Origin of the sequence: Pseudomonas sp. SCA2728.1_7 (genome assembly GCF_018138145.1) — a bacterium.
GTDB lineage: Bacteria > Pseudomonadota > Gammaproteobacteria > Pseudomonadales > Pseudomonadaceae > Aquipseudomonas > Aquipseudomonas koreensis_A.
In genome coordinates this window covers 2,908,899-2,965,308 of record NZ_CP073104.1, presented here as the reverse complement: position 1 = coordinate 2,965,308, position 56,410 = coordinate 2,908,899, and the positions used below count along the sequence as shown (strand labels likewise).

The following is a 56,410-nucleotide window of genomic DNA, read 5'->3' as shown; positions in this document are numbered from 1 at the left end:
TTCGGCCAGTTCATGTACGGCTACTACCCGACGGAGTTGCGCTGGCGCGTCGACCTGACCGTGTGGCTGGCGGTGATCGGCGCGGCGCCATTGTTCATCTCGCGTGTGCCGCGTAAAGCGATCTACGGGCTGAGCTTCCTGGTGCTGTACCCGATCATTGCCTTCACCCTGTTGCACGGCGGTTTCGGTCTGACTCCGGTGGCAACCAGCCAGTGGGGCGGCCTGATGCTGACCCTGGTGATCGCCACTGTCGGTATCGCGGGAGCTTTGCCACTGGGGATCGTGCTGGCGCTGGGTCGTCGTTCGAACATGCCAGCGATTCGGGTGGTCTGCGTGACCTTCATCGAGTTCTGGCGAGGCGTGCCGTTGATCACGGTGCTGTTCATGTCCTCGGTGATGCTGCCGCTGTTCCTGCCCGAAGGCATGAACTTCGACAAGCTGCTGCGGGCGCTGATCGGCGTGATCCTGTTCCAGTCGGCCTATGTGGCCGAAGTGGTGCGCGGTGGTCTGCAAGCGATCCCCAAAGGTCAGTACGAAGCGGCTGCAGCGATGGGCCTCGGATACTGGCGTTCGATGGGCCTGGTGATTTTGCCGCAAGCCCTGAAGCTGGTCATTCCCGGCATCGTCAACACCTTCATTGCGCTGTTCAAGGACACCAGTCTGGTGATCATCATCGGCCTCTTTGACCTGCTCAACAGCGTCAAACAAGCCGCTGCCGATCCGAAATGGCTGGGCATGGCCACCGAAGGCTACGTGTTCGCCGCCCTGGTGTTCTGGATTTTCTGTTTTGGTATGTCGCGCTATTCCATGCATCTGGAACGCAAGCTCGACACTGGCCACAAGCGTTAGGAGTTCTGTAAATGAGTGAAGCAATCAAAAAGCCTGTAGGTCCTGAAGGCATTATTCAGATGCAGGGCGTCAACAAGTGGTACGGCCAGTTCCACGTGCTCAAAGACATCAACCTCAATGTCAAACAGGGCGAGCGTATCGTCCTGTGCGGCCCGTCGGGGTCGGGTAAGTCGACGACGATTCGTTGCCTCAATCGTCTGGAAGAGCACCAGCAGGGCCGCATCGTCGTCGACGGCGTGGAACTGACCAACGACCTCAAGCAGATCGAAGCGATCCGCCGCGAAGTCGGCATGGTGTTCCAGCACTTCAACCTGTTCCCGCACCTGACCATTTTGCAGAACTGCACCCTGGCGCCAATGTGGGTGCGCAAGATGCCCAAGCGCAAGGCCGAGGAAATCGCCATGCATTACCTGGAACGCGTACGCATTCCGGAGCAGGCGCATAAATTCCCGGGGCAACTGTCCGGTGGTCAGCAACAGCGTGTGGCGATCGCCCGCGCCCTGTGCATGAAGCCGAAAATCATGCTGTTCGATGAACCGACTTCAGCGCTCGATCCGGAGATGGTGAAGGAAGTACTCGACACCATGATCGGTCTGGCTGAAGACGGCATGACCATGCTCTGCGTGACCCACGAGATGGGCTTTGCCCGTACCGTGGCCAACCGTGTGATCTTCATGGACAAGGGTGAGATCGTTGAACAGGCGGCGCCGAATGACTTCTTCGATAATCCGCAGAATGAGCGGACGAAGTTGTTCTTGAGTCAGATTTTGCACTGATGGTTTGTGTGTAAATCAAACCCGGCCTTGTGCCGGGTTTGTTTTTTGTGGTTCAGGAAACGGTGAGGGTTTCGTGTTCCTTGTGTACGGTGTGCGTGAAACCTCGCAGGTCTGCGCCTTCAGCCAAGGTCTGGATATCGACGAGCATGTAGGGATGACGATCCAATAGACGCATCAGCAGCACCAATGCTTTGGGTGGAAGTAACTCGCCGCGTTCGTAGCGAGAGAATGCGTTATGCCCGCCACCAGAGAGCAGTTGCACCGTCTCTTTCTGCGTCAGGTGCAATTTGCGTCGAATACGTTTCATCTCGGCGCCGATCATTTGTCTGCCAGCGAGAACCAGCTCGTCACCGGCATCACAATAACGCTCAGCACTATCGGTGTCGAAATCCCATTCCACTTCACCGCACTTCTGGCACTCCCAACCAGATAGATCGTCTACTCGGCGCTCCATGCCTTTGACACTCAGGGTTTCTCCGCGACCCTGGAAATGCCTCATTCCCTCACGTGCACCGCAGCTGACACATTGCTGGGTTTTCATGGGTTTTTCTCCTTGAAGGAGATTACCGGTGGGCTGCCGCCGGGGCGGTAGGTCACCTTGATGTAAATCTCCTGATCTCGTGAATTGATGTGATACACGTCTTGCCAGATTCGATGATCGTCATAAGTAGTCATCGATTTGTACAACATCCTGGTTTGTAGCTCGAAAACGATCTCTAGCATTTCGCTGAGGTTGAAGCCGAGCTTCTCAGCTGATTTGACCGAAGCTTTGGTGAAAGCTTTTTGACCTAACCGCCTCACCTCAGCCTTGATCACCGCCAGCTCATAATGGGGTGTGTTCTTTTCCATAAGAAACCAAAACCCTGTCCCTGAAATTACCCTTAAAGGGTAATTTTCACCAATCGAAAATACCGCTTCATGTGTCTCCGATTGACCCTAGGTGGTTGCCGTCCTACACGGGTCTGACTAACATGTCAGAAAATTCATCCTATGATTGGATGAAAGGGCGAATCCTATGTCAGACATTTCTCCACTCGTTAAGCGATCCCTGGTCGATCAGGCCTTGGATCAACTCCGTCAGCGCATCAACAGCGGTGCCTGGCAGGTTGGCGAGCGTTTGCCGACCGAACCCGAGCTGTGCGCCGAGCTGGGCATCAGCCGCAACACCGTGCGCGAAGCCATGCGCGTGCTGGCGTTTTCAGGGCTGATCGAGATTCGTCAGGGCGATGGCAGTTATCTGCGCGCAGTGGTCGATCCGATGGATACCCTGAAAGCGCTGTCGCAATGCTCGCTGGAACAGGCACGGGAAACCCGCCACATCCTCGAAGTCGAGGCCATCGGCCTGGCGGCGTTACGTCGTACCGAAGAAGACCTCGTCGCATTGCGTGAGGCGCTCGGCACCAGCGGCAGCCACTACCACGGCGATCTCGACACCTACATCGCCTGCGATCTGGTGTTCCACCGTCGCTTGGTCGACGCCGCGCACAACCCGACCCTCAGCGAGTTGTATCGCTATTTCTCCAGCATCGTCGGCGCGCAGTTGCGCCAGACCCTGAACATCGTCCCGCGCCGTCAGGAAGTGTTCGATCTGCACATCGAGTTGCTCGATGCGGTCGAGCAACGCGACCCGGAACGGGCCAAAGCCTTGTCGAGGCAGTTGATCAATGAACCTTGAAACCGAGAAATCCATGTCCCGCAACGAGATATCCACAACCCCCAAGCGCACGGCAGAACTTGAAGAACTGCTGATCGACGCCGAGGCCGATGACGAACAAGTGCAACAAAGCCATCCGCTGGTGCGCCGGCCGTGGTTGTTGCTGCTGGGTCTGATTCTGGTGGCGCTGAATTTGCGCCCGGCGCTGTCGAGCATGGCGCCGCTGCTCAGTGACGTGTCGAAAAGCCTCGGATTATCGGCAGCTCAGGCCGGTTTGCTGACCACGTTGCCGGTGCTCTGCCTCGGTTTGTTTGCACCCTTGGCGCCTATTCTGGCGCGACGTTTTGGCGCTGAGCGGGTGGTGCTGGGGATTCTGCTGACGCTCGCTGGCGGGATTATCCTGCGCAGCAACTTCGGTGAGATCGGCCTGTTCGCCGGCAGCGTATTGGGCGGCGCCAGCATCGGCATCATCGGTGTTCTGTTGCCGGGCATCGTCAAACGCGACTTCGCCAAACACGCCGGCACCATGACCGGCGTCTACACCATGGCGTTGTGTCTGGGCGCGGCGATGGCGGCCGGTTCCAGCGTGCCGTTGAGTGAGCATTTTGGTGGCAGCTGGGCGATGGGCCTGGGTTTCTGGGTGATTCCGGCGCTGGTTGCTGCGGTGTTCTGGCTGCCGCAAGTCGGGCAAAAGCATGGCGCGCACAACGTCGCCTATCGCGTGCGCGGTCTGCTGCGTGATCCGCTGGCCTGGCAGGTGACCTTGTACATGGGCCTGCAATCGTCGCTGGCCTACATCGTCTTCGGCTGGTTGCCGTCGATCCTGATCGGTCGTGGACTGACACCAACCCAGGCCGGTCTGGTGTTGTCCGGTTCGGTGATCATTCAACTTGCCAGTTCTCTGGCCGCGCCGTGGCTGGCGACGCGTGGCAAGGATCAGCGTCTGGCGATTGTGGTGGTGATGGCGCTGACCCTTGGCGGTCTGTTCGGCTGCCTGTACGCGCCGATCGAAGGCCTGTGGGGCTGGGCGATTCTACTGGGGCTGGGGCAGGGTGGTACGTTCAGTCTGGCGCTGACGTTGATCGTGCTGCGTTCGCGCGATTCCCATGTCGCGGCGAACCTGTCGAGCATGTCTCAGGGCTTCGGCTATACGCTGGCGTCGATGGGGCCGTTCGCCGTCGGCGTGGTGCATGACTGGACCGGCGGCTGGAATGCCGTGGGCTGGATCTTCGGCATCATTGGCACCGGCGCAATCATCGCCGGCCTCGGCGCCGGGCGTGCGCTGTACGTGCAAGTGCAAAGCGAAAAAATCTGACGCGGTTCAAACTGTAGGAGTGAGCCTGCTCGCGATAGCTTTATACCAGTCAACGTTGCGCTGACTGACACACCGCTATCGCGAGCAGGCTCACTCCTACATGGGTTTTGTGTACAGCAGGTATTCGGTTTGCGAATGCCGATAGTGTTTCTGCGCATTGCAGATTATCGTGCTGGCAATCTGTACCTATTTTGGAGATTGCCCATGAGCGAAGCCCACGCCGCGTTGATCACCCGCTTTTACCAGGCCTTCCAGCGCCTCGACGCCGAAGCCATGGCCGCCTGCTACACCGATGACGTAGTGTTCAGCGATCCGGCCTTCGGTGAACTGCACGGGCGCGATGCTGGCGACATGTGGCGCATGCTCACCACTCGGGCCAAGGATTTCTCGCTGACCTTCGACAACGTCCGCGCCGATGAGCGCAGCGGCGGCGCACATTGGGTCGCGACCTACCTGTTCAGCCAGACCGGCAACATCGTCATCAACGATATCCAGGCCCGTTTCGTCTTCCGTGACGGCAAGATCTGCGAGCACCACGACCACTTCGACCTGTGGCGCTGGTCGCGTCAGGCCCTGGGTTTCAAAGGCCTGCTGCTCGGCTGGACACCGTTGGTGCGCAACGCCGTGCGCGCCCAGGCGCTGAAGGGACTGAAGGCATTTCAGGCCGGTCGCTGATAAGATCGCCGCCTGTTTTCCTACGCGTTCAGATCCCGAAGTGACCAGCCTTAGCGAAAAATCCGTCGACGCTGCCGAACCAGTGAGCAAGTCCTGGTTCGTCTACCTCGTTCGCGCCGCCAATGGCTCGTTGTATTGCGGGGTCAGCGATGATCCAGTGCGTCGCTTCGCCAAGCATCAAAGCGGCAAAGGCGCGCGGTTCTTTCTCTCCAGCCCGGCGATGGCGCTGGTCTACACCGAGCTGTGCCGCGATAAAAGCGATGCGTTGCGCCAGGAACGGTTAATCAAAAAACTCAGGAAGAGCGCGAAGGAGTGTCTGGTCGCGTCTTATCAATCTGACTGATTGGTTCCCATCAGGCAGATCTGTAGGCTGCTAAGCAAATGCACGCTAAGCTGCTGGCTCACTATCTGAGCGGCGGAGCCGAGCATGTCCGAGTTGATTCTCCACCATTACCCGACCTCTCCATTTGCCGAGAAGGCCCGTCTGCTGCTGGGCTTCAAAGGCTTGTCGTGGCGCTCGGTGCACATCTCGCCGGTGATGCCGAAACCGGATCTGACCGCCCTGACCGGTGGCTATCGCAAGACCCCGGTGTTGCAGATTGGCGCTGATATCTATTGCGACACTTCGCTGATCGCCCGTCGTCTGGAGCAGGAAAAAGCCTTGCCGGCGTTCTTTCCTGAGGGTCAGGAATTCACCGCTGCCAGTTTTGCCACGTGGGCTGACTCGGTGGTGTTTCAACATGCGGTGAGTCTGGTGTTTCAGCCGGAATCGGTGGCGGTGCGCTTCGCCAAGTTGCCGCCGGAAGCGATCAAGGCTTTTATCGCCGACCGCGCCGGTCTGTTCAGTGGTGGCAGCGCCACGCGTTTGTCTGCCGAACAAGCCAAGCATCAGTGGCCGACGATCATGGCTCGCCTTGAGCAGCAGTTACAGCGCGAGCAGGGCGACTTCCTGTTCGGCGAGCCGTCGATTGCCGACTTCGCGCTGGCGCATCCGCTGTGGTTCCTCAAGGCTACGCATGTCACGGCTCCACTGGTGGATGATTATCCGGCTGTTGCGGCCTGGTTGGGACGAGTGCTGGGCTTTGGCCATGGCGCAGCCAGTGCGATGACGTCGGAAGAGGCGCTTGAGGTTGCACGCAACGCGACACCGGCGGCATTGCCTGGCGAGCAGTTTGTAGATCCGAACGGCTTCAAGGCCGGGCAGCAGGTGGCGATCTCGGCGACGGATTACGGGGTTGATCCGGTGGTGGGGGAGTTGCTGTTTGCCGGTCGCGAAGAGTTGATCATTCGTCGTGAAGATGAGCGTGGCGGTGTGGTGCATGTGCACTTCCCGCGTTTCGGCTTCCGTATCGAAGCACGCTGATCTCTCAAGTCTGATGCAAAACTTTGTAGGAGTGAGCCTGCTCGCGATAGCGGTGTGTCAATCGGCGGATTTATCGACTGACACACCGCTATCGCGAGCAGGCTCACTCCTACAGGTTATTTCAGGGCGGCGAGGATTTCGTCCGCGTCAAACCCGCGAATCAATGTGCCGTTAACGTCGATCAGCGGAATCCCGCGTCCACCCAATGCCTCATAGGCCTTGCGCGCCTCGGCGTCCTTCTCGATATCGAACTCCTTGAACGGAATCCCCTTGCTGTCGAGAAAACGTTTGGTCTGCTTGCAGTAGCCGCACCAGTCGGTGGCGTAGAGTACGACGTTGGCCTGCGCGCGCGTCTGCTCGGCAACCATCTGCGACGGATTGAACACCCGCTCGATCTTGCCCCAGTTCTGATAGACCACGACCACCAGCAGAACCAGCGCAACCTTCTTCAGCACATTGCCAAGCATCAGTTACGGCGCTTCAGCTGATCGGTGAGCGACGTTGGCAGGCCTTTGATCACCAGGGTGCCAGCCTCTTCGTCGTATTCGATCTTCGAACCCAGCAGGTGCGCTTCAAAGCTGATCGACAGGCCTTCGGCGCGGCCGGTGAAGCGGCGGAATTGATTCAGGGTGCGTTTGTCCGCCGGAATCTCTGGCGACAGGCCGTAATCCTTGTTGCGGATGTGATCGTAGAAGGCTTTCGGGCGCTCCTCGTCGATCAGCTCGGACAACTCTTCCAGACCCATCGGTTCGCCGAGTTTGGCCTGGCTGCTGGCGTAATCGACCAGGGTTTTGGTCTTCTCGCGAGCGGACTCTTCGGGCAGGTCTTCGCTCTCGACGAAGTCACTGAACGCCTTGAGCAGCGTGCGCGTCTCGCCCGGGCCGTCGACGCCTTCCTGGCAGCCGATGAAGTCGCGGAAGTATTCCGAGACTTTTTTGCCGTTCTTGCCCTTGATGAACGAGATGTACTGTTTGGACTGCTTGTTGTTCTGCCACTCGGAGACGTTGATGCGCGCCGCCAGGTGCAACTGGCCGAGGTCGAGGTGGCGCGACGGGGTCACGTCCAGCTCATCGGTCACTGCCACGCCTTCGCTGTGGTGCAGCAGGGCGATTGCCAGGTAATCGGTCATGCCTTGCTGATAGTGGGCGAACAGCACGTGGCCGCCGACCGACAGGTTCGACTCTTCCATCAATTTTTGCAGGTGCTCGACCGCGACTTTGCTGAACGCGGTGAAGTCCTTGCCGCCTTCCATGTATTCCTTCAGCCAGCCGCTGAACGGGAACGCACCCGATTCCGGATGAAACAGGCCCCAGGCTTTGCCCTGTTTGGCGTTATAGCTCTCGTTGAGGTCGGCGAGCATGTTTTCGATGGCTGCAGACTCGGCCAGTTCCGTGTCACGGGCGTGCAGAACTGCGGGCGTGCCGTCGGGTTTTTTGTCGATCAGGTGGACGATGCAATGACGGATCGGCATGGGCTTCTCGGCTGTTGGATGGGAGGAGGGCAGGCTCCCCCGAAAAAGTGCCAAGTGTACCGCAACCACTGGTTTTGGCGCGGGTTGTAGGGCGAAACCGGGGCGCACGACCGGCCTTATGCAGTTTTTTACCGATTTAGAGCAATAAAGCTGACCAAATGGGTAGCTAGAGGCGGATATTTCCCCGTCTCTGTGCTAGTTTTGCCCGGTCTTACGCGAAGTCACTGCGTTAAGCGTGCAATCAGCATTTGTCAGGTCGAACCAAACCCTGATTTCGGTATCTATAACCCGACTCGTCGTGGTTATCGCCGAGGGTGCCAGATCCAGAAGATCGGGCTCGATGGCTGACACTGCACTCTGCAATCCATATGAATTTGATAGGGAAGGAACACTACATGGCTCTTACTAAAGACCAACTGATCGCCGACATCGCTGAAGCTATCGACGCGCCGAAAACCACCGCGCGTAACGCTCTGGACCAATTGGGCCAAATCGTTGCCGATCAGCTGGAAAACGGCGGCGAAATCACCTTGCCAGGTATCGGCAAGCTGAAAGTGACCGAGCGTCCTGCCCGCACTGGCCGTAACCCTTCGACTGGCGCTGCCATCGAAATCCCTGCTAAGAAAGTGATCAAGCTGGTTGTGGCCAAAGGCCTGACCGACGCTGTGAACAAGTAAGACGCAGTAATAAAAAACCGTGCACCGGAGCGATCCGGGCACGGTTTTTTTTGTGTCTGCGATTTGGTGGCTGAATCGCAGGGCCAATGTGGGAGCGAGCCTGCTCGCGAATGCGGTGGATCAGTCGATATTGAAGCTAACTGACACGCCGCCTTCGCGAGCAGGCTCGCTCCCACAGGGGATCTTCGGTGTCTTAGCGTACCCAGCGCTCGCGGCGCCAGATCTGCTGCTCGGACTTGGTCTGGAAAGTCCAGGCCACAAAGCGGCTCTGCTTCTGGCCCTGAGACATCTCGACGACCTGGCTTTCCAGCACGCCGGCTTTTTTCAGCGCGGTTTCGATGGCTGGCAGGTTCGAAGCTTTCGACACTAATGTGCTGAACCACAGCACTTTATGCTGGAAATTCGCGCTCTCGGCGATCAGTTGCGTCACGAAGCGCGCTTCACCGCCCTCGCACCACAGCTCTGCCGACTGGCCACCGAAGTTCAGCACCGGCAGTTTGCGTTTCGGGTCGGCCTTGCCCAGTGCGCGCCATTTGCGCTCGCTACCCTTGGTCGCCTCATCCATCGAAGCGTGGAACGGCGGGTTGCACATGGTCAGGTCAAAGCGCTCGCCCGGCTCCAGCAGACCGATCAGGATGTGCTTGCGGTTTTCCTGCTGACGCAGCTGGATAACCTTGTTCAGATCGTTGGACTGGACGATGGCGCGGGCGGCAGCCACGGCGGTCGGGTCGATCTCCGAACCGAGGAAGTGCCAGCGGTATTCACTGTTACCGATCAGCGGATACACGCAGTTGGCACCCATGCCGATGTCCAGCACGTTGACGATCGCGCCGCGCGGCACCTTGCCGTCGTTCATGCTCGCCAGCAAATCGGCGAGGAAGTGCACGTAATCGGCACGGCCCGGAACCGGTGGGCAGAGGTAGTCTGCCGGGATGTCCCAATGCTGGATGCCATAAAACGACTTGAGCAGCGCCCGGTTGAACACGCGCACCGCATCGGGGCTGGCGAAGTCGATGCTTTCCTTGCCGTACGGGTTGGTGATCACGAACTTCGCCAGTTCCGGCGTGGTCTTGATCAGCGCCGGGAAGTCGTAACGACCCTGATGGCGATTGCGCGGGTGCAGGCTGGCCTTTTCACGCGGCTCGACGGTCTTGGTCGGGGTCGCGGAGTCAGGCTTCTTGCGCGCAGGTTTGGGTGTGCGGGGGGCGTTCATGGGCGTGGTCGATTCGGGTATGGCTGAAAGTGGCGGGTATTGTCCCACATCTCAAGGCAACACCGGTCAAACTGTGGGAGCGAGCCTGCTCACGAAGGCGGTTTCACATCCGGCAGATTTGTCGACTGACCCACCGCTTTCGCGAGCAGGCTCGCTCCCACAGGGGATTCGTGGTGATCAGGAATAAAAAAGGGAGACCACCTGGGCCTCCCTTTTCACTGCGATTTGCCGTTACAGGCTGGCAATCCGCGCATGCTGCTCGGCCAGTTTGCCCAGGGCTTGTTCAGCCTCGGCCAGTTTGGCGCGCTCCTTCTCGATGACTTCGGCCGGGGCCTTGTCGACGAAACCGGCGTTGGACAGTTTGCCGCCAACGCGCTGGACTTCGCCCTGCAGACGCAGGATTTCCTTGTCCAGACGCGCGAGCTCAGCGCCCTTGTCGATCAGACCGGCCATCGGCACCAGCACTTCCATCTCGCCAACCAGAGCGGTGGCGGACAGCGGTGCTTCTTCACCAGCCTGTAGAACGGTGATCGATTCCAGACGCGCCAGCTTCTTCAGCAGCGCTTCGTTCTCGGTCAGGCGGCGCTGGTCTTCAGCGCTGACGTTCTTCAGGTAGATCGGCAGCGGCTTGCCCGGGCCGATGTTCATTTCGCCACGGATGTTACGCGTGCCGAGCATCAGTTCCTTGAGCCATTCGATGTCGTCTTCGGCGGCCGGATCGATGCGCTCTTCGTTGGCCACTGGCCAAGCTTGCAGCATGATCGTCTTGCCCTGGATACCGGCCAGCGGCGCGATGCGCTGCCAGATTTCTTCAGTGATGAACGGCATGAACGGATGCGCCAGACGCAATGCCACTTCCAGTACGCGAACCAGCGTACGGCGAGTGCCGCGCTGACGCTCAACCGGCGCGTTCTCGTCCCACAGCACAGGCTTGGACAGTTCCAGGTACCAGTCGCAGTACTGGTTCCAGATGAACTCGTACAGCGCTTGTGCCGCCAGGTCGAAACGGAACTGATCGAGTTGACGGGTCACTTCGGCTTCGGTGCGTTGCAGTTGCGAGATGATCCAGCGATCCGCCAGCGACAGCTCGTAGGCTTCGCCGTTCTGGCCGCAGTCTTCGCCCTTGTCCAGAACGTAACGCGCAGCGTTCCAGATCTTGTTGCAGAAGTTGCGATAGCCTTCGACGCGGCCCATGTCGAACTTGATATCGCGACCGGTCGACGCCAGCGAGCAGAAGGTGAAGCGCAGGGCGTCGGTGCCGTAGCTGGCAATGCCGTCAGCGAATTCGTCGCGGGTCTGCTTCTCGATCTTCTTCGCCAGTTTCGGCTGCATCAGGCCGGAGGTGCGTTTCTGCACCAGTTCTTCCAGTTCGATACCGTCGATGATGTCCAGCGGGTCAAGGACGTTGCCCTTGGACTTGGACATCTTCTGGCCCTGGCCATCACGCACCAGACCGTGCACATACACGGTCTTGAACGGTACCTGCGGCGTGCCGTCTTCGTTCTTGATCAGGTGCATGGTCAGCATGATCATCCGGGCAACCCAGAAGAAAATGATGTCGAAGCCCGTCACCAGCACGTCGGTGGAGTGGAATTTCTTCAGGAATTCGGTCTGCTCAGGCCAGCCGAGAGTGGAGAACGTCCACAGGCCGGAACTGAACCAGGTATCGAGTACGTCGTTGTCCTGTTGCAGTGCGACGTCCGGGCCGAGGTTGTGCTTGGCACGCACTTCGGCTTCGTCGCGACCGACGTAGACCTTGCCCGACTCGTCGTACCAGGCCGGAATCCGGTGGCCCCACCACAGCTGACGGCTGATGCACCAGTCCTGGATGTCGCGCATCCACGAGAAGTACATGTTTTCGTACTGCTTCGGCACGAACTGGATACGACCGTCTTCAACCGCGGCAATCGCAGGCTCGGCCAAAGGCTTGGTCGACACGTACCACTGGTCGGTCAGCCACGGCTCGATGATGGTGCCGGAGCGGTCGCCTTTCGGTACTTTCAGGCCGTGGTCGTTGACACTGACCAGCAGGCCGGCGGCATCGAACGCAGCAACGATCTGCTTGCGCGCTTCGAAACGCTCAAGACCGGCGTATTCAGCCGGAATCGCGCCATCGATGCTGTCGTTCAGCGTACCGTCGAGGTTGAACACCTGGGCTGCCGGCAGCACGTTGGCGTTCTTGTCGAAGATGTTCAGCAGCGGCAGGTTGTGGCGCTTGCCGACTTCGTAGTCGTTGAAATCGTGGGCCGGGGTGATTTTCACGCAACCGGTGCCGAATTCAGGATCGCAGTAATCGTCGGCGATGATCGGGATCCGGCGGCCAACCAGCGGCAGCTCGACAAACTTGCCGATCAGGGATTTGTAGCGCTCATCGTTCGGGTTCACCGCGACGGCGGAGTCGCCGAGCATGGTTTCCGGACGGGTGGTCGCGACGATCAGGAAGTCGTTGCCTTCAGCGGTTTTCGCGCCGTCGGCCAGCGGGTACTTCAGGTTCCACAGGAAACCCTTCTCGTCGTGGTTTTCCACTTCGAGGTCGGAAATCGCCGTGTGCAGTTTGGTGTCCCAGTTGACCAGACGCTTGCCGCGATAGATCAGACCGTCTTCGTGCAGGCGCACGAAGGCTTCTTTGACCGCTTCCGAGAGGCCGTCGTCCATGGTGAAGCGCTCGCGGCTCCAGTCAACGGACGAGCCGAGACGGCGGATCTGACGGCTGATGTTGCCGCCGGACTGATCCTTCCATTCCCAGACTTTCTCGAGGAATTTTTCGCGGCCCAGATCATGGCGATTCTGGCCCTGGGCTTCGAGTTGACGCTCCACCAGCATCTGCGTGGCGATACCGGCGTGGTCGGTGCCCGGTTGCCACAGGGTGTTGCGACCCTGCATGCGGCGGAAACGGATCAGGGCGTCCATGATCGCGTTGTTGAAACCGTGACCCATGTGCAGGCTGCCGGTGACGTTCGGCGGCGGGATCATGATGGTGTAGGAGTCGCCCGCGCCTTGCGGGGCGAAGTAGTTCTCGGACTCCCAGGTGTTGTACCAGGAAGTTTCAATGGCGTGCGGCTGGTAGGTCTTATCCATGCGCGGCGGGACCCTATTGGCATTAATTCAGGAAAAGCCGACGAGTATAGCGGGGCATGGGGCCGAGGGCGAGCGGGGCGGGCCCGGAGGGGATCTAAATGTAGGAGTGAGCCTGCTCGCGATGCTGGCGCTGCGGTTTTTCAGGAAAACCGAGGTGCTGCTATCGCCAGCAGGCTGGCTCTCACAGGGGATCGGGGGTTATTCGTACTGGCTGAGCAGCCGTTCCATGCGCGCATCGAGCCGGCGTTTGATTTCGGTTTCGATGTGCGGCGCGAAGTCGTCGATCACGTCTTGCATGATCAATTGCGCGGCGGCGCGCAGTTCACTGTCGAGGTGGAGCAGCGCATCCGGGCCCTTATTCACCGGCGCCGTTGGTTGCGCGGCGGGTGTCGGAGCTGGCGCGGGTGGTGGTTCGACAGCGGCCGGCTCGTTGCCGACCGAATCGAACAACATCGGAATCTGTTCCTGTTCGCCATCATCGACCGTGTCGGTCAACAGAGGTGGTTGCAGGTTGTCGTCGCCGAGCAACTGGCGGATCGATTCGAGATCGTCCAGCAGGTGTGCGGACTTTTGCTGCGGTTTCGGAGTGTCCATTGGAATGCTCAGAGTCGCTGTAAACGGTGATCTTGCAGAGGATAGCCCTGTTCGCGGTAGAAACGGAAACTCTCCCGCGCGGCCGCCCGAATCGTCGGATCTTCGACCACCACTTCCGCCACGCGGGCGAATTTGCTGGCGAAGGCCGGGACTTTCAGGTCGAGGTTGACCAGTAAATCCTGATGCTGACCGCAGTCCTCACCCAGGCCCAAAACGATCAAACCGTCCGGCTCACTGTCGGCAGGGCCATGCGGCACGAACGTTTCGCCCTTGAATGCCCACAGGCGCGCATCGAGATCATCACGCTGGGCGGCATCGCTGCAATGCAGGTAGATGCGGTGGCCCATGCGCCAGGCTTTCTCGGTGAGCTTGCAGGCAAAGTCCAGACGAGCCGAAGGGGCGGCGCTGGGCAGGATATAGAAGTCGACTTTGGTCATTGCGGTTCCAGAGCAGCAAGCGGCGTCACCCGAAAGTGACGCCGCCCGTCAGCGGGTTCAGGCTTTGGCGCGATCCAGCAGGTACTGGGTCAGCAGAGGCACCGGACGGCCGGTTGCGCCTTTGTCCTTGCCGCCGCTGGTCCACGCGGTGCCCGCGATGTCCAGGTGCGCCCAGTTGAGGTTCTTGGTGAAGCGCGACAGGAAACATGCAGCCGTGATGGTCCCGGCTTTCGGCCCGCCAATGTTGGCGATGTCGGCGAACGGGCTGTCCAGTTGCTCCTGGTATTCGTCGAACAGCGGCAATTGCCAGGCGCGGTCATCAGCGGCTTTACCGGCGCTGAGCAGTTGGTCGATCAGTTCGTCGTTGTTGCCCAGCAGGCCCGAGGTGTGCGCACCCAGTGCCACGACGCAGGCGCCGGTCAGGGTGGCGATGTCGATCACCGCTTGCGGCTTGAAACGCTCGGAGTAGGTCAGCGCATCGCACAGCACCAGACGGCCTTCGGCGTCGGTATTGAGGATTTCCACGGTCTGACCGCTCATGGTGGTAACGATATCGCCCGGACGCGTTGCATTGCCGCTCGGCATGTTCTCGGCGCAGGCGAGAATGCACACCAGGTTGATCGGCAGTTTCAGTTCAAGTACGGCACGCAGGGTACCGAACACGGAGGCCGCGCCGCCCATGTCGTACTTCATTTCGTCCATGCCGGCGCCTGGTTTCAGGCTGATGCCGCCGGTGTCGAAGGTGATGCCTTTACCGACCAGGGCGTACGGCTTCGCGGATTTCTTGCCGCCGTTGTATTGCATGACGATCAGGCGCGGCGGTTGCTCGCTGCCCTGGCCGACGGCGTAGAACGAGCCCATACCGAGGGATTTGATCTTCTTCTCGTCGAGGACTTCGACTTTCAGATCCTTGAACTCTTTGCCCAGATTCTTGGCTTGTTCGCCGAGGAAGGTCGGGTGGCAGATGTTCGGCGGCAGGTTACCCAGATCGCGGGTGAACGCCATGCCGTTGGCGATCGCTGTAGCGTGATTCACTGCGCGCTGCACTTCGGCTTGCGCGGCCTTGATGGTCAGCAGGGTGATTTTCTTCAGGGCGCGCGGTTCGGCTTTCTGGCTCTTGAACTGGTCGAAGGTGTATTCGCCATCCACCAGGGTTTCTGCCAGCAGACGAGTTTTGCCGTAGCTGTCGCGGTTTTTGACAATAACTTCATCCAGCGCCAGCACGGCGTCGCTGCCGCCCAGACCCTTCAGGGTGTTGAGGATGCCGGCAACGATTTTGCGGAACGGACGGTCGCCCAGTTCCTCATCCTTGCCCACACCGACCAGCAGCACGCGCTCGGCTTTCAGGTTCGGCAGGCTGTGCAGCAACAGGCTCTGGCCAACCTTGCCGGCCAGGTCGCCACGCTTGAGCACGGCGCTGATCGCGCCACCGCTCAGTTCGTCGACTTGTTTGGCGGCGACGCCGAGTTTGCGGCCTTCGCCAACAGCAACCACCAGGGTGGCGGTTTTCAACGTTTCTGGGCTAACGCTTTTTACAACCAGTTCCATGTCCGGATCCCTGAATGAATGGTCAACACGCAGGCGTTCGACGGAGGCCGCAGTCGCCTGCTTATAGATAGAAGAGGCGCAGGCCAAAGCCTGCGACAAGGGCCGCAGTTTGAACCTCGCTCCCCGCGCCTGACAACCCTAGGGGGTGTTCTCAATTAGTTTTCACACCGCGTTGTCGCCTTAAAGCCAGCCAGGCAAGGCGCAGGCCGCTGGGAATGGTTGTTCCCTTTCCAAGGCCTGCAACGCAGACTGGCCGGCTTTAAGGCACAACCCGGCGCGGTGTGAAAACTAATTGAGAACGCCCCCTAGGTTGTACGATCTGCAAAGGATTACAGACATGGATGAGTGTGCGCAGTGACAGGCGCCCCCAATCACAGGATAATGCCGCATCTTTTTTCGACGGCTCTGCGTTGCGGGCCGGTCGATGTGTTTGCTTGTTTGGCCGCCTTAGCCTGACAACCCTGGAGTGTCTGGTTTGATCGTCTTCCGTTATCTGTCCCGCGAAGTCCTGTTGACCCTCAGCGCCGTGAGTGCTGTGCTGCTGGTCATCATCATGAGCGGTCGCTTCATCAAATATCTGGCTCAGGCCGCTGCCGGCCAGCTCGATCCGGGCTCGTTGTTCCTGATCATGGGCTATCGCCTGCCGGGTTTCCTGCAGCTGATTCTGCCGCTGGGCCTGTTCCTCGGGATCCTGCTGGCCTACGGTCGCCTGTATCTGGAAAGCGAGATGACCGTGCTCTCGGCCACCGGCATGAGTCAGCAGAAGCTGTTTCGCATGACCCTGTTTCCGGCGACGCTGGTGGCGCTGGTGGTGGCGTGGCTGAGCCTGGGCCTGGCCCCGCAAGGCGCCAACCAGTTCCAGTTGCTGCTGAACAAGCAGGACGCGCTGACTGAGTTCGACACCCTCGAGCCGGGACGCTTCCAGGCCCTGCGTGACGGTACTCGGGTGACCTACACTGAAACCCTGAGCGACGATCGCGTCAATTTGGGCAGCGTATTCATCTCGCAGAAGAACCTCGGCGCCAATCAGAAGGACCGCGGGATTTCCGTGCTGGTGGCCGAAAGCGGTCGCCAGGAAGTGCGCCCCGACGGCAACCGCTATCTGATCCTCGATAACGGCTATCGCTACGACGGCAGCCCGGGTCAGGCCGATTACCGCACTATTCACTACGAAACCTACGGTGTGCTGCTGCCCAAGCCAGACGTCAGCGAAGAAGTCACCGACCGTGACGCCATGCCGACCTCGTCTCTGCTGGGCAGCGATGACATCCGCTCGAAAACCGAGCTGCAATGGCGTTTGTCCCTGCCGCTGCTGGTGTTTATCGTGACCCTGATGGCGGTGCCGCTGTCGCGAGTCAATCCGCGCCAAGGGCGTTTCCTCAAGCTGCTGCCGGCGATTCTTCTTTATATGGCTTACCTGACCATCCTGATTGCCGCACGCGGCGCCCTTGAAAAAGGCAAGATCCCGCCGGCCCTCGGCCTATGGTGGGTGCACGCGATCTTCCTGTTCATCGGTCTCGGCCTGCTCTATTGGGAGCCGCTGCGTCTGAAGATGGCCAGCCGTCGCGCTGCAGCGTTGGAGGTGGCCCGTGGTTAAACTCGATCGCTACATCGGCAGCAGCGTGTTCATGGCGATCATCGCCGTGCTGGCAATCATTCTCGGTCTGGCGACCTTGTTTGCCTTTATCGATGAGATGGGTGATGTCAGTGACACCTACACGCTGGTCGATGTTCTGAGCTTTGTATTGCTGACTGCGCCGCGCCGTCTCTATGAAATGCTGCCAATGGCCGCATTGATCGGCTGCCTGATCGGCCTCGGCAGTCTGGCCAGCAGCAGTGAGCTGACGGTCATGCGCGCCGCTGGCGTGTCCATCGGCCGTATTGTCTGGGCTGTAATGAAGCCAATGCTGGTGCTGATGCTGGCGGGCGTGCTGATCGGCGAATACGTCGCTCCGGCGACCGAAAGCATGGCCCAGGCCAACCGCTCGCTGGCGCAAGGCAGCGGCGACGCGCAAAGCGCCAAGCACGGTATGTGGCACCGTCAGGGTGAAGAGTTCATCCACATCAACGCCGTGCAACCGAACGGTTTGTTGTATGGCGTGACCCGCTATCACTTCGACAAGGAACGCCATCTACTGAGTTCAAGCTTCGCCAAGAAGGCCGAATTCGACGGCACCAAGTGGCAGCTCACCGACGTTGCCACCACGCTGTTCCATGAACGCAGCACCGAAGTCGTCAATACCCCGAGCGAGCAATGGGACGTGGCGTTGAGTCCGCAATTGCTCAGCACCGTGGTCATGGCCCCGGAATCGCTGTCGATCAGCGGTTTGTGGGGTTACATCCACTACCTGTCCGAGCAAGGCCTGAGCAACGGCCGTTACTGGCTGGCATTTTGGGTCAAGGTGTTGCAGCCGCTGGTGACCGCTGCACTGGTACTGATGGCGATCTCCTTTATCTTCGGCCCGCTACGCTCGGTGACCCTCGGACAGCGCGTGTTCACCGGCGTGCTAGTGGGCTTCACCTTCCGTATCGTCCAGGATTTGCTTGGCCCATCGAGCCTGGTGTTCGGCTTCTCGCCGCTGTTCGCGGTGCTGGTGCCGGCCGGTGTCTGTGCGCTGGCAGGCGTCTGGCTGTTGCGAAGAGCCGGTTGATGACAGGCGATTGATCTGTGCTTTAAACCTCGAAAACGCCTCGATCGACAGATCGGGGCGTTTTTGCATGCAATCCGGGTGACAGGCGAACGTGACGCTTGCGCCGTGTATCAGGTACAATTCCCGGCTATTTTTCGGCGGGCTATGCCTGCAGCCTTTTTGAGTGTTGATCCGTGAGTGATTTGAGTCATATCCGCAATTTCTCCATCATCGCCCACATTGACCATGGCAAGTCGACGCTGGCCGATCGCTTCATCCAGATGTGCGGCGGCCTGGCCGAGCGTGAAATGGAAGCCCAGGTACTGGATTCCATGGATCTGGAGCGTGAACGCGGGATCACCATCAAGGCCCACAGCGTTACCCTCTACTACACCGCCAAAGACGGCATCAAGTATCAGCTGAACTTCATTGACACCCCGGGCCACGTCGACTTCACCTATGAAGTCAGCCGTTCCCTGGCTGCCTGTGAAGGTGCGCTGCTGGTGGTCGACGCCGGTCAAGGCGTTGAAGCCCAGTCCGTGGCCAACTGCTACACCGCCATCGAGCAGGGCCTTGAGGTCATGCCGGTGCTGAACAAGATCGACCTGCCGCAGGCTGATCCTGATCGCGTCAAAGACGAAATCGAGAAGATCATCGGTATCGACGCCACCGACGCCGTCACCTGCAGCGCCAAGACCGGCCTGGGTGTCGACGAAGTGCTCGAACGTCTGGTGCACACCATTCCTGCGCCGACCGGCAACATCGAAGATCCGCTGCAAGCGTTGATCATCGACTCCTGGTTCGACAACTACCTGGGCGTTGTCTCCCTGGTGCGCGTGCGTCATGGCCGCGTGAAGAAGGGCGACAAGATCCTCGTCAAGTCCACTGGCAAGATCCATCTGGTCGACAGCGTGGGTGTGTTCAACCCGAAACACACCGCCACCACGGATCTGAAAGCCGGCGAAGTGGGCTTCATCATCGCCAGCATCAAGGACATTCACGGTGCACCGGTCGGTGACACCCTGACCCTGAGCTCCACCCCGGACGTTGAAGTGCTGCCCGGCTTCAAACGCATCCAGCCACAGGTTTACGCCGGTCTGTTCCCGGTCAGCTCCGACGACTTCGAAGATTTCCGCGAAGCGCTGCAGAAGCTGACCCTCAACGACTCGTCGCTGCAGTACACCCCGGAAAGCTCCGACGCACTGGGCTTCGGCTTCCGTTGCGGCTTCCTTGGCATGCTGCACATGGAAATCATCCAGGAGCGCCTCGAGCGCGAGTATGACCTGGACCTGATCACCACGGCACCGACGGTAATTTTCGAACTGGTGCTGAAAACCGGTGAAACGATTTACGTCGACAACCCATCCAAGCTTCCGGATGTGTCGTCGATCGAAGACATGCGCGAGCCGATCGTGCGCGCCAATATCCTCGTGCCGCAAGAGCACTTGGGTAACGTCATCACCCTGTGCATCGAGAAGCGTGGCGTTCAAGTCGACATGCTGTTCCTCGGCAATCAGGTGCAAGTCACTTACGACCTGCCGATGAACGAAGTGGTGCTGGACTTCTTCGACCGTCTCAAATCCACCAGTCGCGGCTATGCTTCGCTGGATTACCATTTCGACCGTTACCAATCGGCTAATCTGGTGAAGCTGGACGTGCTGATCAACGGCGACAAGGTCGATGCCCTCGCATTGATCGTGCATCGTGACAACTCGCACTACAAAGGTCGCCAGTTGACCGAGAAGATGAAAGAACTGATTCCTCGTCAGATGTTCGACGTAGCCATTCAGGCCGCCATCGGTGGTCAGATCGTTGCCCGGACAACCGTCAAGGCGCTCAGAAAGAACGTATTGGCCAAATGCTACGGTGGTGACGTCAGCCGTAAGAAGAAACTGCTCGAGAAGCAAAAGGCCGGTAAGAAACGCATGAAGCAGGTCGGCAACGTGGAAATTCCACAAGAAGCCTTCCTTGCCGTGCTCAGGTTGGATAGTTAGGTCCTATGTCACTAAATTTCCCGCTGTTGCTGGTCATCGCCGTGTTCGTCTGCGGCCTGTTGGCGTTGCTTGATCTGTTGATCCTGGCACCGCGTCGGCGTGCTGCCATTGCCTCTTATCAAGGCAGCGTCAGCCAGCCTGACGGGGTGGTCGTTGAAAAACTGAACAAAGAACCGCTGCTGGTTGAATACGGCAAGTCGTTCTTCCCGGTGTTGTTCATCGTGCTGGTGCTGCGTTCGTTCCTCGTGGAGCCGTTCCAGATCCCTTCGGGCTCCATGAAGCCAACCCTGGACGTCGGCGACTTCATTCTGGTGAACAAGTTTTCTTACGGGATCCGTCTGCCGGTGATCGACAAGAAAATCATCGAAGTCGGTGATCCGCAGCGCGGCGATGTGATGGTGTTCCGCTACCCGAGCGATCCGAACGTCAACTACATCAAACGTGTGGTCGGTCTGCCGGGTGACACGGTGCGTTACACCGCCGACAAGCGTCTGTTCGTCAATGGCGAGTCGATTGCCGAGCAGATGGTCGGCGCCGAGCCGGGCACACTGGGCAGCGCCGAACTGTACAAAGAGAAACTGGGCGCAGCCGAGCATCTGATCCGCAAGGAAATGAGCCGCTACCGCGCCACCCCGGATCGCTCGTGGACAGTGCCTGCCGGGCACTACTTCATGATGGGCGACAACCGCGACAATTCGAATGACAGTCGCTACTGGGATGATCCAAACATTCCCAAGGATCTGCTGGGCATGGTTCCCGACCAGAATATCGTCGGCAAGGCCTTCGCGGTCTGGATGAGCTGGCCGGAACCGAAACTCAGTCATCTGCCGAATTTCTCGCGGGTTGGCCTGATCAAGTAATCACACACGGCGCTGTTGACCACAGCGCCGAATGCATTTCTGGAGCCGGCACAATCGGCTTCGCAATCGCCAGGATTTAATTTTTGAACACAGCGTTAATTGTCCCAGGCCTGCGCCGCATCCCGGCGATGGCAGTGGAATCCAGCCACGAACTCAGCGTGGGTAAACCGTGAGCGTTTCTCTAAGCCGTCTCGAGCGCCAGCTCGGCTACACCTTCAAGGATCAGGAGCTGATGCTGCTGGCCCTGACGCACCGCAGTTTTGCCGGGCGCAACAACGAACGCCTGGAATTCCTTGGTGATGCCATCCTCAACTTCGTCGCTGGCGAGGCGCTGTTCGATCGCTTCCCGCTGGCCCGCGAAGGCCAGTTGTCGCGTTTACGCGCACGCCTGGTAAAAGGTGAGACGCTGGCCGTACTGGCGCGCGGTTTCGACCTTGGCGATTACCTGCGACTGGGCTCCGGCGAGTTGAAAAGCGGCGGTTTCCGTCGCGAATCGATTCTGGCCGACGCCCTCGAAGCGTTGATCGGTGCGATCTACCTCGATGCCGGCATGGACATGGCGCGTGAGCGCGTGCTGGCCTGGCTGGCTGGCGAGTTCGAAGGTCTGACACTGGTCGACACCAACAAGGATCCGAAAACCCGCCTGCAGGAACACCTGCAATCGCGCGGTTGCGATCTGCCACGCTATGAAGTGGTGGATATCCAGGGCGAGCCGCACTGCCGAACCTTCTTCGTCGAGTGCGAAGTTGTCTTACTGAATGAAAAAAGCCGAGGTCAGGGGGTGAGCCGTCGTATTGCCGAACAGGTAGCGGCCGCTGCAGCACTGATTGCCCTGGGCGTGGAGAATGGCAATGACTGATACAAACGCAACTCGCTGTGGCTATGTTGCCATCGTCGGCCGTCCCAACGTCGGTAAGTCGACGCTGCTCAACCACATCCTCGGCCAGAAGCTCGCGATCACCTCGCGCAAGCCGCAGACCACCCGCCACAACATGCTCGGGATCAAAACCGAAGGTGACGTGCAGGCGATCTACGTCGACACCCCCGGTATGCACAAGGGTGGCGAAAAGGCCCTGAACCGTTACATGAACAAAACCGCTTCGGCGGCGTTGAAAGACGTCGACGTCGTGATCTTCGTGGTCGATCGCACCAAGTGGACCGACGAAGACCAGATGGTTCTCGAGCGCGTGCAGTACGTGACCGGCCCGCTGATCGTCGCGCTGAACAAGACCGACCGCATCGAAGACAAAGCCGAGCTGATGCCGCACCTCAGCTGGTTGCAGGAACAACTGCCGAACGCGCAGATCATTCCGATTTCCGCGCAGCACGGGCACAACCTCGAAGCGCTGGAAAAGGTTATCGCTGATCATCTGCCGGAGAACGATCACTTCTTCCCGGAAGACCAGATCACTGACCGCAGCAGCCGTTTCCTCGCCGCTGAACTGGTGCGCGAGAAAATCATGCGCCAGATGGGCGCCGAGCTGCCGTACCAGATCACCGTCGAAATCGAAGAGTTCAAGCAGCAGGGCAAGACCCTGCACATCCACGCTTTGATCCTCGTTGAACGTGACGGCCAGAAGAAGATCATCATTGGCGACAAGGGCGAGCGCATCAAACGCATCGGCACCGAAGCGCGCAAGGATATGGAGCTGCTGTTCGACTCCAAGATCATGCTCAACCTGTGGGTGAAGGTGAAGGGCGGCTGGTCCGACGACGAGCGCGCGCTGCGTTCGCTGGGTTACGGCGACCTGTAATCAGCGTTCCAGAGAACACCGATACCCACTGTGGGAGCGAGCCTGCTCGCGAAGGGATGTAACATTCAGCATTGATGTTGACTGTCACTCCGCTTTCGCGAGCAGGCTCGCTCCCACAGTGGTTTTGGGTTGTGTGTAAATCTGCGTTTCTTCATCGAGAACTCAATGTCGCAAAACCCGCCTCCCGCCCAACCCGCCTACGTCCTGCACTCCCGCGCCTACCGCGAAACCAGCGCGTTGGTGGATTTCCTCACGCCGCAAGGGCGGCTGCGGGCGGTGTTGCGCAGTGCGCGGGGCAAGGCCGGGACATTGGCGCGGCCGTTCGTGTCGCTGGAAGTCGAATTCCGTGGCAAGGGTGAGCTGAAGAATGTTGGGCGCATGGAGAGTTCGGGCACTTCGGCGTGGCTCAACGGCGAGGCGCTGTTCAGCGGTCTCTATCTCAATGAATTGCTGATCCGTCTGCTGCCCGCTGAAGATCCTCATCCGGGCGTATTCGATCACTACGCTGCAACCTTGCTGGCACTGGCTGAAGGTCGTCCGCTGGAGCCGTTGCTACGTTCGTTCGAATGGCGACTGCTGGACGATCTCGGTTACGGTTTTTCCCTGAACACCGATATCCACGGCGAGCCCGTCGCGGCAGATGGTCTCTATCGCCTGCAAGTGGATGCGGGGCTGGAGCGAGTCTTCCTGCTGCAACCCGGCCTGTTCAACGGCGTTGAATTATTGGCCATGGCCGAAGCCGACTGGACCGCCCCCGGCGCGCTGTCCGCGGCCAAGCGCCTGATGCGTCAGGCATTGGCCGTTCACCTGGGCGGTCGCCCCCTCGTCAGTCGCGAACTGTTTCGCAAGCCCTGATCACCCCGTATGCTGTGCGCCGAATCTCTCAATTCAGGAGCGCATCCGTGACCACCAGCAATCGCATTCTTCTTGGCGTGAACATCGACCACGTCGCCACCCTGCGTCAGGCCCGTGGCACGCGCTACCCGGACCCGGTCAAGGCTGCACTGGACGCGGAAGAGGCGGGTGCCGATGGCATCACCGTGCACCTGCGTGAAGACCGTCGGCACATTCAGGAACGCGACGTTCTGCTGCTCAAGGACGTGCTGCAAACCCGCATGAACTTCGAAATGGGCGTCACCGAAGAAATGATGGCGTTCGCCGAACGCATCCGTCCTGCGCACATCTGTCTGGTCCCGGAAACCCGTCAGGAGCTGACCACTGAAGGCGGTCTGGATGTAGCGGGGCAGGAGGAACGCATCAAGGCAGCGGTCGAGCGTCTGTCGAAGATCGGCAGCGAAGTGTCGCTGTTCATCGATGCGGACGAGCGGCAGATTGCTGCGTCGAAGCGCGTCGGTGCGCCTGCGATTGAACTGCACACCGGGCGCTACGCCGATGCCGAAACCCCGACCGAAGTGGCTGAAGAACTGAAGCGTGTGGCGGACGGTGTGGCGTTTGGTCTGGCCCAAGGCCTGATCGTTAACGCGGGTCACGGTTTGCATTACCACAACGTTGAAGCCGTCGCGGCGATCAAGGGCATCAACGAACTGAACATCGGCCACGCGCTGGTGGCGCATGCGTTGTTCGTTGGCTTCAAGTCTGCGGTATCGGAAATGAAGGCGCTGATCCTGGCTGCTGCCAAGCACTAAAGGTCACCGCATAACAACTGTGGGAGCGAGCCTGCTCGCGAAAGCGTGGTATCAGTCAAAGATGATGTCGACTGACACGACGCCTTCGCGAGCAGGCTCGCTCCCACATTTATTTTTGGGGTGTTTTTTAGAGCGGGGCAGGTTCTTGAGTGGGCTTTGATTTGTCGATACCGGGCACATGTAGATTGCCCTCGGCCACTTGATCACCTTCAAGCTGCGGCTGGGTCACCCAGGTCAAAATGTCGTAGTAGCGACGAATGTTCGCCACAAAATGCACCGGCTCGCCGCCTCGGGCGTAGCCATAACGCGTCTTGCTGTACCACTGCTTCTGCGACAGGCGCGGCAGGATCTTCTTCACATCGAGCCATTTGTCCGGATTCAACCCTTCCTTGGCCGTCAGCTTGCGCGCGTCATCCAGATGGCCGCTGCCGACGTTGTACGCCGCCAGGGCAAACCAGGTGCGATCCGGTTCCTTGATCGAATCGTCGAGCTGATCCTTCATATAAGCCAGGTATTTCGCCCCGCCCATAATGCTTTGCTTCGGATCGAGGCGGTTGGAAACGCCCATTGCCTGTGCGGTGTTCTGGGTCAGCATCATCAACCCGCGCACGCCGGTTTTCGAGGTGACGGTCGGCTGCCACAGCGATTCCTGATAACCAATGGCCGCCAGCAGGCGCCAGTCGACTTTCTCTTTCTTCGCGTAGTTCTTGAAGTGCTGTTCGTATTTCGGCAGGCGCTGCTGCAGGTGCTGGGCGAAGGTCGTGGCGCCCATGTAACCGAGGACATCGACGTGGCCGTAGTAGCGATCCTTCAGGCGTTGCAGGGTGCCGTTCTTCTGCACCTTGTCCAGATACGCGTTGATCTCGTTGAGCAGGCTGTTGTCTTCGCCCGGGCCAACCGCCCAGCTCTGGCTGCGCGCATCGCCGAGGTCGAAGGCCACGCGAATATTGGTGAAGTACACCTGATTCATCGCCACTTCGTTGGAATCGACCAGAGTCAGGTCAATCTGACCTTCATCGACCATGCGCAGCAGGTCGACCACTTCAACTGCGTCGGACTCTTCGTATTCGATAGCGGGGAATTTCTTTTTCAGCTCCGCCAGTTGTTCGGCGTGAGTGCTGCCTTTAAGCACCATGATCTTCTTGCCGACCAGATCGCCGGGATCGGTCGGCCGCGACTGGCCATTGCGATAGATGATCTGCGGGGTGACTTCAAGGTAGGAGTGCGAGAACCGCACTTGCTGCTTGCGCTGTTCGCTGCTGACCAGACCGGCGGCGGCCAGCACCGGGCCGTTCGGCTTGCCGATCTGATCGAACAGGTCATCGAGGTTGTCGGCGGTCTCGATCTTCAGCTCGACACCCAAATCGTCGGCGAAGCGTTTCACCAGCTCGTATTCGAAGCCGGTTTCACCGCTGCGATCCTGAAAGTAGGTGGCGGGGCTGTTACGGGTAATCACCCGCAGCACACCATCCTCCTTTACGCGCTCGAGTGTGTTGGGTTTATCAACACAGCCACCGAGCATCAGGAAGAGTCCGGTTGCGATCAGCCATTTGGCGTACCGCGGACGCAAAGCCGTTGGGAAAAACATCTGCGCAGTATACGCAAACGGCCGCGGGCGCCATATCTCGACAGTGCAGGGCGAGTCTGCTAGCGATCACAAAACCGAGCTAAACCCCGCAGAAACGGGCCTTTACGGCTTTTTGTTACAGTAAAAATAAGCGGCCTCTGAATAGCTGATTTACCTGACTCTGAAGTCGGAAACACAGATTGATACCCGAGTGCAACCGTGCGTAGCGTTTCGGGTGATGTTGAGGGCGGTTTAGGCTAGAATGCACGGCCTCAAAGCACACCCCTTCCCGAGGCTGTCCCGAAGATGTTGATCCTGCGCGGCGCTCCTGCCCTTTCTGCCTTTCGCCACAGCAAACTCCTTGAGCAACTGAGCCAGAAGGTTCCAGCTGTCAGTGGCCTGTATGCTGAATTCGCTCACTTCGCCGAAGTCACCGGCGTCCTGACCGGCGACGAACAGCAGGTGCTAGCGCGCCTTCTGAAGTACGGTCCAAGCGTTCCGGTACAAGAGCCGACCGGTCGTCTGTTTCTGGTGTTGCCGCGTTTCGGCACCATCTCGCCATGGTCGAGCAAGGCCAGCGACATCGCCCGCAACTGCGGCCTGAGCAAGATCCAGCGTCTGGAGCGCGGTATCGCCTTCTACGTTGCCGGTCAGTTCAGCGAAGCCGAAGCCCAGCAGATTGCCGATGTGCTGCATGACCGCATGACCCAGATCGTGCTGGCCAACCTCGAACAGGCCGCCGGTCTGTTCAGCCACGCCGAGCCGAAGCCGCTGACCGCAATCGATATCCTCGGTGGTGGTCGCGCCGCGCTGGAAAAAGCCAACACCGAGCTGGGCCTGGCCCTGGCTGAAGACGAAATCGACTATCTGGTCGACGCCTTCAACGGCTTGAAGCGCAACCCGCACGACATCGAACTGATGATGTTCGCCCAGGCCAACTCCGAGCACTGCCGCCACAAGATCTTCAACGCCAGTTGGGATATTGATGGTGAGAACCAGGAAAAAAGCCTGTTCGGCATGATCAAGAACACCTACGTGATGCACAGCGAAGGCGTTCTGTCGGCTTATAAGGACAACGCCTCGGTGATCGTCGGCAACGTCGCCGGCCGTTTCTTCCCGAATCCTGAAACCCGCCAGTACGGCGCGGTGCAGGAGCCAGTGCACATCCTGATGAAGGTTGAAACCCACAACCACCCGACCGCGATCGCCCCGTTCCCGGGCGCATCGACCGGTTCCGGCGGCGAGATCCGTGACGAAGGTGCCACCGGCCGTGGCGCCAAGCCAAAGGCTGGTCTGACCGGTTTCACCGTATCGAACCTGCAGATCCCGGGCTTCGAACAGCCGTGGGAAGTGCCGTACGGCAAACCTGAGCGCATCGTCACCGCGCTGGACATCATGATCGAAGGCCCGCTCGGCGGCGCCGCGTTCAACAACGAATTCGGTCGTCCGGCGCTGACTGGCTACTTCCGTACCTTCGAACAATCGATCACCACCCCGCACGGTGACGAAGTTCGCGGTTACCACAAGCCGATCATGTTGGCTGGCGGCATGGGCAACATCCGCGAAGAACACGTCAAGAAAGGCGAGATCGTCGTTGGCTCCAAGCTGATCGTCCTCGGTGGCCCGGCGATGCTCATCGGTCTGGGCGGCGGCGCCGCTTCTTCGATGGCCACCGGCACCAGCTCGGCGGATCTCGACTTCGCTTCCGTACAGCGTGAAAACCCTGAAATGGAGCGTCGCTGCCAGGAAGTCATCGACCGTTGCTGGCAACTGGGTGACAAGAACCCGATCAGCTTCATCCACGACGTCGGCGCGGGCGGTCTGTCCAACGCCTTCCCGGAACTGGTCAACGACGGCGACCGCGGTGGCCGTTTCGAACTGCGCAACATTCCCAACGACGAGCCGGGCATGGCCCCGCACGAAATCTGGTCCAACGAATCCCAGGAACGTTACGTTCTGGCGGTCGGCCCGGAAGACTTCGAGCGCTTCCAGGCGATCTGCGAACGCGAGCGTTGCCCGTTTGCCGTTGTTGGTGAAGCCACTGCCGAGCCGCAACTGACCGTCACCGACAGCCACTTCGGCAACAACCCGGTGGACATGCCACTGGAAGTGTTGCTGGGCAAAGCCCCGCGCATGCACCGTTCGGTGGTTCGCGAAGCGGAACTGGGCGATGACTTCGATCCGTCGAACCTCGACATCAGCGAATCCATCGAGCGCGTTCTGCATCACCCGGCCGTGGCGAGCAAAAGCTTCCTGATCACCATCGGCGACCGCACCATCACCGGCCTCGTGGCCCGTGACCAAATGGTCGGCCCATGGCAGGTTCCGGTGGCCGACGTTGCCGTCACCGCCACCAGTTTTGACGTCTACACCGGTGAAGCGATGGCGATGGGCGAGCGTACTCCGCTGGCATTGCTGGACGCTCCGGCGTCGGGCCGCATGGCTATCGGCGAAACCCTGACCAACATCGCGGCTTCGCGCATCAACAGGATCTCCGACATCAAACTGTCGGCGAACTGGATGTCCGCTGCCGGCCACCCGGGCGAAGACGCGCGTCTGTACGACACCGTGAAAGCGGTCGGTATGGAACTGTGCCCTGAGCTGGGCATCACCATTCCGGTGGGCAAGGACTCGATGTCCATGGCCACCCGTTGGAGCGATAACGGCGAAGAAAAAACCGTGACCTCGCCGATGTCGCTGATCGTGACCGGTTTCGCGCCAGTGGCTGACATCCGTCAGACCCTGACCCCGGAACTGCGCATGGACAAGGGCACCACCGACCTGATCCTGATCGACCTCGGTCGCGGTCAGAACCGTATGGGTGCTTCGATCCTTGCTCAGACACACGGCAAGCTTGGCAAACACGCGCCGGACGTCGATGACGCCGAAGACCTGAAAGCCTTCTTCGCGGTGATCCAGGGCCTCAACGCCGACGGTCACCTGCTGGCTTACCACGACCGTTCCGACGGTGGTCTGCTGACCTCCGTGGTGGAAATGGCCTTTGCCGGCCACTGCGGTCTGAGCCTGAACCTCGACAGCGTTGCCGAGTCCTCGGCTGAAATCGCTGCGATTCTGTTCAACGAAGAACTGGGTGCAGTGATCCAGGTTCGTCAGGACGCCACGCCAGACATCCTCGCGCAATTCAGCGCCGCCGGTCTGGGCGACTGCGTGTCGGTGATCGGTCAGCCGATCAACAATGGTCAGATCAACATCACCTTCAACGGTGACACCGTGTTCGAAGGCCAGCGTCGTCTGTTGCAACGTACCTGGGCTGAAACCAGCTACCAGATCCAGCGTCTGCGCGACAACGCCGACTGCGCCGAACAAGAGTTCGACGTGCTGCTGGAAGAAGACAACCCGGGCCTGAGCGTCAAGCTCAGTTACGACGTCAACCAGGACATCGCCGCGCCTTACATCAAGAAAGGCATCCGCCCACAGGTTGCCGTGCTGCGTGAGCAGGGCGTCAACGGTCAGGTGGAAATGGCCGCAGCGTTCGACCGCGCCGGTTTCAACGCGATCGACGTGCACATGAGCGACATTCTCGCTGGCCGTGTCGACCTGAACGAGTTCAAAGGTCTGGTGGCCTGCGGTGGTTTCTCCTATGGCGACGTTCTCGGCGCCGGTGAGGGCTGGGCCAAGTCGGCGCTGTTCAACAGCCGCGCCCGCGATGCGTTCCAGGGCTTCTTCGAGCGTAACGACAGCTTCACCCTCGGCGTGTGCAACGGTTGCCAGATGATGTCCAACCTGCATGAGCTGATCCCGGGCAGCGAGTTCTGGCCGCACTTCGTGCGCAACCGCTCCGAGCAGTTCGAAGCGCGCGTGGCGATGGTGCAGATCCAGGAATCGAACTCGATCTTCCTGCAAGGCATGGCCGGTTCGCGTATGCCGATCGCCATCGCTCACGGTGAAGGTCACGCCGAGTTCTCCAGCGAAGAAGCACTGCTGGAAGCCGATCTGTCGGGTTGCGTGGCGATGCGCTTCGTCGACAACCATGGCAAGGTCACCGAGCGTTATCCGGCCAACCCGAACGGTTCGCCGCGCGGGATTACCGGTCTCACCAGCCGTGATGGCCGTGTGACGATCATGATGCCGCACCCGGAGCGTGTGTTCCGCGCGGTGCAGAACTCGTGGCGTTCGGAAGACTGGAACGAGGACGCACCTTGGATGCGTATGTTCCGTAATGCGCGTGTGTGGGTTAACTAAGGCCTGTGTACAAGCTCGCTTTTTTTGTTCCTGACAGTCATGTCGAGGTGGTCAAAGGGGCTGTGTTCGCTGCGGGTGGTGGGCGGATCGGTGACTATGACCACTGTGCTTGGCAGGTGCTTGGATCTGGTCAGTTTCGACCTTTGGACGGGAGTCAGCCGTTCATTGGTGAGACGGGGCAGGTTGAGCGGGTTGAGGAGTGGAAGGTTGAGCTTGTGGTGGCGGATGAGTTGATCGTTGCTGTTGTGGCGGCGTTGAAGCTCAGTCATCCGTACGAGACACCGGCTTATGAAGTGTGGCGGCTGGAAGATTTCTGATCTTTCTTGCTGCTGAAACAGGAAACCCGCAGATGAGTGATTGTCTGCGGGTTTTTTGTTGCCTGCGATTTGCTTTTCTGTAGGAGTGAGTCTGCTCGCGATGGCGCCCTGACAGGCGACCATGCTCTGGCTGACTGAGTGAATATCCGTTTCTTCGGGGGCTGCGGCTGGCGGTTCCGCCCTTACGGCGGGTCACCTTTTCCAAACGCCGAAAAGGTAACCGAAAAGGCTTGCCCCAACGTTCGGCCCACTCGCTAAAGCTCGGGGTTCCTTCGCTCCGGGATCTATCCGGGCGCATCGCCTACGGTTTGCTTCGCTGCACCTCCTCTCGATGCATTTGGCTGCGCCAAACGGTCGCTGCGCTCCCACCCCCGGATAAATCCCTCCACTCAGCCTGCCGACGGGGCCGGTGGATCAAGATCAAGAGCTGCAGCCGAGCTAACGCTCATCCTGTTGAGTGGTGAAGAGCACGGGGTGTTCGGCTTTTGATTTGTGTTGGAGCTGCCCCTCACCCCAGCCCTCTCCCGAGGGAGAGGGAGCCGATTTGTGGGCTTTTCAGGATCTGAATTCGACTCGGTATTTCACGTCGGCGAACATCCACCCCCCCCCCGGTCAGTCCCCTCTCCCTCTGGGAGAGGGCTAGGGTGAGGGTTTGCTTTTGGCTGTTTAATGATGTGTCGAATAGCCAGAACCTTCCCACAAGGTTTTCAGGTTGTCCGTCGGACGTGCGGTCTCTAGTCTTTGGCTGTCACCGCGAATCGGTGATCGGGTGTGAGAACCCGGTAAGAGGTTTTAATCAAACGTCAGTAGCACCATAATCGCCGCCAGCTCATTTGCTGCTGGTGATGTTCTATGGCGGCTGTGTGCGGGCGGACTTCGGTTCGGCCGGGTTGATCTCTTACCGGTTTCTCACTCCGCACATAGCTGCCACCTCTTCGTCGCGTGAGAAACGACCAGTGATGGCTCAATCATTGATTAGAGATCATTGCAATGACTAAGCCCGTACCCGATCCACCCGAAACCAAAACCCCACTCGAAGAAGCCCTCCGCGCCGAAGACCAGGCCCGAAACCGCGAAGCCATCAAGCGCGCGCTCGACTTCTACCTGTGCCCCGAACCCGCAAAGCCACGCCGGCCTAGCACCATGTTCATGGTCTGTCCGCAGGTCGACACTGAAAGCCTGCTCGCCCACGCTTGCGAGTCCTTAGCCTCTGCAAGTACCGCGGCCGGCAACTTCGCCAATGAGCTAAACGGTTCTCAGCGCAGCACCGTATTAGGTATCCAGCAAATCGTCATGCTCGCCGAACTGGCGGTAAATCGCGCATTGGATCGGGTAGACCCGCAAACCTGATCCATACGGGTACATCGCAAACAGGCTGGCCCCATTGGGATAGGGGCGAGCCTGCTCAAGCGCATGACTTTGGAGATTGACGTTCGCGGCTCAACTCAGTGGCAGAGGTGGTATTGACCGCTCATCGGAAACAGCCCTTGACCTGTAATTTCTGACAGTGGTGCGATACCTCCAACTCCTGTCAGATAAGCCTTCCATCCAAAACGGGTAAGAAGGAACTTGGCTATGTCTACTGAAAAAAATGTTGTGCCAGTCATCACCACTGTGAAAGACGAAAAGGGCGTAGAGATTCCCAACGGTGGCGCCACCTCGGCAACTTCTGTGCACTTGAGCGGGTTTGCAGCTGCTGGAGAAAACGTTGAAATCCTGGATGCTGGTGTTCCGAAGGGGCAAGTCGTCGCCAGTGGTGCAGGAGGCTGGACTCTGCTCCTGACAGGGCTGGCGCTGGGTGCTCATTCGATTACGGCCAAAGCAAACGCTGGTATTTCACCAACTCGTAATTTTACCGTTGTTGCAGCGAAGTGACCCGATAAAAAAGCCGCAGGGCTTGATAGCCCGGCGGCTTTTCATGGGTCAGTAAGACTGTTGGGTTTTTACTGAGGGTAAAGCTTTCGCACTTACCTCAGTGCGATTGAGCAGAACCTCAAGTGCTTCACTCAAACTCGCCGCCTTATCCCCCACCAGCAAATGCCAGACCCCACCGTCCAACTGGCTGACACCGTGACAACCCAGCTCTTTCAATTGCGCCTCAGACAACGCCTTACCATCCGCCAATTGCAGGCGAATCCGCGTCATCGCAATGCAATCCAGTTGCAGCACATTGTCGCCGCCGCCCAACGCGTTCAGCCATTGCTGTGCCTCGGAACCGGCAACGGCAACAACTTTCGGCTCAACAGCAACAACAGCGGTTTCAACCAGAACCGCACGCCCCAGTGAAGGCATGGCGAGGCGAATCTCATCCGCAATACTGTCCGCCATCGGCCCGACAACCACCTGCAAACTTCCACCCTTGCCCGGACGCACAACCGCCATCGCACCCAACGCTTTCAAATCAGCATCGGACGCCTTGTTGCGATCGACCATTTCCAAGCGCAACCGCGTAGTGCAGGCGCCGACCGTCAGTAGATTTTCAGCGCCACCCAATGCCTTGATGTAAGCACCGGCGCGTTCGTTCTCAGTCAGTACGGCTTTTTCACTGACCGCTACATCCTCGCGCCCCGGCGTCTTCAGATTGAAGCGACGAATACAGAAATCAAACACCGCGTAATACACCACGGCATAGGCCAGCCCGACTGGAATCACCAGCCAGCCATTGGTGGAACGACCCCAACCCAGCACCATGTCGATGAAACCGCCGGAGAAGGTGAAGCCGAGGTGGATGTTCAACGCATTGGTAATCGCCATCGACAACCCGGTCAGCAGCGCATGCAGCAGATACAACTGAGGCGCCAAAAACATGAAGGCAAATTCGATTGGCTCAGTCACCCCGGTCAAGAACGACGTCAATGCCATCGACAGGAAAATCCCGCCCATCACCTTGCGGCGTTCCGGCAGGGCATTGCGGTACATCGCCAGACACGCCGCCGGCAAGCCGAAGATCATCATCGGGAACATGCCGGTCATGAACTGGCCGCCCTTCGGATCGCCGGCGAAGTAGCGCGACAGGTCGCCGGTTACCAGCGCACCGGTGGTTGGGTCGGTGAAGTTGCCGAACACAAACCACGCCATGTTGTTGAGGATGTGGTGCAGGCCGGTGACGATCAACAGGCGGTTGAACACACCAAACACGAACGCGCCGATACTGCCGCTTTCCATCATCAGCGCACCAAACGCGTTGATGCCGTGCTGGATCGGCGGCCAGATATAACCGAACACGACACCGAGGCCGACCGCCGCGAACCCGGTGACAATCGGCACAAACCGCCGGCCACCGAAGAACGCCAGGTATTCCGGCAGCTTGATGTCCTTGAAGCGGTTGTACAGCGCGCCGGCCATCAGGCCGCTGACAATGCCGGCGAGCATGCCCATGTTGATGCTCGCGTCGAGCACCTTCAGCGTGGAGATCATCACCAGATAACCGATCACCCCGGCGAGGCCGGCGGTGCCGTTGTTGTCCTTGGCGAAACCGACGGCGATGCCGATGGCGAAGATCATTGCCAGGTTGGCGAAGATCACCTGGCCGGCATCGTGAATGATCGCGATGTTCAGCAGGTCGGTGTCACCCAGGCGCAGCAGCAGACCGGCAATCGGCAGGATCGCGATCGGCAGCATCAGCGCGCGGCCAAGGCGTTGCAGGCCTTCGATAAAGAGTTGATACATGGCGGTTCTCCTTCTTGTTGTTATTAGCGCAGAGGCCAGTGTTGATGGCAGGCGTGACGTACGGCGGCGGCGCTGCTCAGCTTGAGCAGGTCGCGGCTGAGGCGCTGGCACTCGGCTTCGTGCACCTGGCGCACGCGATCCTTGATTTCACCGATCTGCACCGGGCTGACCGACAGTTCGGTAACGCCCAAGCCGATCAACACGGGTGTGGCCAGCGGATCAGAGGCGAGGGCACCGCAGACGCCGACCCAACGCTTGTGCACCGCTGCACCTTCGCAGGTCATGGCGATCAGGCGCAGTAGCGCCGGGTGCAGGGCGTCGACGCGGGCGGCCAGACCTGAGTGATCGCGGTCCATGGCCAAGGTGTATTGCGACAGATCGTTGGTGCCGATCGAGAGGAAGTCGGCATGTTCGGCGAGTTGTTCGGCTTGCAGCGCGGCGGCGGGGACTTCGATCATCACGCCGATTTCCGGGCGCTGAGTCACACCCAGTTCGATGCACAACGCATCGACGCGTTGGCGGATGTGCAGCAGCTCATCCACTTCGGTGACCATCGGCAGCAGGATCCGGCAGCGGCGCAGCGGGCTGACTTGCAGCAGCGCGCGCAGTTGCAGGTCGAGGATTTCCGGACGCGCCTGAGCCAGGCGAATGCCGCGCAGGCCGAGCACCGGGTTGGCTTCGATAGGCAGCGGCAGGTAGTCGAGTTGTTTGTCGCCGCCGACGTCGATGGTGCGGATGATCACTGACTTGTTGCCCATCGCATCGATCACGGCTTGATAGGCGCTGCGTTGCTCTTCGACGTCCGGAGCGGTCTGACGATCAACGAATAAAAACTCGGTGCGCAGCAGGCCGACACCATCGGCACCGTTGGCAAAGGCATCTGCCGCTTCACCGCTGGAAGCGACATTGGCGACGACTTCGATGTGCACGCCATTTCGCGTTTCGGCTGGCAGGTGAGCTTTGGCCTGCTGCGCGTCGCGACGTTGCTGGCGATCAATTTGCATCTGTTGAACTTCAGCCAGACGATCGGCATTCGGTGTCAGTTCGAGACGTCCACCGTCAGCATCGAGCACCACCGAATGACCTTGCGGCTGATCAAGCAATGCCGAACCCAGCGCCACCATGCACGGCAGTCCTTTGCCGCGAGCGAGAATCGCCACGTGTGAAGTCGCGCCACCCGCGGCCATGCACAACCCGGCGACACCTTGCGCGCTGAGTTGCAGCAGATCCGACGGCGTCAATTCATGTGCAGCAACGATGGCACCGGCGGGTACATCGTAATTCCACGCTTCGCCGAGCAACGCGCGCAGCACGCGTTGCTTGAGGTCGCGCAGATCATTGGCGCGCTCGGCCAGCAGCGGGCTGCCGGTGTGTTGCAATACTTCGCATTGCACATTGATCGACTGGCTCCAGGCGTGAGTCGCCGCAGAACCTCGCTCGATGGATTGCTGTGCAGCGTCGAGCAGCGCCGGGTCTTCGAGCAGTGCCAGATGCGCGGCAAAGATCGCTTCTTCATCGGCATTCTTGTGTTTTTTCGCTTGAACAAGGGTGCCGTCGATTTCATTGCGTACCTGAGTCAGTGCAGCGTCGAGCACCTGCTGTTGCTGCAGCGGATCATGATTGCCCGCATCCGTTGGCAAACTGATCGCGTTCAAACGAAACAGCGGCCCGCCGACCAGTCCTGGCGCAGCGCAGACACCGTGTAATACGCCAGCTTCGGCCGGGCGTTTAATAGCGGCAACATTGACCGGCGGCGCAGCGTGATGATCATCCGGGAGCGCCGTGGCCAATGCTGTGAGCAATGCTTGCAACGCCGCTTCGGCATCCGGCCCCTGACAGCTGACCTGCACTTCATCCTGCTCGCCAACCGCCAGGCCCATCAGACCGATCAGACTGTTGCACGGCGCCGATTTGCCGGCGAAGTGCAGCTGTGACTGGCTCTTGAAACCTTGCGCAGTCTGCCGAATCAACGCGGCCGGGCGTGCATGCAAACCACCGCGATGCGCCACCAGAACATGGCCATGAACCTCTGGCCCGCTCACGTCTGCAAAATTCGCCGCCGAGCTGTTGCGCGCCACAATATGCAGTAACGGCTCACCAACTTTCACCGCTTTGAGCGTGATCGGCCGTACCTGGAAATCCTGGCTGTTGGTCAGGATCAACAAGCTGACGAGGCTTTTGCACTGTTGGCCGACCTTGTCGAGGTCATAGCGCAACAACGGCTGGCCCTTGCTGACACGCGTGCCATCCTTGACCAGCATCGAGAAGCCTTCGCCGTTCAACTCAACGGTGTCGAGCCCCAGGTGCAGGAGGATTTCCGCGCCGTTGTCGGCACGCACAGTGAGTGCATGGCCGGTGCGCGCGACGTGAATGATCACCCCGGCGCACGGCGAGTACAGGGTGTCGTTGATCGGGTCGATGGCAATGCCGTCGCCCATCGCGCCGCTGGCGAACACCGCGTCCGGGACTTTGGCGAGCGTGAGCACCGGGCCGCTGAGCGGGGCGCTGAGGGTCAGCTCTTTATTGTTGTTGTGCATGGCTCGGTCTCATCGGTTAAATCTCGGGTTCGATGTCCCCTGTAGGCGCTGCCGAAGGCTGCGATCTTTTGATCTTGTTTTTTGGATCAAAATCAAAAGATCGCAGCCTTCGGCAGCTCCTACAGGTTTGCTTCAATTAGTGCGTGCGGGTCACTTTGCTCAAGTGGCGCGGCTGATCCGGGTCCATGCCGCGGGCCACGGCCAAACCGGCGGCCATCACGTAGAAGCTCTGGATCGCCAGAATCGGATCGAGGACCGGATGTTCGGCGCGGGTCAGGGTCAGATCGCGTTCGCTGACGTCATCCGGCGCGGCCAACAACACACGGGCGCCGCGTTGACGCATTTCTGCCGCGAGACTCAGAAGGCCAGCCTGCTCTGCGCCGCGTGGGGCGAAAACCAGCAACGGATAATGTTCATCGATCAGGGCCATCGGGCCGTGACGCACTTCGGCGCTGCTGAACGCTTCGGCCTGAATCGCCGAGGTTTCCTTGAATTTCAGCGCCGCCTCTTGAGCGATGGCGAAACCGGCACCACGACCAATGACCATCAAGCGCTCGCAATCGCGCAGGGCTTCAATGGCCACGCTCCAGTCCTGTTTCGCCGCTTCGCGCAGGCCTTCGGGCAGGGCGTTACCGGCCTCAAGCAATTCGCTGTCCTCTTTCCAGTGCGCGATCAAACGAGCGCTGGCGCTGAGGGTGGCGATAAAACTCTTGGTCGCGGCGACGCTGCTTTCAGTGCCGGCGAGCAGCGGCACGCTGAATTCACACGCCGCTTCCAGTGGCGAATCGGCGGCGTTGACCATCGACACGCTCAGCGCGCCACGCTTGCGCAACAGGCGCAGGCTGTTGACCAGATCCGGGCTCTGCCCCGATTGCGAAAACGCGAACGCAACCTGACCGCTGACCTTCAATGGAGCCTGCTGCATGGTCACCACCGACATCGGCAACGACGCCACCGGCACGCCCAGTTGCTGCATGGTCAGGTAGGCGAAGTAGCTCGCCGCGTGGTCGGAGCTGCCGCGCGCGACGGTCATCGCCACTTGCGGCGGCTGACGGCGCAGGCGCCCGGCGATCTCGATCATTTGCGGGTCGAGATGTTGCAGTTGGGCTTGCACAGCCTCGAACGAGGACAGCGCCTCCTCAAGCATTTTTGAAGTCAATGTCTTCTCCTTCGACCATGACGGCGGTCAGTGTGAGTGAGCGATCCAGCCGCACGCAGTCGGCCCAGGCACCCGGTTGCAAGCGCCCGCGTTCGGTGATGCCGAGGTAATCGGCGGGGAATTGCGACAGGCGCTGCGAGGCTTCGGCGATCGGCAAACCGATCTTCACCAGATTGCGCAGGGCCTGATCCATGGTCAGAGTGCTGCCGGCCAAGGTGCCGTCGGGCAGGCGCACGCCGCCCAGGCATTTGGTCACGGTGTGGCTGCCGAGCTTGTATTCACCGTCGGGCATGCCGGCGGCAGCGGTCGAATCGGTCACGCAATACAGGCACGGGATCGAGCGCAGGGCCACGCGGATGGCGCCGGGGTGCACGTGCAGCAAATCCGGAATCAGCTCGGCGAATTGGGCGTGGGCCAGCGCAGCGCCGACGATGCCCGGTTCGCGGTGATGCAGCGGGCTCATGGCGTTGTAAAGGTGAGTGAAACTGGTCGCGCCGGCATCCAGTGCGGCGACGCCTTCCTCGTAACTGCCAAGGGTGTGGCCGATCTGCATGCGCACGCCACGGCTGCTCAGTTCGCGGATCAAACCGTCGTGGCCGGCGATTTCCGGGGCGATGGTGATCACCCGGATCGGCGCCAGTGCCAGGTATTCTTCGACTTCGGCCATCAACGCAGTGTGGGCGAAGTTCGGTTGGGCACCGAGTTTGCCGGGGTTGATGTATGGGCCTTCGAGGTGGACGCCGAGGACGCGCGCGGCACCTTTCGTACGCTGTTCGCAGAACTCTCCTACTTCCTTCAGGACGCTGGAGATCTCAGCGCTCGGCGCGGTCATGGTGGTGGCCAGCAGCGAAGTGGTACCGAAACGCACGTGGGTTCTGGTGATGGTTTCGAAAGCGCTGGCGCCTTCCATGATGTCTTTGCCGCCACCACCGTGGACGTGCAAATCGATGAAGCCGGGCAGCAGATACGGCAAATCATTGCTCGCCGGATCGCAGGGCACGCCTTCGATCGACACGACTTTGCCGTGTTCGTGGATCAGCCGGCCGCGAATCCAGCCGCTGGCGGTGAGGATGTTGTCTTCGGACATTTTGGTTCTCGCTTGTGGCTGCGCTTATCGACGCAGCTCTTTATCGACGAAGCTCTGCAACAAAGTCGTAGTAGTCGTTGCGGCAATAGGTGTCGGTGACTTCGATCGGTGTGTTGTCTTCCAGATAACCGACCCGGGTCATCAGCAGCATCGCGGTGCCGGGGGCGATGCCGACCAGCGCGGCGAACTCGTCAGAGGCGTTGATCGCCTGGATGTGCTGCAGGGCGCGGACGATCGGCTTGCCGATGCCGTCGAGGTATTCGTAGAGGGAATCGCCGACCCGTTGCGGCTTGGGCATGATCGAGGCGGGCAGCGTGCTCATCTCGATGGCCATCACCGTGTCATCGGCTTTGCGCAGCCGCTTCATGCGCGCGACCTTGTCGTTCGGCGACAGGCTGAGGCGGATCAGTTCTTCGTGAGTTGGTAGGGTGATTTCACGTTCCAGCCAGTGTGAGCTGGGTACGAAGCCCTTGAGGCGGAGCATTTCGCTGAAGCCCGAAAGGCGCGACAGCGGTTGTTCGAGGCGTGGGGTGATGAAGGTGCCGGAGCCTTGCAAGCGGCGGATCAAGCCTTGATCGAGGAGGACTTCCAGCGCCTTGCGCGCAGTCACCCGGGAGATGCCCAGTTGCTCGCTGAGGTTGCGTTCCGAGGGCATCGCCTGCTCGGACTTCCACTGCCCGGCATGAATCGCCGCTTCCAGATTGCGCGCCAGCTGCAGGTACAGCGGCGTCGGCTGGGAGTCGTCCGGGCGTAGGGTATGGAGGTCGTTCATGTAGGGCATTTCCGTCGCGAGTATAGGATTGTTGTGGCTCGCTTGTGGGGCGGAAATTAATACCACTTGAATACCATGTCAGCGCGCGAAAATGGGCTTTGGCCCAGTAGGATGGCGGGTTTCAGGGGGTATGGTTTCAAGTGGTATTAGTGGTGGCCTGTAAAAAACAAAAGATCGCAGCCTGCGGCAGCGCCTACAGTTGAGAGTGGTATCACCTCTGTAGGAGCGGCCGCAGGCTGCGATCTTTTGATTTATTTTTTTGCGGGTGACCAGCGGTCGCTGGTTAAGGGCGGATTTCGACCATCGTGCCGTCTGGCACCAGATTCCACACTTCGCGCATGTCGACGTTACGCATGGCGACGCAGCCGTCAGTCCAGTCCAGGGTGTGGAACAGGTCTTCCGGGGTTTCTTCCGAATCCGGCGTGCCGTGGATCATGATCATCCCGCCGGGCTCGACGCCTTCACGTCGGGCGCGGGCCGAATCGCTGATGTTCGGGTAGGAGATGTGCATCGACAGATTGAATTTGTCGCTGGTCTTGCGCCAGTCGATCCAATAGAAACCTTCCGGCGTGCGTTTGTCGCCTTCTATCAGTTTCGGACCTTTTTTCGCGCCTTTGCCCAGGGAAATGCGATAGGTCTTCAGTGGCTTGCCGTCGGCGATCAGTTGCAGTTGATGCGCCGATTTGAGTACCAGGACTTTCTCGATGAGCGGGGTATTCGCAGGCGTCACGGTGGTCACGAATGACGCTTGGGAGACGGTAACGAACGACAGGCAGAACAGGGCAAGCAACCAGCGCATTGAAACGATTCCCCAGGAATGAAGCAGATACATGATTTATAGGTGTTGTGCAGACGTGCTCGGGTTATCGGCTGGCCGGCGACGAAATCAAGTAATGGCAGGCTGAGCGAGCGGCGGAATCGATTCCGAACGAACCGGATACACCTCAACACGCCGATCAGCGAAGAAGCATTCTAAGGTACGCCCCACCGTGCGGAAAGCCAGCTCGTCCCAGGGAATGTCGGCTTCGTCGAATAGTTGTACTTCGAGGCTTTCGGGGCCGGCGGCAAAGTCCAGATCGACCAGCTCGGCACGGAAGAACACATGCACCTGACTGATGTGCGGCACATCGATCAGCGTATAGATGCTCAGGTTGCGCACCCGGGCGCAGGCTTCTTCGGCAGTCTCGCGCTCGGCGGCCTGCTCGATGGTCTCGCCGTTTTCCATGAAACCGGCAGGCAGCGTCCAGTAACCGAGGCGCGGCTCGATGGCGCGGCGGCAGAGCAATACTTTGGTGCCCCAGGTCGGCACGCAACCGGCAACGATATTGGGGTTCTGATAGTGAATGGTCTGACAGCTGTCACAGACAAATCGCAGCCGCGAATCGCCTTCGGGAATGCGCTGGGTGACCGGGTTACCGCAGTGGCTGCAAAATTTCATGCTGGGCTTCCTGAATGCTGCGCCTATCTTGGCGTGCAGCGGTGTCGGTCGGCAAGTTGTCGTTTCGCGACACGACGGGTTTCGGGGGCTTGGGCGCTCGCAATGATTGGTGCATGATGCAGGGTAAGGCACTGATCGAGAACACTCATGCTGGACGAGCTACTGCATAGGGTAAGCAACCACACACCGCGCACGCTGGAGACCGACACACGTTTCCCCGAGGCCGCCGTTCTGGTGCCGATCACCCGCAGTGACCAACCGGAACTGGTGCTGACCTTGCGTGCCAGCGGGCTCTCGACCCACGGCGGCGAAGTCGCCTTCCCCGGTGGGCGCCGCGATCCGGAAGACCCGGATTTGATCTTTACCGCGCTGCGTGAGGCTGAAGAAGAAATCGGCCTGCCGCCCGGACTCGTCGAAGTCATCGGCCCGCTCAGCCCACTGATCTCCCTGCACGGCATCAAGGTCACGCCTTATGTCGGCGTTATTCCCGATTTTGTCGAATACCGCGCCAACGATGCCGAGATCGCCGCCGTCTTCAGCGTGCCGCTGGAATTCTTCCGTAAAGACCCTCGCGAGCATACCCATCGCATCGACTATCAGGGCCGCAGTTGGTATGTGCCGAGCTATCGCTACGGCGATTTCAAGATCTGGGGCCTGACCGCGATCATGATCGTCGAGTTGATCAATCTGCTCTATGACGCCAAGATCAGTCTGCATCAACCACCGAAAAGCTTTATTGACACCTAAGCCATCGCTCGAATGGCCATCACACCGTGAGCCCTGAGGAAAACAAGATGAAATACCGCCTGGGCGACGCCCGTGTCGAGACCCACCCACAGAGCTGGGTCGCCCCCAATGCCGTGCTGGTGGGCAAGGTCAAACTGGAAGAGGGCGCTAACGTCTGGTTCAACGCCGTACTGCGTGGCGATAACGAACTGATCCTGATCGGCAAGAACAGCAATGTGCAGGATGGCACGGTGATGCATACCGATATGGGCTTTCCGCTGACCATCGGTACCGGCGTGACCATCGGCCATAACGCCATGCTCCACGGCTGCACCGTCGGCGATTACAGCCTGATCGGCATTAATGCAGTGATACTCAACGGCGCGAAGATCGGCAAGAACTGCATCATCGGCGCCAATTCGCTGATCGGTGAAGGCAAAGAGATTCCGGATGGCTCGCTGGTAATGGGCTCGCCGGGCAAGGTCGTGCGCGAGCTGACCGATCCGCAGAAAAAAATGCTTGAAGCCAGCGCCGCGCACTATGTGCATAACTCGCAGCGTTATGCGCGCGATCTGGTTGAGCAGGAAGAATGACTACGCCCGAAAGACCGGTAGCCTCGCCGTGCGTGAATATTTGTGCGCTGGATGAGGCTGACATCTGTACTGGCTGCCAGCGTACGGTCGAGGAAATCACCCGCTGGGGTCGCATGACCAACGACGAGCGCCGGGTGGTGTTGGGGTTGTGTCATGAGCGGGCGAAGGCGAGTGGGTTGGTGTGGATGATCCCTTCGAAGTTGTGATCGGCTTGGGATGGCCCTCACCCTAACCCTCTCCCAGGGGGAGAGGGGACTGACCGAGGTGTCTTACGCTATACGCCGACTTGGCATACCGAGTCGAACTCAGGTTTCGAAACGCCCCCGATCTGCTCCCTTTCCGCCTCGCCTGAAGGAGAGGGAGATTGTGCGAGCCACACCGACCTGCGTTATCGAGTCGAACTCGGGAGTCGATTCAACGAAGATCTGCTCCCTTTCCCCCTCGCCCCTTGGGGAGAGGGCTGGGGTGAGGGGGTGGCTCTTGATCTGCGGGTCCAGTAATCTGTGCGCCAATCTGCCAGGTCGCCTCCATGATTTTCCTCATCGCCTACATCAGCAGCGTCGTGCTGATCAACTTCGCCTTTTCCACCGCACCGCACCTGGACATCATCTGGTCGGCCTGGGGCGGCTTGGTGTTCGTGTTGCGCGACATGGTGCAAACCCGTTTCGGCCACGGTGCGCTGGTGGCTATGCTGGCGGCGTTGGTGCTGTCCTACGTAACCTCCGATCCCTCCATCGCTTTGGCCAGCGCCACGGCGTTCGCGGTGTCGGAAATCATCGACTGGCTGGTATTCAGCATCACCAAGCGCCCATTGCGCGACCGCTTGTGGATCAGTTCGGCGCTGAGCATTCCTCTTGATACCTTCATCTTCTTCGGCATGATCGACTTGCTGACGCCGCCGGTGATCATTACTGCTCTGCTGTCGAAATTCGCCGGCGTCACTGTCGTCTGGCTGATCATGGCCTGGCGTGAGCGCAAACAGGCCGTCGCCGGCTGAAGCCAAAGCCTCAGGTTCATGTAAAATGCCGCGCTTTCTCCCCATGGAAAGCGCGTCTGGCGTTGCTTTCCTCGATGATCCGCTTCTTTGAGGACCTGAGATGACCCGTATCGGAACTCCATTGTCGCCAACCGCGACCCGCGTATTGCTGTGTGGCTGTGGTGAGTTGGGCAAGGAAGTGGTGATCGAGCTGCAACGCTTGGGCGTTGAAGTGATCGCCGTTGACCGTTACGCCAACGCGCCGGCCATGCAAGTCGCCCATCGCAGCCACGTGATCAACATGCTCGACGGCGCCGCCTTGCGTGCGGTGATCGAAGCCGAGAAGCCGCACTTCATCGTGCCGGAAATCGAAGCCATCGCCACCGCCACCCTGGTCGAACTGGAAGCCGAAGGCTTCACCGTGATCCCGACCGCGCGCGCTGCGCAATTGACCATGAACCGCGAAGGCATCCGTCGTCTCGCCGCTGAAGAGCTTGACCTGCCGACCTCGCCGTACCACTTTGCCGACACCTTCGAGGATTACAGCAAAGCCGTTGAAGACCTGGGTTTCCCCTGCGTCGTCAAACCGGTGATGAGCTCGTCGGGCAAAGGCCAGAGCCTGCTGCGCAGCGTCGATGACGTGCAGAAAGCCTGGGATTACGCACAGGAGGGCGGTCGCGCCGGTAAAGGCCGGGTGATCATCGAAGGCTTTATCGATTTCGACTACGAAATCACCCTGCTGACCGTGCGCCACATCGGCGGCACTACGTTCTGCGCACCGGTCGGTCACCGTCAGGAGAAGGGCGACTATCAGGAATCGTGGCAGCCACAAGCCATGAGCCCGATTGCCCTGGCTGAATCCGAGCGTGTTGCCAAAGCGGTGACTGAAGCGCTGGGTGGTCGTGGTCTGTTCGGCGTTGAGCTGTTCATCAAGGGTGATCAGGTGTGGTTCAGCGAGGTCTCCCCACGTCCGCATGACACCGGCCTGGTCACACTGATTTCGCAGGATCTGTCGCAGTTCGCCCTGCACGCTCGCGCAATTCTGGGCCTGCCGGTGCCGCTGATTCGTCAGTTCGGACCATCGGCCTCGGCGGTGATTCTGGTGGAAGGGCAGTCGACTCAGACGGCGTTCGCCAATCTGGGAGCTGCGTTGAGCGAGCCGGACACAGCGTTGCGACTGTTTGGCAAGCCGGAAGTGAATGGTCAGCGCCGCATGGGCGTGGCGTTGGCGCGGGATGAGTCGATCGAGGCTGCTCGTGCCAAGGCGACTCGTGCTGCTCAGGCTGTTGTTGTAGAGCTGTAAACCGAGTCGCGGCATTCGCGAGCAGGCTCGCTCCCACAGGGTTCTGTGTATGTCACAGACCTAATGTGGGAGCGAGCCTGCTCGCGAAGCTTTTGATCTTCTGTCAGGCAACCCGATTCAGATCGTTATCCCTCGTCTCTTTCAGACACAGCACCGCAATCAAACTCAGCACCGCCGCCGCCGACACATACCCGCCGACATAACTCAAACCACCCATTGCTACCAGCTTCTGCGCAAAGAACGGCGCCGCCGAGGCTCCGACAATCCCGCCCAGGTTATACGCCGCCGAAGCACCGGTATAACGCACGTGGGTCGGAAACAGCTCCGGCAACAATGCGCCCATCGGTGCAAACGTCACGCCCATCAAAAACAACTCGATACACAGAAACAGCGCCACGCCCCAGGTCGAACCCTGCGTCAGCAACGGCTCCATCAGAAACCCGGAAAGAACCGCCAGCACACCACCGATGAGCAGCACCGGTTTGCGTCCATAACGGTCGCTGGCCCACGCCGACAGTGGCGTCGCGGCGGCCATGAACAGCACGGCAAAGCACAGCAATCCCAAGAATGTCTCGCGGCTATAGCCCAGCGTGGACACCCCATAACTCAGGGAAAACACCGTCGAGATATAGAACAGCGCATAGCAGACCACCATCGCCGCCGCGCCCAACAAGGTCGGTGCCCAATACTGGCTGAACAGCTCAACCAGCGGCACTTTCACCCGCTCCTGACGCGCGATGGCGTTGGCGAAGACCGGGGTTTCGTGGAGTTTCAGGCGCACATACAGGCCCACCATGACCAGAACGGCGCTGAGCAGAAACGGAATACGCCAGCCCCAGCTGCGGAACTGCTCATCATCGAGCGTCATGGCCAAGGTCAGAAACAAACCGTTGGCGGCGAGAAAACCAATCGAAGGGCCGAGCTGCGGGAACATGCCGAACCAGGCACGTTTGCCTTTCGGCGCGTTTTCCGTGGCGAGCAGGGCGGCACCGCCCCATTCGCCACCCAATCCCAGGCCCTGACCGAAGCGCAGCACACATAACAGAATCGGCGCCCAGGCCCCGATGGTGGCGTAACCCGGCAGCACGCCAATCAGCGTCGTACACACGCCCATCAATAGCAGTGAAGCGACCAGCGTCGATTTGCGCCCGATGCGGTCACCGAAATGGCCGAACAGTGCCGAGCCCAGCGGTCGGGCGAGGAAGGCGATGCCAAAGGTCAGAAACGCCGAAAGCATCTGTGCGGTGCCGGATGTCTGTGGGAAGAACACCGGCCCGATCACCAGCGCAGCCGCGGTGGCGTAAACATAGAAGTCGTAGAACTCGATCGCGGTGCCGATAAAACTCGCCGTCGCCACGCGGGTGGCGGAGTTGGTCGGTTGGGCAGGGGTGGTGTCGCTGATAGCGGTACTGGTTGTCATGCGGTGATCCCTGACAGTCATGAGCTCCGTTGGAGCGAATTATTATGGTCGAACACCCAGGGATGTGGGATGAGGCGCGGTCGCTGTTGCAGGTAGGAACAGTCGCCGGAGTACAGCGGAAATAGCCGAAACCTGTTGTGTGCGGGGTAAGCACGCGGTTTGGCGGGGCTTGGGTAAGCTGATTCGATTATAGGAAGGGGGCTAACAATCAAACAAGAGCAAAGATCGCAGGGTAGGAGCTGCCGAAGGCTGCGATCTTTTGATCTTTTACCTGGCAGGCACCAGGGCTGGCACAGAAGAGGTATGCCAGATCAACACCTTGCTCACCCGGTTCTCCTCAGTTTCAAGAATCTCCAGGCGATAACGCCCGATCTTCAAGCAAACCGCACTTTCCGGAATCGTCTCCAACGCCTCAGTCACCAGACCATTCAGCGTTTTCGGACCATCGCTCGGCAAATGCCAGCCGAGGCATTTGTTCAATTCGCGGATCGACGCGGTGCCATCAATCACCATGCGCCCGTCGCCCTGCGGATGAATGTGCGGATTATCGAGGCTGTGCTCGCTTTCGAATTCGCCAACGATTTCTTCGAGAATATCTTCCAGCGTAACGATGCCGAGCACTTCACCGTACTCGTCGACCACCATGCCGAGCCGCCGCTGCTGTTTATGGAAGTTCAGCAGTTGCAGTTGCAGCGGCGTGCTTTCCGGCACGAAGTACGGCTCGTAACTGGCGGCCAGCAAGGCTTCGAGCGTCAGATCTCCGTTGCTCAGCAGATGGCGGATCTGCCGGGTGTTGAGCACCGCTTCAACCTGATTGATGTCGCTGTGAAAAACCGGCAGGCGCGTACGTTTGTTGTGACGCAGTTGCTCAATGATCTCTTCGATCGAATCGTCGAGGTTGATGCCGTCGACGTCACTGCGCGGCACCAGAATGTCGTTGACCGTGATGTTGTCCAGCGCATGAATGCCGGAAACCGGGTGCGCGCGAACCGGATGCTCTGGATCGTCGTAGCGATCGGCGGGCGAGTCATCTTCGCTTTGCTGCACGACCTGAACTTTGCGGGCAAACGGGCTCATCAGCAAACCGCTGATACGGCTGAACAGCCAGGCAAACGGATAAACAATCTTCAGCGGCACGGCCAGCAAGGTATTGCCGAACGCCAGCACTGCGTCGGGATAACGCTGGGCGACGGTACGCGGGAAGTAATCGGCAAACACCAGCAGGATCGCACCCGCACCGAGGCATGCCGCCCACGGGCCGTTTTCTTCGCAGAGAAAAATTGCCAGCAGCGTCGCAATCACCACAGCGAGCGCACGGCACAAGGTATTGCAGAGAATCAGGCTGTCGAGCGGAAAGCTCAGCTTCGCCAGCGGTTTGTCGCTGGCGCGCGAGGCGGTGCGCTGCGCGAGCAGGTGCTGTTGCGCGATTTCGACGGCGGTAAACAGCCCTGACCACAAAATCAGCAGGACAAATACCGCGAGCATCGGCCCTAAGGGCAAACCGTCCATTTATGCCGCCCGTCAGATGTGCAGGATGTATTCACGAACCAGTTTGCTGCCGAAATACGCCAACATCAGCAAACAGAAACCGGCGAGGGTCCAGCGAATCGCCTTGTGACCGCGCCAGCCGAGACGATTGCGGCCCCACAGCAGTACGCTGAACACGATCCACGCCAGGCAGGCCAGTAGGGTCTTGTGCACCAGATGCTGGGCGAACAGGTTCTCGACGAACAGCCAGCCGGAAATCAGCGACAGCGACAGCAGCGTCCAGCCGGCCCAGAGGAAGCCAAACAGCAGGCTTTCCATGGTTTGCAGCGGCGGGAAGTTCTTGATCAGCCCGGACGGGTGCTTGTGCTTGAGTTGGTGGTCTTGCACCAGCAGCAACAAGGCCTGGAACACCGCGATGGTGAACATGCCGTAGGCGAGGATCGACAACAGAATGTGCGCGAGGATGCCTGGCTCTTCATCGATGATCTGCACCGTGCCGGTCGGCGCGAACTGCGCCAGCAGCACGGTGATTGCGCCGAGCGGGAACAGCAACACCAGCAGGTTTTCCACCGGGATCCGCGAGCAGGCGATCAACGTCAGGGCGATCACCGCCGCCGCGATCAGGCTCGAGGCGCTGAAGAAGTCCAGGCCCAGACCGATTGGCGTCAGCAAATGCGTGAGCAGGCTCGCGGCGTGGGCCGCCACGGCGAGAGCGCCGAGGCTAACCAGCAGGCGTTTGTTCGCCTTGGCGCCAGTGGCCAGACGAGTGCTCTGATAAAGGGTCGCAGCGGCATACAGAAGGGCGGCGGCGAGGGTGGTCAATAAACTGGGTGACAAGGGGAGCATAAATCCTGTTAGGCAGGCCCGAAAGGGGCTGAGTTTGGCATAGAACCGCCATGGCACGAAAGACTCAGGAAGCTGACAGCGAGGTGTCCGCCGGGCGCAGTCTTCGCTATAATCCGCGACCTGCCCACGCCGCAGGCTCGCCGAGCACATGTTGATTCCGGTCTGGGCCGCCATTATCCCGGTCTACACAGGGCCTGAAAGGATCGCGCAATGTTTGAAAACTTAACCGACCGTCTCTCGCAGACGCTGCGCCATGTCACCGGCAAGGCGAAGCTGACCGAGGACAATATCAAAGACACCCTGCGTGAAGTGCGCATGGCGTTGCTCGAAGCCGACGTCGCCCTGCCGGTGGTCAAGGACTTCGTCAATTCGGTCAAGGAGCGCGCTGTCGGCACCGAGGTGTCGCGCAGCCTGACGCCGGGCCAGGCATTCGTGAAGATCGTCCAGGCTGAGCTCGAAAGCCTGATGGGCGCGGCCAACGAAGATTTGAACCTGAGCGCCGTACCGCCTGCCGTGATTCTGATGGCCGGTCTGCAGGGCGCCGGTAAAACCACCACCGCTGGCAAACTGGCGCGCTTCCTTAAAGAGCGCAAGAAGAAGTCGGTCATGGTCGTGTCGGCGGACGTTTACCGTCCTGCTGCTATTAAACAGCTGGAAACCCTGGCCAACGACATCGGCGTGACGTTCTTCCCGTCCGACCTGAGCCAGAAGCCGGTCGACATCGCCACCGCAGCTATTAAAGAAGCAAAACTGAAGTTCATCGACGTGGTCATCGTCGACACCGCGGGTCGTCTGCACATCGACGAAGAGATGATGGGCGAGATCAAGGCGCTGCACGCCGCGATCAACCCGGTCGAAACCCTGTTCGTGGTCGACGCCATGACCGGCCAGGACGCCGCCAACACGGCCAAGGCCTTCGGTGATGCGCTGCCGCTGACCGGTGTGATCCTGACCAAGGTCGACGGCGACGCCCGTGGCGGTGCTGCATTGTCGGTACGTGCTATCACCGGCAAGCCGATCAAGTTCATCGGTATGGGCGAGAAGAGCGAAGCGCTCGATCCGTTCCACCCTGAGCGCATCGCCTCGCGCATTCTCGGCATGGGCGACGTGCTCAGCCTGATCGAACAGGCCGAAGCGACCCTCGACAAAGACAAGGCCGACAAACTGGCCAAGAAGCTGAAGAAGGGCAAGGGCTTCGACCTCGAAGACTTCCGCGATCAGCTGCAACAGATGAAGAACATGGGCGGCCTCGGCGGGCTCATGGACAAACTGCCGAGCATCGGTGGCGTCAACCTGTCGCAAATGGGCAATGCCCAGAACGCCGCAGAGAAACAATTCAAACAGATGGAAGCCATCATCAATTCCATGACCCCGGCCGAGCGCCGCGACCCTGAGCTGATCAGCGGTTCGCGCAAACGTCGGATCGCCATGGGTTCCGGCACTCAGGTGCAGGACATCGGTCGCTTGATCAAGCAGCACAAGCAGATGCAGAAGATGATGAAGAAATTCACCGCCAAAGGCGGAATGGCGAAAATGATGCGCGGCATGGGCGGAATGTTGCCCGGCGGCGGCATGCCAAAGATGTAAAGACTTCGCCGGTCGTCGCACCGGCGCAGACCCTGCAAGGACGCAGGATCAACAGCAAACCCGCACTCGGCGGGAGCTGACTGGCCGTTTTCATCGACGGCTCTATATGCAGATCTGCACGGCATGCCATAGGCGCCGGAAAAAGTCATTTGCAAAAGTCCGGATATTCCTTAGAATATGCGGCCTTTCGGGCACCCATGCCCGCTGTGCATTTAGATTTGCAGCACCGACTACAGGAACGATGTTCACATGCTAACAATCCGTCTTGCCCTTGGCGGCTCCAAAAAGCGCCCGTTTTACCACCTGACCGTAACCGACTCGCGTAACCCGCGTGACGGCTCCCACAAAGAACAGGTTGGTTTCTTCAACCCTGTTGCCCGTGGTCAGGAAATCCGTCTGTCCGTGAACCAAGAGCGCGTAGCCTACTGGCTGAGCGTTGGTGCACAGCCTTCTGAGCGTGTTGCTCAGTTGCTGAAGGAATCTGCAAAGGCTGCGGCCTGAGCAATATGAACGCGACGCCTGCTGTTGCCGATGATTTGATCGTTATTGGCAAAATTTATTCTGTTCATGGCGTTCGCGGCGAAGTGAAGGTTTATTCCTTTACTGATCCGACTGAAAACCTGTTGCAGTACAAAACCTGGACGCTCAAGCGCGAAGGCAATGTCAAACAGGTCGAGCTGGTCAGTGGACGTGGGAGCGACAAGTTCCTGGTCGCAAAGCTCAAGGGTCTTGATGATCGTGAAGAAGCTCGTCTTCTGGCCGGTTATGAGATCTGCGTGCCGCGCAATCTGTTCGCTGAATTGACCGAAGGCGAGTACTACTGGTACCAGCTGGAAGGTCTGAAGGTTATTGATCAACTGGGGCAATTGCTCGGGAAGATCGATCATCTTCTGGAAACCGGCGCCAATGATGTAATGGTCGTCAAGCCTTGCGCTGGCAGCCTGGATGATCGCGAACGTCTGTTGCCCTATACGGAGCAATGCGTGTTGGCAATCGATCTGGCAGCGGGCGAGATGAAGGTGGATTGGGACGCGGACTTCTAAACGTGGCTAATTTGCGCGTAGAAGTGATCAGTTTGTTTCCCGAGATGTTTTCCGCCATCGGCGACTACGGCATCACCAGTCGTGCGGTCAAACAGGGGCTCTTGCAGCTGACCTGTTGGAATCCGCGGAACTACACGACGGATCGGCATCACACTGTGGACGATCGCCCGTTTGGCGGTGGTCCGGGCATGGTGATGAAGATCAAGCCCCTGGAAGATGCTCTGGTTCAGGCCAAGGCAGCAGCCGGGGAGGCGGCGAAGGTGATTTACCTGTCCCCCCAAGGCCGTCAACTGACTCAGTCGGCGGTACGCGAGTTGGCACAATCGGATGCATTGATCCTGATTGCCGGCCGCTATGAAGGCATTGACGAGCGCTTTATTGAGGCTCATGTCGATGAAGAGTGGTCGATTGGCGACTATGTACTGTCTGGCGGCGAGCTGCCGGCGATGGTCCTGATCGATGCGGTTACACGACTGCTGCCTGGAGCTTTAGGGCATGCGGATTCCGCTGAGGAAGATTCCTTTACGGATGGTCTGCTGGATTGCCCGCACTACACCCGACCTGAGGTGTATGCGGATCAGCGTGTTCCCGACGTGTTGCTGAGTGGCAATCACGCGCATATCCGGCGTTGGCGTTTACAGCAGTCCCTTGGTAGGACCTTTGAACGACGCGCCGATCTTCTGGAAAGCCGCTCGCTTTCTGGAGAAGAGAAGAAGCTGCTCGAGGAATACATCCGCGAGCGGGACGATAGTTAACAACGTATCGATGGTAGATCGAACGATTTACCTTAGGAGCACAGCATGACCAACAAAATCATCCTTGCACTCGAAGCAGAGCAGATGACCAAAGAAATCCCTACCTTCGCCCCAGGCGACACTATTGTCGTTCAGGTGAAAGTGAAGGAAGGCGATCGTTCCCGTCTGCAAGCGTTCGAAGGCGTTGTAATCGCCAAGCGTAACCGCGGCGTGAACAGTGCGTTCACCGTTCGTAAAATCTCCAACGGTGTTGGCGTAGAACGTACTTTCCAGACCTACTCCCCGCAGATCGACAGCATGGCTGTCAAACGTCGCGGTGACGTACGTAAAGCCAAGCTGTACTACCTGCGCGACCTGTCGGGTAAAGCAGCTCGCATCAAGGAAAAACTGGCTTAAGTCCAGCTTCCGATGCAGAAAAAAGCAGCCTACGGGCTGCTTTTTTGTTGCCCGAAATTCCTCCCATTCCCCTGTAGGAGCTGCCGAAGGCTGCGATCTTTTGATCTTGCTTTGCTCGGCACCCGTATACACGAGCAGCAATTGCCATGACCCTCCGCGACCAGGAAATCGAACGCCGCACCGAACTCTCGGTGACCCGCGTGACCAAAGCCGTCTTCCCGCCGACCACCAATCACCACAACACCCTGTTCGGCGGCACCGCGCTCGCATGGATGGACGAAGTGTCGTTCATCACCGCCACGCGCTTCTGCCGCTTGCCACTAGTGACCGTGTCCACCGACCGCATCGACTTCAATCATGCGATCCCGGCAGGGTCCATCGTTGAGCTGGTGGGAAAGGTGATCAAGGTCGGCAACACCAGCCTCAAGGTCGAGGTGGAAGTGTTTGTTGAGAGCATGAGCTGTGATGGCCGCGAGAAGGCGATTCATGGGCAGTTCAGCTTTGTCGCCATTGATGATGACAAGCGGCCAGTGCCGGTGCTGCCAGGGTTTGCTGCCTGATCTGATAGCCAGTCGCGCCATTCGCGAGCAGGCTCGCTCCCACAGTGATCGGGGTAAACATAACATTTGTGTCCGGCACAGAACCTGTGGGAGCGAGCCTGCTCGCGAAGGCGTCAGCTCAGACGCCGCTGGCCTCCGGCTGAATCAAGGCCAGCAACGTCCACCCCGCACCAGGCTTCACCGCCGTCTCCGGCGTCACCACATGCACCCAGCCACTGTCATCGCGCATGAACAACAACGTCGCGCGATTCCCATGCAGTGCGCGGTAATCCTCCCAGCCGAATCCATCCGTCAGCGTCGTGCTGTACAACTCGGCGCCCTGGCCCATCTGACTGGCCAGTTTCGCGTAGGTAAACGCCTCGCTGCCCAACTGATTGCCGCGATGTTCCAGACTCGCCCGATGTTTATCGCTGCGCCGACTCTCATGACCACTGGCCAACCCAAACAAGCGCTGATGGCCGAAGTCATGCCGAAAGCGCATTGCCGCCAAGGTATTCAGCTCACCCGAAGGCGACAGCGCCAGCAAATGCCCGAGCCCGACCAGGTCCAGATGCGCATCGGCATGTTGCGAGGCCGGGTTGCCGAAATACGTCGGCAAACCTTCCATGCGTGCAGCGCGAATGTTTTCCCAGCTCGAATCGGTCAGCAGCACGCGGCTGCCCAGTTGCTGCAGCGATTTGCCCAGCTCCCGCGCGGGGCCGTTGGCACCGACGATCAGAAAACCGCTCGGCGCCGGTTCTGCAACCTTCAACAGGCGAGCCAGCGGTCGTGCCGTGGCGCTCTGCAGCACGACGGTGCCGATAATCACCGCGAAGGTCAGCGGCACCAGCAGCAGCGCCCCCTCATGTCCGGCTTCATGCAGGCGAATCGCGAAAATCGCCGAGACCGCCGCCGCGACAATCCCGCGTGGCGCAATCCAGCACAGCAATGCCCGCTCACGCCAGCTCAGGCTGGAGCCCGCGGTACTGAGCAACACGTTCAGCGGCCGGGCGATCAACTGAATCACCAGCAGCAGAATCAACACCAGCGGCCCCAGTCCGATCAATGCGTACAGATCCAGCCGCGCCGCGAGCAAAATGAACAACCCGGAAATCAGCAGCACGCTGAGGTTCTCCTTGAAGTGCAGGATGTGCCGTACATCCACGCCTTTCATGTTCGCCAGCCACATGCCCATCAGCGTCACCGCCAACAGACCGGACTCGTGCATCACGGTGTTCGAAGCAATGAAAATCCCCAGCACCGCCGCCAGCGAGGCGAGGTTATGCAGATACTCCGGCAGCCATTGCCGGCGGATCACCGTGCCGAGCAACCAACCGCCGACAATCCCGAACACCGCGCCACAGACAATCACGCCGCCAAAAGTGAACAGGCTCTGCTTGAGGCCATGACCTTCAGCGCTGGCAATGATGAAGCTGTAAACCACCACGGCGAGGAGGGCGCCGATCGGGTCGATGACGATGCCTTCCCAGCGCAGAATGTTGGCAATCGAGGCTTTCGGCCGCACCACGCGCAGCATCGGCACAATCACCGTCGGCCCGGTCACCAGCGTCAGGCTGCCGAACAGGATGGCCAACATCCAGTCGAAACCGAGCAGGAAGTGCGTAGCCACCGCGATAACGATCCAGGTCGAAATCGCGCCAAGGGTCACCAAACGATGGACGACGCTGCCGATCTCCTTCCATTCCGACAGGTGCAGGGTCAGGCTGCCCTCGAACAGAATCAGCGCCACGGCCAGCGACACCAACGGCATCAGCAGCGGCCCGAACATTTCCTGTGGGTCGAGCCAGCCCAGCACCGGGCCGACCAGAATACCGGTCAGCAACAGGAACAGAATCGCCGGCAGCTTCAGGCGCCAGGCCAGCCATTGGCACCCCAGCGCCGCCGCGCCAATCCCGCCAAATGCCAGTAGAATTTGCTGCTCGTTCATTGATGCTCCCTGTTCCTTGAAATAGCGGGCTATGAAAGACTAGCGTCCATTCCTACAGTTCACTCTACATTTGCGCGTCGGCCTCAAGGTCGCGTGTCTTGAGCGCCCATGCCTGCCATCGACCATCCATTGATTGACCAATTCCTCGACGCTTTATGGCTGGAGAAGGGCCTGTCCGACAACACCCGCGGCGCCTATCGCAGCGATCTGGCGCTGTTCAATGGCTGGCTGCAGGAGAAAAACCTTGAGTTGATCAACGCCGGTCGCGAACTGATCCTCGATCATCTGGCCTGGCGTCTTGAGCAAAACTACAAACCGCGTTCCACGGCGAGATTTCTCTCCGGTGTGCGTGGCTTTTATCGCTATCTGCTGCGGGAAAAGCTGATCAGCGTCGACCCGACGTTGCGCGTCGACATGCCGCAACTCGGTAGGCCACTGCCCAAGTCCTTGTCGGAAGCCGACGTCGAGGCGCTGCTCAAGGCACCGGACCTGAGCGAAGCCATCGGCCAGCGTGACCGCGCCATGCTTGAAGTGTTGTATGCCTGTGGCCTGCGCGTGACCGAACTGGTCAGCCTGACACTGGAACAGGTCAATCTGCGCCAGGGCGTATTACGAGTAATGGGCAAAGGCAGCAAGGAACGGTTGGTGCCGATGGGCGAGGAGGCGATTGTCTGGATTGAGCGCTACATGCGCGATGGTCGTGGCGAACTGCTCGGTGGGCGGCCCAGTGATGTGCTGTTTCCCAGTCAGCGCGGCGAGCAGATGACTCGCCAGACCTTCTGGCACCGCATCAAGCATCAGGCCAAGGTCGCCGGGATCGGCAAGTCGCTGTCGCCGCATACCTTGCGTCACGCGTTTGCCACGCACCTGCTCAACCATGGCGCAGATTTGCGTGTGGTGCAGATGCTGCTCGGCCACAGCGACCTTTCCACCACGCAGATCTACACCCACGTCGCCCGCGCCCGGCTGCAAGACCTGCACGCCAAACATCACCCAAGAGGCTGAACAAAAAATTCTGTGGGAGCGAGCCTGCTCGCGAAGAGGGAGTGTCAGTCAGCGTTCATTTAGCTGACACACCGCTTTCGCGAGCAGGCTCGCTCCCACAAGGATCTGTGCAGTCCTGAAAGTGTGGCGACAGGCGCATTCGGCCACCGTGGCCTTATGTGTTAGGCTTTGCCGGTTTGCACGATGGACGGTTATGACCCGGTGTTCCGGCACGGGCGTTCTGATCGTTCCATTTGTCCGCCTTCAGGAGTTCTCATGCGTCTGACCCAGATTTTCGCCGCCGCAGCCATTGCGTTGGTCAGCACCTTTGCCGTCGCCGATGACGCGGCCGACAAAGCGATTCGTCAAAGCCTGGAAAAACTCGAACTCGAGGTTCCGGTAGAAAGCATCAGTGCCAGCCCGTTGCCGGGCATGTACGAAGTCAAGCTCAAGGGCAGCCGTGTGCTCTACGCCAGCGCCGATGGCCAGTACATCGTTCAGGGTTACCTGTTCCAGCTCAAGG

Annotated in this window: 54 protein-coding genes (2 of these 54 only partly in view); 33 read left to right on the top strand and 21 right to left on the bottom strand. The window is 59.6% G+C overall.

Translation table 11 applies throughout. The features are described from left to right. Positions 1–849: the 3' portion of an amino acid ABC transporter permease gene (locus KBP52_RS13340; RefSeq protein WP_007949911.1), read on the top strand. The gene continues 246 nt to the left of window position 1, outside the view; only the last 849 of its 1,095 coding nucleotides appear in the window; the start codon falls outside the window, past its left edge; the stop codon is at positions 847–849. 11 nt (positions 850–860) lie between these two features. Then, a complete protein-coding gene (locus KBP52_RS13335) occupies positions 861–1,625 on the top strand; it encodes an amino acid ABC transporter ATP-binding protein (RefSeq protein ID WP_008080191.1) in 765 nt (254 codons plus the stop codon). A gap of 52 nt (positions 1,626–1,677) precedes the next feature. On the opposite strand, the gene KBP52_RS13330 is transcribed toward KBP52_RS13335, so the two are convergent. Together KBP52_RS13330 and KBP52_RS13325 are read right to left on the bottom strand one after the other, a co-directional pair. Next, positions 1,678–2,166: a type II toxin-antitoxin system MqsA family antitoxin gene (locus KBP52_RS13330; protein ID WP_034154577.1), complete on the bottom strand. Its 489-nt coding sequence runs from the start codon at positions 2,164–2,166 to the stop codon at positions 1,678–1,680. Beyond that, a complete protein-coding gene (locus KBP52_RS13325; RefSeq protein ID WP_077571229.1) occupies positions 2,163–2,474 on the bottom strand; it encodes a type II toxin-antitoxin system MqsR family toxin in 312 nt (103 codons plus the stop codon). Before KBP52_RS13325 ends, KBP52_RS13330 begins: the two co-directional genes overlap by 4 nt. 166 nt (positions 2,475–2,640) lie before the next feature. Between KBP52_RS13325 and KBP52_RS13320 the strand changes: the two genes are divergently transcribed. From KBP52_RS13320 to KBP52_RS13300, 5 genes are all read left to right on the top strand, one after another. Next, positions 2,641–3,300 carry a FadR/GntR family transcriptional regulator gene (locus tag KBP52_RS13320; protein ID WP_116029550.1) on the top strand — a complete coding sequence of 220 codons (660 nt, stop codon included), beginning with the start codon at positions 2,641–2,643 and terminating at the stop codon, positions 3,298–3,300. After that, the gene (locus tag KBP52_RS13315) at positions 3,290–4,594 is read left to right on the top strand and encodes a CynX/NimT family MFS transporter (protein WP_077571231.1); all 1,305 of its coding nucleotides are present in this window, start codon (positions 3,290–3,292) and stop codon (positions 4,592–4,594) included. Before KBP52_RS13320 ends, KBP52_RS13315 begins: the two co-directional genes overlap by 11 nt. 204 nt (positions 4,595–4,798) lie before the next feature. Continuing rightward, positions 4,799–5,269, top strand: a complete 471-nt coding sequence (locus KBP52_RS13310; RefSeq protein WP_212622922.1) for a nuclear transport factor 2 family protein — start codon at positions 4,799–4,801, stop codon at positions 5,267–5,269. A gap of 40 nt (positions 5,270–5,309) precedes the next feature. Beyond that, the gene (locus tag KBP52_RS13305) at positions 5,310–5,612 is read left to right on the top strand and encodes a GIY-YIG nuclease family protein (protein ID WP_077571233.1); all 303 of its coding nucleotides are present in this window, start codon (positions 5,310–5,312) and stop codon (positions 5,610–5,612) included. 84 nt (positions 5,613–5,696) lie between these two features. After that, positions 5,697–6,632 carry a glutathione S-transferase family protein gene (locus tag KBP52_RS13300; RefSeq protein WP_123595002.1) on the top strand — a complete coding sequence of 312 codons (936 nt, stop codon included), beginning with the start codon at positions 5,697–5,699 and terminating at the stop codon, positions 6,630–6,632. Between the two features lie 116 nt (positions 6,633–6,748). On the opposite strand, the gene KBP52_RS13295 is transcribed toward KBP52_RS13300, so the two are convergent. Then, entirely contained in the window at positions 6,749–7,099 is a 351-nt protein-coding gene (locus KBP52_RS13295) for a glutaredoxin family protein (protein ID WP_212622921.1), read from the bottom strand. Next, the gene (gene yejK / locus KBP52_RS13290) at positions 7,099–8,103 is read right to left on the bottom strand and encodes a nucleoid-associated protein YejK (protein WP_007909053.1); all 1,005 of its coding nucleotides are present in this window, start codon (positions 8,101–8,103) and stop codon (positions 7,099–7,101) included. The genes KBP52_RS13295 and yejK overlap by 1 nt, the downstream gene beginning before the upstream one ends. Positions 8,104–8,498: 395 nt before the next feature. On the opposite strand from yejK, the gene KBP52_RS13285 reads away from it, so the two are divergent. Continuing rightward, positions 8,499–8,780, top strand: coding sequence for an HU family DNA-binding protein (locus tag KBP52_RS13285; RefSeq protein WP_003221909.1), 282 nt, complete (start codon positions 8,499–8,501; stop codon positions 8,778–8,780). A gap of 193 nt (positions 8,781–8,973) precedes the next feature. Here the strand turns inward: KBP52_RS13285 and rlmF are convergent, their stop codons facing one another. The 5 genes from rlmF to KBP52_RS13260 form a co-directional block, all read right to left on the bottom strand. Next, positions 8,974–9,993: a 23S rRNA (adenine(1618)-N(6))-methyltransferase RlmF gene (gene rlmF / locus KBP52_RS13280; protein ID WP_077571235.1), complete on the bottom strand. Its 1,020-nt coding sequence runs from the start codon at positions 9,991–9,993 to the stop codon at positions 8,974–8,976. Between the two features lie 231 nt (positions 9,994–10,224). Next, positions 10,225–13,071 (bottom strand): valine--tRNA ligase, encoded by a 2,847-nt coding sequence (locus KBP52_RS13275; RefSeq protein ID WP_212622920.1) that lies wholly within the window; start codon positions 13,069–13,071, stop codon positions 10,225–10,227. Positions 13,072–13,269: 198 nt separating this feature from the next. Beyond that, positions 13,270–13,665 (bottom strand): DNA polymerase III subunit chi, encoded by a 396-nt coding sequence (locus KBP52_RS13270; protein ID WP_212622919.1) that lies wholly within the window; start codon positions 13,663–13,665, stop codon positions 13,270–13,272. Positions 13,666–13,673: 8 nt separating this feature from the next. After that, entirely contained in the window at positions 13,674–14,102 is a 429-nt protein-coding gene (locus KBP52_RS13265; protein ID WP_212622918.1) for a DNA polymerase III subunit chi, read from the bottom strand. A 57-nt stretch (positions 14,103–14,159) separates the two neighbouring features. Then, entirely contained in the window at positions 14,160–15,650 is a 1,491-nt protein-coding gene (locus KBP52_RS13260; protein WP_212622917.1) for a leucyl aminopeptidase, read from the bottom strand. Between the two features lie 475 nt (positions 15,651–16,125). Between KBP52_RS13260 and lptF the strand changes: the two genes are divergently transcribed. From lptF to pdxJ, 8 genes are all read left to right on the top strand, one after another. Beyond that, positions 16,126–17,247, top strand: a complete 1,122-nt coding sequence (lptF, locus tag KBP52_RS13255) for an LPS export ABC transporter permease LptF (protein WP_212622916.1) — start codon at positions 16,126–16,128, stop codon at positions 17,245–17,247. Next, a complete protein-coding gene (lptG, locus tag KBP52_RS13250) occupies positions 17,240–18,301 on the top strand; it encodes an LPS export ABC transporter permease LptG (protein ID WP_034154799.1) in 1,062 nt (353 codons plus the stop codon). The genes lptF and lptG overlap by 8 nt, the downstream gene beginning before the upstream one ends. A gap of 173 nt (positions 18,302–18,474) precedes the next feature. After that, positions 18,475–20,274 carry a translation elongation factor 4 gene (gene lepA / locus KBP52_RS13245; RefSeq protein ID WP_034154800.1) on the top strand — a complete coding sequence of 600 codons (1,800 nt, stop codon included), beginning with the start codon at positions 18,475–18,477 and terminating at the stop codon, positions 20,272–20,274. 5 nt (positions 20,275–20,279) lie between these two features. Next, positions 20,280–21,134, top strand: coding sequence for a signal peptidase I (gene lepB, locus KBP52_RS13240; protein ID WP_007909027.1), 855 nt, complete (start codon positions 20,280–20,282; stop codon positions 21,132–21,134). A 169-nt stretch (positions 21,135–21,303) separates the two neighbouring features. After that, positions 21,304–21,993 (top strand): ribonuclease III, encoded by a 690-nt coding sequence (rnc, locus tag KBP52_RS13235; protein ID WP_016986099.1) that lies wholly within the window; start codon positions 21,304–21,306, stop codon positions 21,991–21,993. Then, a complete protein-coding gene (era, locus tag KBP52_RS13230; protein WP_016771562.1) occupies positions 21,986–22,888 on the top strand; it encodes a GTPase Era in 903 nt (300 codons plus the stop codon). Before rnc ends, era begins: the two co-directional genes overlap by 8 nt. Before the next feature lie 165 nt (positions 22,889–23,053). After that, on the top strand, positions 23,054–23,743 hold the full coding sequence (gene recO, locus KBP52_RS13225; RefSeq protein WP_116028683.1) for a DNA repair protein RecO: 690 nt from the start codon (positions 23,054–23,056) through the stop codon (positions 23,741–23,743). Positions 23,744–23,790: 47 nt separating this feature from the next. Beyond that, positions 23,791–24,534 (top strand): pyridoxine 5'-phosphate synthase, encoded by a 744-nt coding sequence (gene pdxJ, locus KBP52_RS13220; RefSeq protein ID WP_038357694.1) that lies wholly within the window; start codon positions 23,791–23,793, stop codon positions 24,532–24,534. Between the two features lie 127 nt (positions 24,535–24,661). Here the strand turns inward: pdxJ and mltF are convergent, their stop codons facing one another. Further along, on the bottom strand, positions 24,662–26,122 hold the full coding sequence (gene mltF / locus KBP52_RS13215) for a membrane-bound lytic murein transglycosylase MltF (protein WP_212622915.1): 1,461 nt from the start codon (positions 26,120–26,122) through the stop codon (positions 24,662–24,664). A gap of 285 nt (positions 26,123–26,407) precedes the next feature. Between mltF and purL the strand changes: the two genes are divergently transcribed. From purL to KBP52_RS13195, 4 genes are all read left to right on the top strand, one after another. Beyond that, positions 26,408–30,304, top strand: coding sequence for a phosphoribosylformylglycinamidine synthase (purL, locus tag KBP52_RS13210; protein ID WP_212622914.1), 3,897 nt, complete (start codon positions 26,408–26,410; stop codon positions 30,302–30,304). A gap of 5 nt (positions 30,305–30,309) precedes the next feature. Next, entirely contained in the window at positions 30,310–30,621 is a 312-nt protein-coding gene (locus KBP52_RS13205) for a YqfO family protein (RefSeq protein WP_116028684.1), read from the top strand. 990 nt (positions 30,622–31,611) lie between these two features. Continuing rightward, positions 31,612–31,971 carry a DUF6124 family protein gene (locus tag KBP52_RS13200; RefSeq protein ID WP_175555268.1) on the top strand — a complete coding sequence of 120 codons (360 nt, stop codon included), beginning with the start codon at positions 31,612–31,614 and terminating at the stop codon, positions 31,969–31,971. 225 nt (positions 31,972–32,196) lie between these two features. Then, the gene (locus tag KBP52_RS13195) at positions 32,197–32,496 is read left to right on the top strand and encodes a hypothetical protein (protein WP_212622913.1); all 300 of its coding nucleotides are present in this window, start codon (positions 32,197–32,199) and stop codon (positions 32,494–32,496) included. A 48-nt stretch (positions 32,497–32,544) separates the two neighbouring features. Here KBP52_RS13195 and nagE read toward each other — a convergent pair whose 3' ends face one another. The 7 genes from nagE to KBP52_RS13160 form a co-directional block, all read right to left on the bottom strand. After that, on the bottom strand, positions 32,545–34,290 hold the full coding sequence (gene nagE / locus KBP52_RS13190; RefSeq protein WP_212622912.1) for an N-acetylglucosamine-specific PTS transporter subunit IIBC: 1,746 nt from the start codon (positions 34,288–34,290) through the stop codon (positions 32,545–32,547). Between the two features lie 23 nt (positions 34,291–34,313). Then, complete coding sequence (ptsP, locus tag KBP52_RS13185; protein ID WP_212622911.1) at positions 34,314–36,827, bottom strand: phosphoenolpyruvate--protein phosphotransferase; 2,514 nt, start codon at positions 36,825–36,827, stop codon at positions 34,314–34,316. A gap of 136 nt (positions 36,828–36,963) precedes the next feature. Beyond that, complete coding sequence (locus KBP52_RS13180; RefSeq protein ID WP_212622910.1) at positions 36,964–37,986, bottom strand: SIS domain-containing protein; 1,023 nt, start codon at positions 37,984–37,986, stop codon at positions 36,964–36,966. Continuing rightward, positions 37,967–39,073: an N-acetylglucosamine-6-phosphate deacetylase gene (gene nagA, locus KBP52_RS13175; RefSeq protein WP_212622909.1), complete on the bottom strand. Its 1,107-nt coding sequence runs from the start codon at positions 39,071–39,073 to the stop codon at positions 37,967–37,969. The genes KBP52_RS13180 and nagA overlap by 20 nt, the downstream gene beginning before the upstream one ends. A gap of 40 nt (positions 39,074–39,113) precedes the next feature. Further along, positions 39,114–39,845, bottom strand: coding sequence for a GntR family transcriptional regulator (locus KBP52_RS13170; RefSeq protein WP_077571250.1), 732 nt, complete (start codon positions 39,843–39,845; stop codon positions 39,114–39,116). 283 nt (positions 39,846–40,128) lie between these two features. Beyond that, entirely contained in the window at positions 40,129–40,644 is a 516-nt protein-coding gene (locus KBP52_RS13165; RefSeq protein WP_077571251.1) for a L,D-transpeptidase family protein, read from the bottom strand. Between the two features lie 87 nt (positions 40,645–40,731). After that, positions 40,732–41,283, bottom strand: coding sequence for an NUDIX hydrolase (locus KBP52_RS13160; RefSeq protein WP_077571252.1), 552 nt, complete (start codon positions 41,281–41,283; stop codon positions 40,732–40,734). A gap of 147 nt (positions 41,284–41,430) precedes the next feature. Between KBP52_RS13160 and KBP52_RS13155 the strand changes: the two genes are divergently transcribed. The 5 genes from KBP52_RS13155 to purT all read left to right on the top strand — a co-directional run bounded on the left by KBP52_RS13155 (position 41,431) and on the right by purT (position 44,881). Beyond that, complete coding sequence (locus tag KBP52_RS13155) at positions 41,431–42,030, top strand: CoA pyrophosphatase (protein ID WP_077571253.1); 600 nt, start codon at positions 41,431–41,433, stop codon at positions 42,028–42,030. Between the two features lie 47 nt (positions 42,031–42,077). Then, positions 42,078–42,602: a gamma carbonic anhydrase family protein gene (locus KBP52_RS13150; RefSeq protein WP_212622908.1), complete on the top strand. Its 525-nt coding sequence runs from the start codon at positions 42,078–42,080 to the stop codon at positions 42,600–42,602. Then, positions 42,599–42,808 (top strand): DUF1289 domain-containing protein, encoded by a 210-nt coding sequence (locus KBP52_RS13145; RefSeq protein ID WP_212622907.1) that lies wholly within the window; start codon positions 42,599–42,601, stop codon positions 42,806–42,808. Before KBP52_RS13150 ends, KBP52_RS13145 begins: the two co-directional genes overlap by 4 nt. Positions 42,809–43,131: 323 nt before the next feature. Continuing rightward, positions 43,132–43,599, top strand: coding sequence for a VUT family protein (locus tag KBP52_RS13140; RefSeq protein WP_212622906.1), 468 nt, complete (start codon positions 43,132–43,134; stop codon positions 43,597–43,599). 100 nt (positions 43,600–43,699) lie between these two features. Continuing rightward, positions 43,700–44,881, top strand: coding sequence for a formate-dependent phosphoribosylglycinamide formyltransferase (gene purT, locus KBP52_RS13135; protein ID WP_016986367.1), 1,182 nt, complete (start codon positions 43,700–43,702; stop codon positions 44,879–44,881). Between the two features lie 103 nt (positions 44,882–44,984). Here the strand turns inward: purT and KBP52_RS13130 are convergent, their stop codons facing one another. The 3 genes from KBP52_RS13130 to ccsA all read right to left on the bottom strand — a co-directional run bounded on the left by KBP52_RS13130 (position 44,985) and on the right by ccsA (position 48,635). Beyond that, entirely contained in the window at positions 44,985–46,301 is a 1,317-nt protein-coding gene (locus KBP52_RS13130; RefSeq protein WP_116028694.1) for an MFS transporter, read from the bottom strand. A 267-nt stretch (positions 46,302–46,568) separates the two neighbouring features. Next, the gene (locus KBP52_RS13125) at positions 46,569–47,810 is read right to left on the bottom strand and encodes a transporter associated domain-containing protein (protein WP_212622905.1); all 1,242 of its coding nucleotides are present in this window, start codon (positions 47,808–47,810) and stop codon (positions 46,569–46,571) included. 12 nt (positions 47,811–47,822) lie between these two features. After that, the gene (gene ccsA / locus KBP52_RS13120; RefSeq protein ID WP_077571258.1) at positions 47,823–48,635 is read right to left on the bottom strand and encodes a cytochrome c biogenesis protein CcsA; all 813 of its coding nucleotides are present in this window, start codon (positions 48,633–48,635) and stop codon (positions 47,823–47,825) included. Positions 48,636–48,845: 210 nt separating this feature from the next. Here ccsA and ffh point away from each other — a divergent pair, with 210 nt between their 5' ends. The 6 genes from ffh to KBP52_RS13090 all read left to right on the top strand — a co-directional run bounded on the left by ffh (position 48,846) and on the right by KBP52_RS13090 (position 52,976). Continuing rightward, a complete protein-coding gene (gene ffh, locus KBP52_RS13115) occupies positions 48,846–50,222 on the top strand; it encodes a signal recognition particle protein (RefSeq protein ID WP_008081630.1) in 1,377 nt (458 codons plus the stop codon). A gap of 249 nt (positions 50,223–50,471) precedes the next feature. After that, entirely contained in the window at positions 50,472–50,723 is a 252-nt protein-coding gene (gene rpsP / locus KBP52_RS13110; RefSeq protein WP_003185073.1) for a 30S ribosomal protein S16, read from the top strand. Between the two features lie 5 nt (positions 50,724–50,728). Further along, positions 50,729–51,265: a ribosome maturation factor RimM gene (gene rimM, locus KBP52_RS13105; RefSeq protein ID WP_077571259.1), complete on the top strand. Its 537-nt coding sequence runs from the start codon at positions 50,729–50,731 to the stop codon at positions 51,263–51,265. A 2-nt stretch (positions 51,266–51,267) separates the two neighbouring features. Further along, positions 51,268–52,020, top strand: a complete 753-nt coding sequence (gene trmD / locus KBP52_RS13100) for a tRNA (guanosine(37)-N1)-methyltransferase TrmD (RefSeq protein ID WP_077571260.1) — start codon at positions 51,268–51,270, stop codon at positions 52,018–52,020. Between the two features lie 45 nt (positions 52,021–52,065). Next, on the top strand, positions 52,066–52,416 hold the full coding sequence (gene rplS / locus KBP52_RS13095) for a 50S ribosomal protein L19 (RefSeq protein ID WP_003175895.1): 351 nt from the start codon (positions 52,066–52,068) through the stop codon (positions 52,414–52,416). Between the two features lie 146 nt (positions 52,417–52,562). Continuing rightward, positions 52,563–52,976: an acyl-CoA thioesterase gene (locus KBP52_RS13090; protein ID WP_210702503.1), complete on the top strand. Its 414-nt coding sequence runs from the start codon at positions 52,563–52,565 to the stop codon at positions 52,974–52,976. A 118-nt stretch (positions 52,977–53,094) separates the two neighbouring features. On the opposite strand, the gene KBP52_RS13085 is transcribed toward KBP52_RS13090, so the two are convergent. Beyond that, the gene (locus tag KBP52_RS13085; RefSeq protein WP_212622904.1) at positions 53,095–54,903 is read right to left on the bottom strand and encodes a sodium:proton antiporter; all 1,809 of its coding nucleotides are present in this window, start codon (positions 54,901–54,903) and stop codon (positions 53,095–53,097) included. Between the two features lie 108 nt (positions 54,904–55,011). On the opposite strand from KBP52_RS13085, the gene xerD reads away from it, so the two are divergent. Together xerD and dsbC are read left to right on the top strand one after the other, a co-directional pair. Continuing rightward, a complete protein-coding gene (gene xerD, locus KBP52_RS13080; protein WP_123594924.1) occupies positions 55,012–55,908 on the top strand; it encodes a site-specific tyrosine recombinase XerD in 897 nt (298 codons plus the stop codon). A 255-nt stretch (positions 55,909–56,163) separates the two neighbouring features. Continuing rightward, a protein-coding gene (dsbC, locus tag KBP52_RS13075; protein WP_007908974.1) for a bifunctional protein-disulfide isomerase/oxidoreductase DsbC crosses the window boundary here: on the top strand, positions 56,164–56,410 show its start. The gene runs 485 nt beyond the window's last position; 247 of the gene's 732 nt are visible here — the first part of the coding sequence; its start codon is at positions 56,164–56,166; the stop codon falls past the right edge of the window.

What these genes read in the sequence shown, in the direction of transcription:
- KBP52_RS13335 (WP_008080191.1), top strand. Translation starts at nt 861, where the DNA reads ATGAGTGAAGCAATCAAAAAGCCTGTAGGTCCTGAAGGCATTATTCAG.
- KBP52_RS13330 (WP_034154577.1), bottom strand. Translation starts at nt 2,166, where the DNA reads ATGAAAACCCAGCAATGTGTCAGCTGCGGTGCACGTGAGGGAATGAGG.
- KBP52_RS13325 (WP_077571229.1), bottom strand. Translation starts at nt 2,474, where the DNA reads ATGGAAAAGAACACACCCCATTATGAGCTGGCGGTGATCAAGGCTGAG.
- KBP52_RS13320 (WP_116029550.1), top strand. Translation starts at nt 2,641, where the DNA reads ATGTCAGACATTTCTCCACTCGTTAAGCGATCCCTGGTCGATCAGGCC.
- KBP52_RS13315 (WP_077571231.1), top strand. Translation starts at nt 3,290, where the DNA reads ATGAACCTTGAAACCGAGAAATCCATGTCCCGCAACGAGATATCCACA.
- KBP52_RS13310 (WP_212622922.1), top strand. Translation starts at nt 4,799, where the DNA reads ATGAGCGAAGCCCACGCCGCGTTGATCACCCGCTTTTACCAGGCCTTC.
- KBP52_RS13300 (WP_123595002.1), top strand. Translation starts at nt 5,697, where the DNA reads ATGTCCGAGTTGATTCTCCACCATTACCCGACCTCTCCATTTGCCGAG.
- KBP52_RS13295 (WP_212622921.1), bottom strand. Translation starts at nt 7,099, where the DNA reads ATGCTTGGCAATGTGCTGAAGAAGGTTGCGCTGGTTCTGCTGGTGGTC.
- yejK (WP_007909053.1), bottom strand. Translation starts at nt 8,103, where the DNA reads ATGCCGATCCGTCATTGCATCGTCCACCTGATCGACAAAAAACCCGAC.
- KBP52_RS13285 (WP_003221909.1), top strand. Translation starts at nt 8,499, where the DNA reads ATGGCTCTTACTAAAGACCAACTGATCGCCGACATCGCTGAAGCTATC.
- rlmF (WP_077571235.1), bottom strand. Translation starts at nt 9,993, where the DNA reads ATGAACGCCCCCCGCACACCCAAACCTGCGCGCAAGAAGCCTGACTCC.
- KBP52_RS13275 (WP_212622920.1), bottom strand. Translation starts at nt 13,071, where the DNA reads ATGGATAAGACCTACCAGCCGCACGCCATTGAAACTTCCTGGTACAAC.
- KBP52_RS13270 (WP_212622919.1), bottom strand. Translation starts at nt 13,665, where the DNA reads ATGGACACTCCGAAACCGCAGCAAAAGTCCGCACACCTGCTGGACGAT.
- KBP52_RS13265 (WP_212622918.1), bottom strand. Translation starts at nt 14,102, where the DNA reads ATGACCAAAGTCGACTTCTATATCCTGCCCAGCGCCGCCCCTTCGGCT.
- KBP52_RS13260 (WP_212622917.1), bottom strand. Translation starts at nt 15,650, where the DNA reads ATGGAACTGGTTGTAAAAAGCGTTAGCCCAGAAACGTTGAAAACCGCC.
- lepB (WP_007909027.1), top strand. Translation starts at nt 20,280, where the DNA reads ATGTCACTAAATTTCCCGCTGTTGCTGGTCATCGCCGTGTTCGTCTGC.
- era (WP_016771562.1), top strand. Translation starts at nt 21,986, where the DNA reads ATGACTGATACAAACGCAACTCGCTGTGGCTATGTTGCCATCGTCGGC.
- recO (WP_116028683.1), top strand. Translation starts at nt 23,054, where the DNA reads ATGTCGCAAAACCCGCCTCCCGCCCAACCCGCCTACGTCCTGCACTCC.
- mltF (WP_212622915.1), bottom strand. Translation starts at nt 26,122, where the DNA reads ATGTTTTTCCCAACGGCTTTGCGTCCGCGGTACGCCAAATGGCTGATC.
- purL (WP_212622914.1), top strand. Translation starts at nt 26,408, where the DNA reads ATGTTGATCCTGCGCGGCGCTCCTGCCCTTTCTGCCTTTCGCCACAGC.
- KBP52_RS13200 (WP_175555268.1), top strand. Translation starts at nt 31,612, where the DNA reads ATGACTAAGCCCGTACCCGATCCACCCGAAACCAAAACCCCACTCGAA.
- KBP52_RS13195 (WP_212622913.1), top strand. Translation starts at nt 32,197, where the DNA reads ATGTCTACTGAAAAAAATGTTGTGCCAGTCATCACCACTGTGAAAGAC.
- nagE (WP_212622912.1), bottom strand. Translation starts at nt 34,290, where the DNA reads ATGTATCAACTCTTTATCGAAGGCCTGCAACGCCTTGGCCGCGCGCTG.
- ptsP (WP_212622911.1), bottom strand. Translation starts at nt 36,827, where the DNA reads ATGCACAACAACAATAAAGAGCTGACCCTCAGCGCCCCGCTCAGCGGC.
- nagA (WP_212622909.1), bottom strand. Translation starts at nt 39,073, where the DNA reads ATGTCCGAAGACAACATCCTCACCGCCAGCGGCTGGATTCGCGGCCGG.
- KBP52_RS13170 (WP_077571250.1), bottom strand. Translation starts at nt 39,845, where the DNA reads ATGAACGACCTCCATACCCTACGCCCGGACGACTCCCAGCCGACGCCG.
- KBP52_RS13165 (WP_077571251.1), bottom strand. Translation starts at nt 40,644, where the DNA reads ATGCGCTGGTTGCTTGCCCTGTTCTGCCTGTCGTTCGTTACCGTCTCC.
- KBP52_RS13160 (WP_077571252.1), bottom strand. Translation starts at nt 41,283, where the DNA reads ATGAAATTTTGCAGCCACTGCGGTAACCCGGTCACCCAGCGCATTCCC.
- KBP52_RS13155 (WP_077571253.1), top strand. Translation starts at nt 41,431, where the DNA reads ATGCTGGACGAGCTACTGCATAGGGTAAGCAACCACACACCGCGCACG.
- KBP52_RS13150 (WP_212622908.1), top strand. Translation starts at nt 42,078, where the DNA reads ATGAAATACCGCCTGGGCGACGCCCGTGTCGAGACCCACCCACAGAGC.
- KBP52_RS13145 (WP_212622907.1), top strand. Translation starts at nt 42,599, where the DNA reads ATGACTACGCCCGAAAGACCGGTAGCCTCGCCGTGCGTGAATATTTGT.
- KBP52_RS13140 (WP_212622906.1), top strand. Translation starts at nt 43,132, where the DNA reads ATGATTTTCCTCATCGCCTACATCAGCAGCGTCGTGCTGATCAACTTC.
- purT (WP_016986367.1), top strand. Translation starts at nt 43,700, where the DNA reads ATGACCCGTATCGGAACTCCATTGTCGCCAACCGCGACCCGCGTATTG.
- KBP52_RS13130 (WP_116028694.1), bottom strand. Translation starts at nt 46,301, where the DNA reads ATGACAACCAGTACCGCTATCAGCGACACCACCCCTGCCCAACCGACC.
- KBP52_RS13125 (WP_212622905.1), bottom strand. Translation starts at nt 47,810, where the DNA reads ATGGACGGTTTGCCCTTAGGGCCGATGCTCGCGGTATTTGTCCTGCTG.
- ccsA (WP_077571258.1), bottom strand. Translation starts at nt 48,635, where the DNA reads ATGCTCCCCTTGTCACCCAGTTTATTGACCACCCTCGCCGCCGCCCTT.
- ffh (WP_008081630.1), top strand. Translation starts at nt 48,846, where the DNA reads ATGTTTGAAAACTTAACCGACCGTCTCTCGCAGACGCTGCGCCATGTC.
- rpsP (WP_003185073.1), top strand. Translation starts at nt 50,472, where the DNA reads ATGCTAACAATCCGTCTTGCCCTTGGCGGCTCCAAAAAGCGCCCGTTT.
- rimM (WP_077571259.1), top strand. Translation starts at nt 50,729, where the DNA reads ATGAACGCGACGCCTGCTGTTGCCGATGATTTGATCGTTATTGGCAAA.
- rplS (WP_003175895.1), top strand. Translation starts at nt 52,066, where the DNA reads ATGACCAACAAAATCATCCTTGCACTCGAAGCAGAGCAGATGACCAAA.
- KBP52_RS13090 (WP_210702503.1), top strand. Translation starts at nt 52,563, where the DNA reads ATGACCCTCCGCGACCAGGAAATCGAACGCCGCACCGAACTCTCGGTG.
- KBP52_RS13085 (WP_212622904.1), bottom strand. Translation starts at nt 54,903, where the DNA reads ATGAACGAGCAGCAAATTCTACTGGCATTTGGCGGGATTGGCGCGGCG.
- xerD (WP_123594924.1), top strand. Translation starts at nt 55,012, where the DNA reads ATGCCTGCCATCGACCATCCATTGATTGACCAATTCCTCGACGCTTTA.